Source organism: Streptomyces sp. NPDC004788, from assembly GCF_053601115.1.
The window spans coordinates 1-47016 of sequence record NZ_JBSGBF010000061.1 but is presented as its reverse complement, the minus strand read 5'-3'; the positions used below and the strand labels follow the sequence as shown (position 1 = coordinate 47016).

General features: G+C 72.5%; 41 protein-coding genes and 1 pseudogene. 34 read left to right on the top strand and 8 right to left on the bottom strand.

Annotated elements, in window-relative coordinates; translation table 11 throughout:
- Positions 1-309 precede the first annotated feature (309 nt).
- The 8 genes from leuS (at position 310) to ACWEJX_RS24605 (ending at position 11657) form a co-directional block, all read left to right on the top strand.
- On the top strand, positions 310-3177 hold the full coding sequence (gene leuS / locus ACWEJX_RS24640) for a leucine--tRNA ligase (protein ID WP_451609574.1): 2868 nt from the start codon (positions 310-312) through the stop codon (positions 3175-3177).
- Between the two features lie 149 nt (positions 3178-3326).
- The gene (locus tag ACWEJX_RS24635; protein WP_451609573.1) at positions 3327-4049 is read left to right on the top strand and encodes a hypothetical protein; all 723 of its coding nucleotides are present in this window, start codon (positions 3327-3329) and stop codon (positions 4047-4049) included.
- 102 nt (positions 4050-4151) lie between these two features.
- Entirely contained in the window at positions 4152-4997 is an 846-nt protein-coding gene (locus tag ACWEJX_RS24630) for a DegV family protein (RefSeq protein ID WP_451609572.1), read from the top strand.
- A gap of 610 nt (positions 4998-5607) precedes the next feature.
- The gene (locus ACWEJX_RS24625) at positions 5608-6267 is read left to right on the top strand and encodes a helix-hairpin-helix domain-containing protein (protein ID WP_451609571.1); all 660 of its coding nucleotides are present in this window, start codon (positions 5608-5610) and stop codon (positions 6265-6267) included.
- The gene (locus ACWEJX_RS24620) at positions 6264-8744 is read left to right on the top strand and encodes a ComEC/Rec2 family competence protein (RefSeq protein WP_451609570.1); all 2481 of its coding nucleotides are present in this window, start codon (positions 6264-6266) and stop codon (positions 8742-8744) included. Before ACWEJX_RS24625 ends, ACWEJX_RS24620 begins: the two co-directional genes overlap by 4 nt.
- Before the next feature lie 15 nt (positions 8745-8759).
- Positions 8760-9386 (top strand): winged helix-turn-helix domain-containing protein, encoded by a 627-nt coding sequence (locus ACWEJX_RS24615; RefSeq protein WP_451609569.1) that lies wholly within the window; start codon positions 8760-8762, stop codon positions 9384-9386.
- A gap of 3 nt (positions 9387-9389) precedes the next feature.
- Positions 9390-10649, top strand: coding sequence for an MFS transporter (locus ACWEJX_RS24610; RefSeq protein ID WP_451609568.1), 1260 nt, complete (start codon positions 9390-9392; stop codon positions 10647-10649).
- Positions 10650-10769: 120 nt separating this feature from the next.
- The gene (locus ACWEJX_RS24605; RefSeq protein ID WP_451609567.1) at positions 10770-11657 is read left to right on the top strand and encodes a YceI family protein; all 888 of its coding nucleotides are present in this window, start codon (positions 10770-10772) and stop codon (positions 11655-11657) included.
- A gap of 46 nt (positions 11658-11703) precedes the next feature.
- Here ACWEJX_RS24605 and ACWEJX_RS24600 read toward each other — a convergent pair whose 3' ends face one another.
- Entirely contained in the window at positions 11704-11949 is a 246-nt protein-coding gene (locus ACWEJX_RS24600; protein ID WP_451609566.1) for a hypothetical protein, read from the bottom strand.
- Positions 11950-12005: 56 nt separating this feature from the next.
- Between ACWEJX_RS24600 and holA the strand changes: the two genes are divergently transcribed.
- A complete protein-coding gene (holA, locus tag ACWEJX_RS24595; RefSeq protein ID WP_451609565.1) occupies positions 12006-12995 on the top strand; it encodes a DNA polymerase III subunit delta in 990 nt (329 codons plus the stop codon).
- Positions 12996-13181: 186 nt separating this feature from the next.
- Here the strand turns inward: holA and rpsT are convergent, their stop codons facing one another.
- Positions 13182-13448, bottom strand: coding sequence for a 30S ribosomal protein S20 (gene rpsT / locus ACWEJX_RS24590; protein WP_030211082.1), 267 nt, complete (start codon positions 13446-13448; stop codon positions 13182-13184).
- Positions 13449-13634: 186 nt separating this feature from the next.
- Between rpsT and lepA the strand changes: the two genes are divergently transcribed.
- From lepA to hemW, 3 genes are all read left to right on the top strand, one after another.
- Entirely contained in the window at positions 13635-15503 is a 1869-nt protein-coding gene (gene lepA / locus ACWEJX_RS24585) for a translation elongation factor 4 (RefSeq protein ID WP_451609564.1), read from the top strand.
- A gap of 245 nt (positions 15504-15748) precedes the next feature.
- Positions 15749-17623: an AMP-dependent synthetase/ligase gene (locus ACWEJX_RS24580; protein WP_451609563.1), complete on the top strand. Its 1875-nt coding sequence runs from the start codon at positions 15749-15751 to the stop codon at positions 17621-17623.
- 74 nt (positions 17624-17697) lie between these two features.
- Complete coding sequence (gene hemW, locus ACWEJX_RS24575; protein WP_451609562.1) at positions 17698-18930, top strand: radical SAM family heme chaperone HemW; 1233 nt, start codon at positions 17698-17700, stop codon at positions 18928-18930.
- A gap of 22 nt (positions 18931-18952) precedes the next feature.
- On the opposite strand, the gene ACWEJX_RS24570 is transcribed toward hemW, so the two are convergent.
- Together ACWEJX_RS24570 and ACWEJX_RS24565 are read right to left on the bottom strand one after the other, a co-directional pair.
- Positions 18953-19756, bottom strand: a complete 804-nt coding sequence (locus ACWEJX_RS24570; protein ID WP_451609561.1) for a DUF3097 domain-containing protein — start codon at positions 19754-19756, stop codon at positions 18953-18955.
- 10 nt (positions 19757-19766) lie between these two features.
- Complete coding sequence (locus ACWEJX_RS24565) at positions 19767-20489, bottom strand: MBL fold metallo-hydrolase (protein WP_451609560.1); 723 nt, start codon at positions 20487-20489, stop codon at positions 19767-19769.
- Positions 20490-20645: 156 nt separating this feature from the next.
- On the opposite strand from ACWEJX_RS24565, the gene hrcA reads away from it, so the two are divergent.
- The 12 genes from hrcA (at position 20646) to ACWEJX_RS24505 (ending at position 32213) form a co-directional block, all read left to right on the top strand.
- Complete coding sequence (gene hrcA / locus ACWEJX_RS24560) at positions 20646-21665, top strand: heat-inducible transcriptional repressor HrcA (protein WP_403793020.1); 1020 nt, start codon at positions 20646-20648, stop codon at positions 21663-21665.
- Positions 21666-22805, top strand: a complete 1140-nt coding sequence (gene dnaJ / locus ACWEJX_RS24555; protein ID WP_403793022.1) for a molecular chaperone DnaJ — start codon at positions 21666-21668, stop codon at positions 22803-22805.
- A 145-nt stretch (positions 22806-22950) separates the two neighbouring features.
- Positions 22951-24117 carry a nitronate monooxygenase gene (locus ACWEJX_RS24550; RefSeq protein ID WP_451609559.1) on the top strand — a complete coding sequence of 389 codons (1167 nt, stop codon included), beginning with the start codon at positions 22951-22953 and terminating at the stop codon, positions 24115-24117.
- Positions 24114-24857, top strand: a complete 744-nt coding sequence (locus ACWEJX_RS24545) for a 16S rRNA (uracil(1498)-N(3))-methyltransferase (protein WP_451609558.1) — start codon at positions 24114-24116, stop codon at positions 24855-24857. Before ACWEJX_RS24550 ends, ACWEJX_RS24545 begins: the two co-directional genes overlap by 4 nt.
- Before the next feature lie 127 nt (positions 24858-24984).
- A complete protein-coding gene (locus ACWEJX_RS24540) occupies positions 24985-25344 on the top strand; it encodes a histidine triad nucleotide-binding protein (protein ID WP_451609557.1) in 360 nt (119 codons plus the stop codon).
- Between the two features lie 15 nt (positions 25345-25359).
- Entirely contained in the window at positions 25360-26262 is a 903-nt protein-coding gene (locus tag ACWEJX_RS24535; protein WP_451609556.1) for a ribonuclease Z, read from the top strand.
- Positions 26263-26334: 72 nt separating this feature from the next.
- The gene (locus ACWEJX_RS24530) at positions 26335-27330 is read left to right on the top strand and encodes an adenosine deaminase (RefSeq protein WP_451609555.1); all 996 of its coding nucleotides are present in this window, start codon (positions 26335-26337) and stop codon (positions 27328-27330) included.
- Positions 27331-27684: 354 nt separating this feature from the next.
- On the top strand, positions 27685-28821 hold the full coding sequence (locus ACWEJX_RS24525; RefSeq protein ID WP_451609554.1) for a carbohydrate kinase family protein: 1137 nt from the start codon (positions 27685-27687) through the stop codon (positions 28819-28821).
- A gap of 107 nt (positions 28822-28928) precedes the next feature.
- Positions 28929-30014, top strand: a complete 1086-nt coding sequence (locus ACWEJX_RS24520) for a PhoH family protein (RefSeq protein WP_451609553.1) — start codon at positions 28929-28931, stop codon at positions 30012-30014.
- Between the two features lie 12 nt (positions 30015-30026).
- Positions 30027-30524, top strand: coding sequence for an rRNA maturation RNase YbeY (gene ybeY / locus ACWEJX_RS24515; RefSeq protein ID WP_403793034.1), 498 nt, complete (start codon positions 30027-30029; stop codon positions 30522-30524).
- A gap of 31 nt (positions 30525-30555) precedes the next feature.
- Complete coding sequence (locus ACWEJX_RS24510) at positions 30556-31863, top strand: hemolysin family protein (RefSeq protein WP_451609552.1); 1308 nt, start codon at positions 30556-30558, stop codon at positions 31861-31863.
- On the top strand, positions 31860-32213 hold the full coding sequence (locus ACWEJX_RS24505; RefSeq protein ID WP_403793037.1) for an MmcQ/YjbR family DNA-binding protein: 354 nt from the start codon (positions 31860-31862) through the stop codon (positions 32211-32213). The genes ACWEJX_RS24510 and ACWEJX_RS24505 overlap by 4 nt, the downstream gene beginning before the upstream one ends.
- Before the next feature lies 1 nt (position 32214).
- On the opposite strand, the gene ACWEJX_RS24500 is transcribed toward ACWEJX_RS24505, so the two are convergent.
- Entirely contained in the window at positions 32215-33645 is a 1431-nt protein-coding gene (locus ACWEJX_RS24500; protein ID WP_451609551.1) for an MFS transporter, read from the bottom strand.
- Positions 33646-33723: 78 nt separating this feature from the next.
- Between ACWEJX_RS24500 and ACWEJX_RS24495 the strand changes: the two genes are divergently transcribed.
- The 7 genes from ACWEJX_RS24495 to era all read left to right on the top strand — a co-directional run bounded on the left by ACWEJX_RS24495 (position 33724) and on the right by era (position 40186).
- The gene (locus ACWEJX_RS24495) at positions 33724-34638 is read left to right on the top strand and encodes a helix-turn-helix transcriptional regulator (protein ID WP_451609550.1); all 915 of its coding nucleotides are present in this window, start codon (positions 33724-33726) and stop codon (positions 34636-34638) included.
- 155 nt (positions 34639-34793) lie between these two features.
- Positions 34794-35531 carry a hypothetical protein gene (locus tag ACWEJX_RS24490; RefSeq protein ID WP_451609549.1) on the top strand — a complete coding sequence of 246 codons (738 nt, stop codon included), beginning with the start codon at positions 34794-34796 and terminating at the stop codon, positions 35529-35531.
- Between the two features lie 43 nt (positions 35532-35574).
- A complete protein-coding gene (locus tag ACWEJX_RS24485; protein WP_451609548.1) occupies positions 35575-35937 on the top strand; it encodes a cytidine deaminase in 363 nt (120 codons plus the stop codon).
- A gap of 200 nt (positions 35938-36137) precedes the next feature.
- On the top strand, positions 36138-36617 hold the full coding sequence (locus ACWEJX_RS24480) for a hypothetical protein (RefSeq protein WP_451609547.1): 480 nt from the start codon (positions 36138-36140) through the stop codon (positions 36615-36617).
- A 212-nt stretch (positions 36618-36829) separates the two neighbouring features.
- Positions 36830-38164: a beta-xylosidase gene (locus ACWEJX_RS24475; protein ID WP_451609546.1), complete on the top strand. Its 1335-nt coding sequence runs from the start codon at positions 36830-36832 to the stop codon at positions 38162-38164.
- Between the two features lie 37 nt (positions 38165-38201).
- Positions 38202-39197, top strand: coding sequence for a WxL protein peptidoglycan domain-containing protein (locus ACWEJX_RS24470; protein ID WP_451609545.1), 996 nt, complete (start codon positions 38202-38204; stop codon positions 39195-39197).
- A 29-nt stretch (positions 39198-39226) separates the two neighbouring features.
- Positions 39227-40186, top strand: a complete 960-nt coding sequence (gene era / locus ACWEJX_RS24465) for a GTPase Era (RefSeq protein WP_403793050.1) — start codon at positions 39227-39229, stop codon at positions 40184-40186.
- A gap of 12 nt (positions 40187-40198) precedes the next feature.
- On the opposite strand, the gene ACWEJX_RS24460 is transcribed toward era, so the two are convergent.
- Positions 40199-40465: a protealysin inhibitor emfourin gene (locus ACWEJX_RS24460; RefSeq protein ID WP_451609544.1), complete on the bottom strand. Its 267-nt coding sequence runs from the start codon at positions 40463-40465 to the stop codon at positions 40199-40201.
- Between the two features lie 20 nt (positions 40466-40485).
- Positions 40486-41526: a M4 family metallopeptidase gene (locus tag ACWEJX_RS24455; RefSeq protein WP_451609543.1), complete on the bottom strand. Its 1041-nt coding sequence runs from the start codon at positions 41524-41526 to the stop codon at positions 40486-40488.
- A gap of 296 nt (positions 41527-41822) precedes the next feature.
- Here ACWEJX_RS24455 and leuA point away from each other — a divergent pair, with 296 nt between their 5' ends.
- The 3 genes from leuA to ACWEJX_RS24440 all read left to right on the top strand — a co-directional run bounded on the left by leuA (position 41823) and on the right by ACWEJX_RS24440 (position 45975).
- Positions 41823-43592: a 2-isopropylmalate synthase gene (gene leuA, locus ACWEJX_RS24450; protein ID WP_451609542.1), complete on the top strand. Its 1770-nt coding sequence runs from the start codon at positions 41823-41825 to the stop codon at positions 43590-43592.
- Positions 43593-43811: 219 nt separating this feature from the next.
- The gene (locus ACWEJX_RS24445) at positions 43812-45125 is read left to right on the top strand and encodes a choice-of-anchor A family protein (protein WP_451609541.1); all 1314 of its coding nucleotides are present in this window, start codon (positions 43812-43814) and stop codon (positions 45123-45125) included.
- A gap of 157 nt (positions 45126-45282) precedes the next feature.
- Entirely contained in the window at positions 45283-45975 is a 693-nt protein-coding gene (locus ACWEJX_RS24440; protein WP_451609540.1) for a TerB family tellurite resistance protein, read from the top strand.
- Positions 45976-46257: 282 nt separating this feature from the next.
- On the opposite strand, the pseudogene ACWEJX_RS24435 reads toward ACWEJX_RS24440, so the two are convergent.
- Positions 46258-47016: pseudogene (locus ACWEJX_RS24435) on the bottom strand (LuxR family transcriptional regulator); the annotation flags it as partial.

Sequence of the window (47016 nt, the reverse complement as noted above, 5' to 3'; positions counted from 1 at the left end):
GTCTTTAATTAATCTTTCCCACCACAAACGGGACGCGGCCCACCCTATTGGGTGGCCCCGCTTCTTCGTGTGTTCTCCGCGTGTTCTTCGGTGCTCGGCCTCCGGAACGCCGATGCGGCCCGATCGGGCCCTGCGGTACCCTGACGCCATGCGTGCCGTACGCCTTCTGCTTAGCGGGCCGCGCTGATCAGTCCCGACGGATGAACATCCGGTCGGCATCGGCGCGGCGTCCCCTCCTGTGCGAGGGGATTTTTCATTTCGTGGCAGTGCTGGCAGTGGGCAGAGACGATCGATGGAGCTTCAAGGATCATGACCGAGATCAACACGGCTGCCGAGACGGCGGCCCCGCATCGCTACACGGCGACCATGGCCGCCGACATCGAGGCACGCTGGCAGGACGCCTGGGACGCCGAGGGCACCTACGAGGCCCCCAACCCCACCGGCGACCTCGCCGGGGACGCGGCCGTCGCGGCCCGCCCCAAGAAGTTCATCATGGACATGTTCCCGTACCCGTCGGGCGCGGGCCTGCACGTCGGCCACCCCCTGGGCTACATCGCCACCGACGTCTTCGCCCGCCACGCGCGCATGACCGGGCACAACGTCCTGCACACCCTGGGCTTCGACGCCTTCGGCCTGCCTGCCGAGCAGTACGCCGTGCAGACCGGCACCCACCCGCGGGTGTCCACCGAGGCCAACATGGAGAACATGAAGGCCCAGCTGCGCAGGCTGGGCCTGGGCCACGACAAGCGCCGGTCGTTCGCCACGATCGACCCGGAGTACTACAAGTGGACCCAGTGGATCTTCCTGCAGATCTTCAACTCCTGGTACGACGACGAGGCCAAGCAGGCCCGTCCGATCGCCGAGCTGGTCGAGCGGTTCGAGAACGGCACCCGTGAGGTCCCCGGAGGCCGTGACTGGAGCGCCCTGAGCGCCGTCGAGCGCGCCGAGGTCCTGGGCGAGTACCGCCTGGCGTACGCCTCCGACGCGCCGGTCAACTGGTGCCCCGGCCTGGGCACCGTGCTGGCCAACGAGGAGGTCACCGCCGACGGCCGCTCCGAGCGCGGCAACTTCCCCGTCTTCAAGGCCAAGCTGCGTCAGTGGAACATGCGCATCACCGCCTACGCGGACCGCCTGCTCGACGACCTGGACGCGCTGGACTGGCCCGAGGCCATCAAGCTGCAGCAGCGCAACTGGATCGGCCGCTCCGAGGGCGCCCGCGTCGACTTCCAGGTCGGCGACACCGGCGCCATCACCGTCTTCACCACCCGCCAGGACACCCTGTTCGGCGCCACCTACATGGTGCTCGCCCCCGAGCACGACCTGGTCGAGAAGATCGTCCCGGCCGCCTGGCCCGAGGGCACCCACGAGGTGTGGACCGGCGGACACGCCACCCCGGCCGAGGCCGTCGACGCCTACCGCAAGCAGGCCGCGTCCAAGTCCGACGTCGAGCGGCAGGCCGAGGCCAAGGAGAAGACCGGCGTCTTCACCGGCGCCTACGCGACCAACCCCGTCAGCGGCGAGCAGGTCCCGGTCTTCATCGCCGACTACGTCCTGATGGGCTACGGCACCGGCGCGATCATGGCCGTCCCGGCGCACGACGCCCGCGACTTCGCCTTCGCGCGCGCCTTCGAGCTGCCGATGCGCTGCGTCGTCGAGCCGAGCGACGACCGCGGCACCGACCCGTCGACGTGGGACGACGCCTTCGCCTCCTACGAGGCGAAGCTGATCAACTCCTCCAACGAGGACGTGACGCTCGACGGCCTGGGCGTCGTCGACGCCAAGGCGAAGATCACCGCCTGGCTGGCCGACCGCGGCATCGGCGAGGGCACCGTCAACTTCCGCCTGCGCGACTGGCTGTTCAGCCGCCAGCGCTACTGGGGCGAGCCCTTCCCGATCGTCTACGACGAGGACGGCGTCGCCCACTCGCTGCCCGAGTCGATGCTGCCGCTGGAGCTGCCGGAGGTCGAGGACTACTCGCCGCGCACCTTCGACCCGGACGACGCGGACACCCAGCCGGAGACCCCGCTGTCCCGCAACGAGGACTGGGTCAACGTCACCCTGGATCTGGGCGACGGCCCGAAGAAGTACCGCCGCGAGACCAACACCATGCCCAACTGGGCCGGTTCCTGCTGGTACGAGCTGCGCTACCTGGACCCGCACAACAGCGAGAAGCTGGTCGACCCGGCCATCGAGCAGTACTGGATGGGGCCGCGCGAGGGCATGCCCACCGGCGGTGTCGACCTGTACGTCGGCGGCGCCGAGCACGCCGTGCTGCACCTGCTGTACGCGCGCTTCTGGTCCAAGATCCTGTTCGACCTGGGCCACGTCTCCTCGGCCGAGCCGTTCCACAAGCTCTACAACCAGGGCATGATCCAGGCGTTCGTCTACCGCGACGCCCGCGGCATCGCCGTCCCGGCCGCCGAGGTCGAGGAGCGCGACGGCGCGTTCTACTACCAGGGCGAGAAGGTCAGCCGCGTCCTCGGCAAGATGGGCAAGTCCCTGAAGAACGCCGTCACCCCGGACGAGATCTGCTCCGAGTACGGTGCCGACACCCTGCGCCTGTACGAGATGGCCATGGGCCCGCTGGACGTCTCCCGCCCCTGGGACACGCGTGCGGTGGTCGGCCAGTACCGGCTGCTGCAGCGCCTGTGGCGCAATATCGTCGACGAGACGACCGGCGAGGTCACCGTCGTCGACGAGCCGGCCGACGAGGAGACCCTGCGCGCCCTGCACAAGGCCATCGACGGGGTCTCGCAGGACATGGTCGCGATGCGCTTCAACACCGCCATCGCCAAGATCACCGAGCTGAACAACCACCTGACCAAGTCCGGCGGCGCGCTGCCCCGGCCGGTCGCCGAGCAGCTGGTGCTGCTGATCGCCCCGCTGGCCCCGCACATCGCCGAGGAGCTGTGGCGCCGCCTGGGCCACACCGACTCGGTCGTCCACCAGGACTTCCCGGTCGCCGACCCGGCCTACGTCGTGGACGAGACCGTGACCTGCGTCGTCCAGATCAAGGGCAAGGTCAAGGCCCGCCTGGAGGTCTCCCCGTCGATCAGCGACGCCGACCTGGAGGCGCTGGCCCTGGCCGACCCGGCCGTGGTCGCCGCGCTGGGCGGCGCGGAGATCCGCAAGGTGATCGTCCGCGCGCCGAAGCTGGTCAACATCGTCGCCGGCTGATGCCGGGCCGCCCGTGAGGCAGGTCCCCTAGGGGACAGGTAGGGGCAGGTTGGGGGTTCCACTGGAACCGCCGGCCTGCCCCTTCCGTTTACGGTGGAAGAACCACAACCGAGGGAAGCACCACAGCCGAGGCCGGAGGGGCGAAGCACATGGAAGCCGCGATCACGATCATGGCGTTGCTCTTCGTCGCTCTCGTGGCGCTCGGGGTCTATGCCACGGTGAAGGTCGCCAAGGCGGCCAAGCGCGGCGTCGACCGCACCATCGACCACGCCCGGCGCACCGTCGAGGACACCACGCTGCGGGCCAAGAGCTTCGGCCAGGCCGGGGTCGCCGGCGAGCTGGCCCAGCTGCGGCTGGCGCTGCGCACCTCGATGCGCGCCACGCAGGACGCCCTGCACGCGGGCGTCGCCCAGGATGAATCCCTCAAGGAGTCCCTGGACCTCTTCCACCGGCTCACGGCCCATGGGCGCGAGCTGGACGAGGACCTCAAGCGACTGGAGCGCGAGCCGGACCGGGGGCACACGGCGACCCAGCTGCCGGACCTCCGCCGGCGCACCGAGCAGATCACCCACTCCGCCGACGCCCTGCGCTTCGCCGCCCGGGACCGGGCCCGCAAGTTCGCCGCCGACGACCTGGACTCGCTGAGCGCCCAGATCGACATGGAGGCGGGCGCGCTGCGGCACTGGACCGCCGCGGACACGACCGGCGAGGGCGCGCGCGACGGCCAGGGAACGGATGCAGGCACGGATGCGGATGCGGCTGCTCCGGCGGCGGGGACGGCCGGGCAGGCGCAGGCCATCAACGGGCCCGCCCCGCGCGCCGCGGCCTACCCGTGGGAGAAGTCGGCCCGGCCCGAGAAGACCACCGGCTGAGGGCCCCGAGGGCCTGCTTCGGTGCCGCCGGGTTCGTGACCGGGGGGCCCGAGGGCGGGGCCGGGCTGCCGGGGGGCGTCCCCGGCGGGTAACCTCCCGCTCATGTCCCGGCATGTCGCGATCGTCACCGATTCCACGGCCTACCTGCCACCCCAGGCAATGGAGCGGCACGCCATCACCGCCGTTCCGCTCACCGTCGTCATCGGCGACCGTGCGCTGGAGGAGGGCACAGAGATCTCGGCCCGCTCGCTCGCGGAGGCCCTGCAGAAGCGGCGCGCGGTGACCACCTCGCGGCCCGCCCCCGAGGTCTTCGCGGCGGCCTACCGCCGCGCCGCCGAGGCGGGCGCCGACGGCATCGTCTCGCTCCATCTGTCCGGCGAGTTCTCCGGCACGTACGACGCGGCCGTGCTCGCCGCCAAGGACGCCCCCGTGCCCGTACGGGTCGTCGACACCCGGATGGTCGGGATGGCCCTCGGCTTCTGCGCCCTGGCGGCGGCGGAGGTCGTGGAGGCGGGCGGCTCGCTCGACGAGGCCGTCGCGGCCGCCGAGAAGCGGGCCGAGAGCACCTCCGCCTACTTCTACGTCGACACCCTCGACTATCTGCGCCGTGGCGGGCGCATCGGCGCCGCCCAGGCGCTCCTCGGCTCCGCGCTGGCCGTGAAACCGCTCCTGGAACTCGAGGGCGGGCGGATCGAGCTGCGCGAGAAGGTGCGCACGGCTTCCAGGGCCATCGCCCGCCTGGAGGAGATCGCCGTCGACCGGGCCGGAAGCGGGCCCGTCGACGTGGCCGTGCACCACCTCGCCGCGCCCGAACGGGCCGCCACCCTGGCCGAGCGGCTGCACGAACGCCTGCCGGCCATCGAGGACCTCCAGGTCACCGAAGTCGGCGCGGTCATCGGAGCGCACACCGGGCCGGGGCTGCTCGCGGTCGTCGTCTCGCCGCGCTGACGGCCCGCCGAGGGCGTCCAAACCCCCCGGCAGGGTGACGGAGTTATCCACAACCGGGCGGTTGTCCACAGAAGTTGAGGCGCCCCGGCGCGGCCCCCTTCCGGTCCCTACCGTCGGGTCCATGACTCTTCGCACAGACATCGGATCACGACGCGGCGCGGCTACGAGCGGACCCGGGCGGGCGCCCGGTTCGGACGGCCGCGCCAGGCGGCGCACGAGGGCGGCACGACCCGGCAGGCACGCGGCGGGCGCGGTCTCGGAGGCGGTACGGCGCCGGGGCGAGGCGCTGTTCCCGGCGACGGCGGCCCCGCCGGAGCCCCACGTGGCCCCGCCCGCACCTTCACCCGTACCCGCGCCTGGACTCGCACCTGGGCGTGCTCCCGCACCCGGGCCTGGACCCGGGCCCGCACCCGCGCCTGGACCTGGGCCCGCACCCACACCCGCACCCGCCTCTGCACCTGCCCGGCCTCTGCCTTCGCCCCTGCTTTCGCCCCTGCCTCCACCTTTGCCGTCTGCGGACCCACCGGACGCGTCGGCACCACCGGACCCGCCGGGGATCCGGGCCCGGGAGCGGTTACGACTCGCGCTGCGCGAGCGGATGCCGCTGTGGGTGCAGTCCCGGTGCGGGCTGGAACGGCGCTCGCTGGCCGCCCTCGCGGTGGTCCTGGTGGTGGCCGCCGGAGGAGCGGGGATCTACTTCTGGACCGGGCGGCCGCAGCAGGTCAGGGCGCCGGAGGTGGTCGTGGCGGCGCGGCCGCTGCCCGAGGCGGCTCCCGCGCCGCCGGAGTCCGCGGCTCCGTCGCCGACCGCTGCCGCCGCCGCGAGCGCGGAGGTCGTGGTGGACGTCGGCGGCAAGGTGCGCAGGCCCGGGGTGTTCACCCTGCCGGCCGGGTCCCGCGTCACCGACGCGCTGCGCGCGGCGGGCGGCGTCCGGCCGGGCACGGACATGACGGGCCTCAACCGGGCCCGGGTCCTGACGGACGGCGAGCAGGTCGTGGTCGGGCTGCCGGCCGGGGCCGCTCCGGCGGGCGGAGGCGGCACCGGCCCCGGAGGAGTCCTGGCGCCTCCAGGGCCGACCGGTCCGCTGAGCCTCAGCACCGCGACCGTGGAGCAGCTCGACGCGCTGCCCGGGGTCGGGCCGGTCCTCGCCCGCCACATCGTCGAGCACCGAACGGAGCACGGGGGTTTCCGTTCGGTCGCCGAGCTGCGCGACGTCAACGGGATCGGCGAGCGCCGGTTCGCGGATCTCGCGCCGCTGGTCAGGCCATGAGCGGGGACGGCCGCCCGGCGGCGCCGTGGGACGACGGGCCGGCCGATCTGCGGCTCGTCCCGCCGGCCCTCGCCGCGTGGGGCGGGGCGGCGCTCGCGGTGGGCGTCGCCGGCTGGTGGACGGTCGGGGGTGTGCTGCTCTGCCTGGGCGGGGCCGCGCTGCTCCTGCTGCCGGCGGCACGGGGCGGACTGCGGGCGACGGCCTGCGCCGGAGTGCTGCTGTGCGCGGCCGCCGGCGCCGCGTCCGGCGCCCTGCACGCGGCGGACCTGCGGCGCGGCCCGGTGCCCGGACTCGCCCGCGAGGGCGGCCGGGTGGCGGTCGACCTGACGGTCACCGCCGACCCCCGGCTCACCCGGCCACGGGTGCGCGGCAGCCGGGCGACTCCGGTGCTGGTGGTCGTCGAGGGCGAGGTGACCCGGGTCGAGGACCGCGACCGCGCGGTGCACCGGACGCGGGCGCCGGTCATGCTGCTCGTCCCCGCGCGGGACGGGCCGGGGGAGGGGCGGCGGGACTGGCAGACGCTGCTGCCCTCGACCCGCATCGCGGTGACCGGGCGGCTCGCCCCGGCACGGGACGGGGACCCCTTCGCCGCCGTGCTGCGGGCCGACGGCGACGGGCCGCCACGGATCACCGGGCCGCCCAGCGCGCTCCAGCGCACGGCCGGGGAGCTGCGCGCCGGGCTGCGCCGGGCGACGGAGGGCCTCGCACCGGACGCGCGGGCGCTGCTTCCGGGCCTGGTGGTGGGCGACACCTCGCGGATCGAGCCCGAGCTGAAGGAGGCGTTCGAGGCGACGGACCTCACCCATCTCCTCGCCGTCTCGGGTTCGAACCTCACGATCGTGCTGCTGCTCCTCATCGGCCGGCCCGGCACCGCGCAGCGCGCCGAGCGGGGCGGGCTCGCTCCGAGGATCGGCATGTCGCTGCGGGTCACGGCGCTCGCCGGGGGCGGGGTGACGCTCGCGTTCGTCGTGGTGTGCCGCCCCGACCCGAGCGTGCTGCGCGCGGCGGCGTGCGGGCTCGTCACCCTGCTCGCGCTCGCGACCGGCCGGCGCCGCTCGCTGATCCCGGCGCTCGCCGCCGTGGCGCTCGGCCTGGTGCTCTACGACCCCTGGCTGGCGCGGAGTTACGGCTTCCTGCTCTCGGTCCTCGCCACCGGCGCCCTGCTCACGGTCGCCCCGCGCTGGAGCGAGGCGCTGCGGCGGCGCGGGGTGCCGGGAAGGATCGCCGAGGCGCTGGGGGCGGCGCTCGCGGCGCAGGCGGTGTGCGCGCCGGTCGTGGTGGTCTTCGCGGCCCGGATGAGTCTGGTCGCGGTCCCCGCCAATCTGCTCGCGGAGCCCGCGGTGGCCCCGGCCACGGTCCTCGGCTTCGCCGTCCTCGGTCTGGCGCCGCTGTGGCCGGGGGCCGCCGAGGCGGTGGCGCGGATCGCGGCCTGGCCCGCCGGATGGATCGCGACGGTGGCCCGCACGGGCGCGGGCCTGCCGGGCGCGGAGACGGCCTGGCCGGACGGCTGGTGGGGCGGCCTGCTGCTCGCGCTGCTCACCGGGCTCGTGGTGCTCGCCGTACGGGGGCTGCCGTACCGGCGGTGGCTGGGCGCGGGGTGTGCCGCGCTGCTGCTCCTGGCGGTCGTCCGGCCGCCGCCGCTGGTGCGGCTGGTCACCGGCTGGCCGCCGCCGGGCTGGGTGTTCGCGATGTGCCAGGTCGGACAGGGCGACGCGACCGTGCTCGCGGCCGGCGGGGACGCCGCCGTCGTGGTGGACGCCGGGCCGGATCCGGCGCTGGTCGACCGGTGTCTCAGGGAGCTCGGGGTGCGCCGGATCCCGCTCCTGGTGCTCACCCACTTCCACGCCGACCATGTGGCCGGCCTGCCGGGGGTGCTGCGCGGCCGGGCGGTGGGCGCGATCCAGACGACGGGGCTCGAAGACCCGCCCTCCCAGGCCGCGTTCGTCCGGCGCACGGCGCGGGTGGCAGGGGTGCCGGTGGTGCGGGCCGCGGCGGGGGAGCGGCGGAGGATCGGTCCGCTGGACTGGCGGGTGCTGTGGCCCCAGGCCGGTCCGGGGGCGCGGTGGGTGGACGAGGAGGGCGAGTCGGCGGCGAACGACGCGAGCGTGACGCTGTTCGTCAGGGCCGCCGGCGAGGTGACCCTGCTGCTCCTCGGTGATCTCGAACCCACCGCCCAACAGCGCCTGTTGCGGGCCTACCCGACGCTGCCGCCCGTGGACGTGCTCAAGGTCGCCCACCACGGTTCGGCCCATCAGGACCCCGGGCTGATACGGGCGGTGCGGCCGAGGCTGGCGCTCGTTTCGGCGGGCCGGGACAACCCGTACGGCCACCCGTCCCCGCGGACGGTGGAGGCGCTGCGGGCGGGCGGGGCGCGGGTGCTGAGCACGGACCGGGACGGGGCCATCGCGGTCACGGGCGCGGGTGAAGGGCTCGCGGCGACGCCGTCTAAAGAAACGCTTGTAAAGGAGTCTTTCTAAAGATACGTTTACATCATGCCGGAGCAGCCTCGCAGCATTCAGCTCACCGACCCCCGTGCTCTGCGCGCCTACGCCCATCCGACCCGGATGACCCTCGTGGGCCTGCTGCGGAGCAGTGGGCCGTTCACCGCCACCAGGGCGGCCGAGCTGACCGGCGAATCGGTGGCCAGCTGCTCGTACCACCTGCGGATACTCGCCAAGTACGGGCTGGTCGAGCAGGCGCCGGGCGGCAAGGGCCGGGAGAAGCCCTGGCAGGCGACGGCCCGGTACACCGAGTGGCCGGGCCACAGCGAGGACGCGGCGGTCGCCCAGGCGGCGGACGCGCTCAGCGGGGCCGTGATCGAGCACTACTTCCACCGGGTCGTGCAGGCCGTGGAGCAGCGCCACTCGCTGCCTGTGGAGTGGCGGGAGGCCGAGCAGTTCGGCGACACGCTGCTCCATCTCACGCCGGAGGAGCTGGCCGGACTCGGGCAGCGGATCGACGAACTGCTGCGCCCCTACGAGGAGCGCGAGACGGATCCGGCCCGGCGCCCCGAGGGCGCGCGGCCCGTGGCCGTCCTGCGGATCGCCTTCGTGGACCGCGAGCTCACCGAGAACGAGAACGACGCCGAAGGACACATCGCCGACGACGAGAAGGAGTGACCCATGGCGATCGCCGAACGCATACCCGCGCTGCTGCGCGAGCGGCCCTTCCGGCGGTACTGGACCGGGCAGACCGTCTCGCTCGCCGGCGATCAGATCTCGCTCATGGCGCTGCCGCTCGCCGCCGTCCTCGTCCTCGGGGCCGACGCCGCCGAGATGGGCTGGCTGAAGACGGCCGAGCTGCTGCCCGCGCTGCTGCTCAACCTGCCGCTCGGCGCCTGGGCGGACCGGCAGGCGCGACGGCGGCGCGCGATGATCCTCGCCGACCTCGGCCGCGCGGCGCTGCTGCTGAGCCTCCCGGTCGCGTACCTGCTCGACGCGCTGACGCTGAGCCAGCTGTACGTGGTGGCCTTCGCGGTCGGGGCGCTCACGGTGCTCTTCGAGGTGTGCAACAGCACGCTGTTCGTGGCGCTCGTCCCCGCCGAGCGGTACGTGCAGGCGAACTCGCTGGTCAACGGCAGCCGTTCAGTGGCGTGGCTGGCGGGACCGGCGATCGGCGGGGTGCTCGTGCAGGTGCTGACCGCGCCGCTGGCGCTGCTCGCGGACGCGGTGACGTACCTCGTCTCGGCGGGCTTCCTGGCCCGGATCAGACCGGTTGAGCCGCCTCCCGCGCCGGTGGAGAAGGGGCACTTCACCGAGGGGCTGCGCTGGGTCGTGCGGGACCGGTCGATGCGGGCGCTGTTCGCCGCGTCCGGCACGGTGCAGTTCTTCAATTTCATGTTCCACACCCTCTTCGTGCTCTACGTGACGACCGAACTCGGGCTGAGCGCGGGGGTGCTGGGCGCGGTGCTGGCGGCCGGGGCCGTGGGTGGGCTGATCGGGGCGGCGTGTGCCGGGGCGGTGGTCCGGCGGATCGGTGTCGGCCCGTCCCTGGTGGCCGGTTTCGTGGGCTTCGCGCTGCCGCTGCTCCTGGTGCCGGCGGCGAGCGGGCCGGTGCCGCTGGTGGCCGGGCTGCTGTTCGCGGCGGAGTTCCTCTCCTGCGTCGGGGTGATGCTGGCCGACATCGCGGTCGGGTCCTTCCAGATGGCCCTGATACCCGACGAGATACGCGCCCGCGCGATGGGCGCCTTCCGGACGCTCAACCACGGCTTCCGCCCGCTGGGAGCGCTGCTCGGCGGTCTGCTCGGCACGGCGTTCGGGCTGCGGCCCACGCTGTGGCTGGCGACGGTGGGCACGCTGCTCGCGGTCGTCTGGGTGCTGCCCTCGCCGCTGGCGCGGCTGCGGGAGCTGCCGGAGCGGGCGCCCGTCGGCGTACACGAGTGAGCGGAATCTTTAATTCGGACTCTCGGTAACACTTCCACCGTTTGCCTCGAACGTGGCAACAGTGATCGAATGCGTCTTCGTTGAAACGGAAACGTCAGCGGTTGTCCGGGGGTACGGGAAGTGTTCGGTCTTTTCGGTAAGCGTGGTTCGGGAGCCTCCCGGGGCGGCCCGCTCGCGGGACTCACGGTTCCGCCGTCGGCGGGTGTCCTCAGCTGCCGGGTCCTCGATCCGGTGAGCGAGCCGGTCCGTCAGGCCGAGTTCGTGGTCAGCGACGCGGCGGGTCGCAAGGTCCTGGCCGGTGAGACCGATCCGTACGGCAGCGTCCTCGCGACCGTGCCGGCCGGCGAGTACCGGCTCGCGATCACGTCCGAGGGCTACACCCCGTACCACGGCAACGCCGTCGTCGACGAGAGCGGCCACGCCGGTCTCGGCGACGTCCGGCTCCAGGTCGCGCCCCAGCAGTCGCTGCCCGCGCCCGGCGACTGGGAGATCGACCCGATGCACTCCCAGATCGGCTTCACCGCGCGGCACATCGGCCTCGCCCGCATCCACGGCCGCTTCAACAGCTTCGCCGGCGCGGTCCGGATCGCGGAGCGCATGGAGCACTCCGCGATGCACGTCGTGATCGACGCGGCCTCCATCGACACCGGCGTCCAGATGCGCGACGACCACCTGCGCTCCGGCGACTTCCTCGACGTTGGCGCGTACCCGACGATGGAGTTCTTCAGCGAGCGCTTCGTCCACAAGGGCGGCAGCCGCTGGGCCGTCACCGGGGCGCTCACCCTGCACGGCGTCAGCCGCACGGTCACCCTCGACACCCAGTACCTGGGTCTCGGCAACGGCCTCCAGGGCGAGACGCGCGGCGCCTGCCGCGCGACCACCGAGCTGCACCGCGAGGACTTCACCCTCACCTGGCAGACCCTCCTGGCCCGCGGCATCGCGGCGGTCGGCTCCAGCATCACCATCGACCTGGACATCCAGATCGTCCCGAAGACCGCCCAGGCCTGAACCGGCCTGTACCGGCCTGTACCGGCCTGAATCAGCCCGTACCGGCCTACGGCTCCTCGCGCCAGCCCTCGTACTCGGCGGCCAGCGCGTCCAGGGCCGCCGGGTCGAGGAGGCCCTCCGGGTCCTCGACGACGACGAGCCACTGGGCGTCCTCGGCGTCGTCCTCGCCGGCGAGCGCGTCGCGGACGAGGCGGGGGTTCTCGGCGAGGCCGAAACGGTCGGGGAGTGCCTCGGCGACCTCTTCGGCGGAGTCGCGGTCGGGCAGGACGAGTACGTGTCTCACATCGTTCACGTGCACATTCTCGGCGATGGGGGGAGTGTCGGTGGCGCGTGGGATCCTTGAGCACGATGGCCACCAAGAAGTCCTCCCCCGACGACCTCCTCGCCCCCGTCACGCTCGCCGTGGGCCAGGAGGACCTGCTGCTCGACCGCGCGGTCCGCGAGGTGGTGGCGGCCGCCCGGGCCTCCGACGCCGACACGGACGTGCGCGACCTCACCGCCGACCAGCTGCCGCCCGGCGCACTCGCGGAGCTCACCAGCCCCTCGCTGTTCGCCGAGCGCAAGGTCCTGATCGTGCGGAACGCGCAGGACCTCGCCGCGGACACCGTCAAGGAGATCAAGACGTATCTCGACGCGCCGGCCGAGGAGATCACCCTCGTGCTGCTGCACCCGGGCGGCGTCAAGGGCAAGGGACTCCTCGACGCGGCCCGCAAGGCGGGCGCGCGCGAGGTGGCCTGCCCCAAGACGACCAAGCCGGCCGAGCGGCTGACGTTCGTCCGGCAGGAGTTCCGGTCGCTCGGCCGGTCCGCCACGCCCGAGGCGTGCCAGTCCCTGGTCGACGCCATCGGCAGCGACCTGCGGGAGCTGGCCTCCGCCGTGGCGCAGCTGACCGCGGACGTCGACGGCACCATCGACGAGGCGGTCGTCGGGCGCTACTACACGGGCCGCGCCGAGGCGTCGTCCTTCACGGTCGCGGACCGCGCCGTCGAGGGTCGCGCCGCCGAGGCCCTGGAGGCCCTGCGCTGGTCCCTTTCGACCGGTGTCGCGCCCGTCCTGATCACCAGCGCCCTCGCCCAGGGCGTCCGCGCCATCGGCAAGCTCTCCTCCGCCCGCGGCGGCCGCCCGGCCGACCTCGCCCGCGAGCTCGGCATGCCCCCGTGGAAGATCGACCGCGTCCGCCAGCAGATGCGCGGCTGGACCCCCGACGGCGTCTCCCTCGCCCTGCGCGCGGTCGCCGAGGCCGACGCGGGGGTGAAGGGCGGCGGCGACGACCCGGAGTACGCCCTGGAGAAGGCCGTCGTCACGATCGCGCGCGCGGCCCGCATGCGCCGCGCCTGACAGCGGGCCCGCGAGCACGACGAAGGCCCCGTCGCCTCCTGGGGAAGGAGAGCGGCGGGGCCTTCGTCGTACAGCTGGGGTGGCTCGTACACGCGTGGCGAACGCGTCTCGCGTACGGAGCCGGGTGGCCGGGCGGGAGCGGTTAGAGGGCCCGCTTGAGTCCCGTACGGCCGGTCACATCAGAGCTCAGCCCTGGAGGGAGGCAACCTTGGTGGCCAGCGCCGACTTCTTGTTGGCGGCGGCGTTCTTGTGGATGACACCCTTCGAGACAGCCTTGTCGAGCTGACGCGAGGCGGCACGAGCGGCAACGGTGGCCTTCTCGAGGTCGCCGGCGGCGACAGCCTCGCGGGCCTTGCGGATCGCGGTCTTGAGCGACGACTTGACGGCCTTGTTGCGCAGGCGCGCCTTCTCGTTGGTCTTGTTCCGCTTGATCTGGGACTTGATGTTCGCCACGAAAAGAGCCTTTACAGGTTCGATGTTTCTTCAGGATGCGCCTTGCAAGCTGAGAGGGCATACAAGACACAGCTGTCCACGGTATCAGCCGCTCTCCACACCGCCCAAACCGAGCACCGGGCCGCAGTCATGGGACCATGGACCCTACGTACCCGTTCCGAACACCGCCCGAGACGAGAAGCCTGCGTGCCCGCGACTCCTACCAACGTGCCCGAGCCGAGCCGTACCGACCCGGCTCTGATCCGCAATTTCTGCATCATCGCGCACATCGACCACGGCAAGTCCACGCTCGCCGACCGGATGCTCCAGCTGACCGGTGTGGTCGACCAGCGGCAGATGCGCGCCCAGTACCTCGACCGGATGGACATCGAGCGTGAGCGCGGCATCACGATCAAGTCCCAGGCGGTCCGTCTGCCCTGGGCCCCCACCGAGGGGTCCGAGCAGGGCCGGACGCACATCCTGAACATGATCGACACGCCCGGGCACGTCGACTTCACCTACGAGGTCTCGCGCTCGCTCGCCGCCTGCGAGGGCACGATCCTGCTGGTGGACGCGGCCCAGGGCATCGAGGCGCAGACCCTGGCCAACCTCTACCTAGCGATGGAGAACGACCTCACCATCGTCCCGGTGCTCAACAAGATCGACCTGCCGGCCGCCCAGCCGGAGAAGTTCGCCGAGGAGCTGGCCAACCTCATCGGCTGCCAGCCGGAGGACGTCCTCAAGGTCTCCGCCAAGACCGGCATGGGCGTCGAGGCGCTGCTCGACCGCGTCGTCCGCGACATCCCGGCCCCCGTCGGCGTCGCCGACGCCCCGGCCCGGGCGATGATCTTCGACTCGGTCTACGACTCGTACCGCGGCGTCGTCACCTATGTCCGTGTCGTCGACGGCCAGCTCAACAAGCGCGAGCGCATCCGGATGATGTCGACCGGCGCCACCCACGAGCTCCTGGAGATCGGCACCAACTCGCCCGAGATGCTGCCGGCTGACGGCCTCGGCGTCGGCGAGGTGGGCTACCTGATCACCGGCGTGAAGGACGTCCGCCAGTCCAAGGTCGGTGACACGATCACCTCGCAGTCCAAGGGCGCCGAGGAGGCGCTCGGCGGCTACAAGGACCCGAAGCCGATGGTCTTCTCCGGTCTGTATCCGCTGGACGGCTCGGACTACCCGGAGCTGCGCGACGCGCTCGACAAGCTCCAGCTCAACGACGCCGCGCTCGTCTACGAGCCGGAGACCTCCGCCGCCCTCGGCTTCGGCTTCCGCGTCGGCTTCCTCGGCCTGCTCCACCTGGACGTGATCCGCGAGCGCCTGGAGCGCGAGTTCGGTCTCGACCTGATCGCCACCGCCCCCAACGTGGTCTACCGCGTGGTCATGGAGGACGGCAGCGAGCACACGGTCACCAACCCGAGCGAGTTCCCCGAGGGCAAGATCAGCGAGGTGTACGAGCCGGTCGTGCGCGCCACGATCCTGGCCCCCACCGAGTTCATCGGCTCGATCATGGAGCTCTGCCAGACCCGGCGCGGCACCCTCCTCGGCATGGACTACCTCTCCGAGGACCGCGTCGAGATCCGCTACACCCTGCCGCTGGCCGAGATCGTCTTCGACTTCTTCGACCAGCTGAAGTCCAAGACCCGCGGCTACGCCTCGCTCGACTACGAGCCCACCGGCGAGCAGGCGTCCAGCCTGGTCAAGGTCGACATCCTGCTGCACGGCGACAAGGTCGACGCCTTCTCGGCGATCACCCACAAGGACGCGGCCTACGCGTACGGTGTGCGGCTCGTCGCCAAGCTGCGCGAGCTCATCCCGCGGCAGGCGTTCGAGGTGCCCATCCAGGCCGCCATCGGCTCCCGGGTCATCGCCCGTGAGACCATCCGCGCCATCCGCAAGGACGTCCTCGCCAAGTGCTACGGCGGTGACATCTCCCGTAAGCGGAAGCTGCTCGAGAAGCAGAAGGAAGGCAAGAAGCGGATGAAGATGGTCGGCTCGGTGGAGGTTCCGCAGGAAGCCTTCATCGCCGTCCTGTCCAGCGACGAGTCGGCGGGCAAGGCCAAGAAGTAGCCGAGCCCCGCCCCGACGAGGCGCTCGTGAGGCCCCACGGGGCCCTCGCGGGGCCCTCGCGAGGTCACCACGAGGCCACCACGAACGGGTCTGCGCGCCGATGGCGTGCAGACCCGTTTGTTATATGCAAGCTCTTACGCGCCAGTCCAAGGCGCTCTACTCTGAAGCCGCCTGAAGGTTACTCGCCAGTTAGTTACGCCTAGTTGCGCCCCGCCTGACCGCACCGCCGCCGCCCGGAGGACGTCGTGAGCGACACCCAGACCCTGATCGAGAACCGGCCGCCGTCCGTCGCGGCGCTCTTCCTGGAGCGCGTCGAGCGGACCCCCGACGCGGAGGCGTACCGATACCCGGTCCCCGCCGCAGGCCAGGGCCCCGACGAGTGGAAGTCGCTCAGCTGGGCGCAGGCCGCAGAGCGCGTCCACGCCATCGCCGCCGGCCTCATCGACCTCGGCGTCCAGCCGGAGGAACGGGTCGCCCTCGCCTCCGCCACCCGCGTCGAGTGGATCCTCGCCGACCTCGGCGTCATGTGCGCCGGCGCCGCCGTCACCACGGTCTACCCGCAGACCAACGCCGAGGAGTCGGCGTTCATCCTCTCCGACTCCGACTCGCGCGTCCTGATCGCCGAGAACGCCGACCAGCTCGCCAAGGCCGTCGAGCGCCGCGCCGACCTGCCCCACCTCCACCACGTCGTCGTCATCGACGCCGAGGGCGCCGACACCTCCGAGGAGTGGGTGCTGACCCTCGCCGACCTGGAGGCGCGCGGCAAGGCGTACCTGGAGAAGCACCCGGAGGTCGTCAAGGAGCGCGTCGGGGCGATCAGCCGCGAGCAGCTCGCCACGCTCATCTACACCTCGGGCACCACCGGCCGCCCCAAGGGCGTCCGCCTGCGCCACGACAGCTGGTCGTACATGGCCAAGGCCATCGCCGCCACCGGTCTCGTCACCCAGGACGACGTCCAGTACCTGTGGCTGCCGCTCGCCCACGTCTTCGGCAAGGTGCTCACCTCGGGCCAGATCGAGGTCGGCCACGTCACCGCCGTCGACGGCCGCATCGACAAGATCATCGTGAACCTGCCGATCGTGCAGCCCACCTACATGGCCGCCGTCCCGCGCATCTTCGAGAAGGTCTACAACGGCGTCGCCGCCAAGGCCCGCGAGGGCGGCGGGGCCAAGTACAAGATCTTCCAGTGGGCGGCCGGCATCGCCCGCGAGTACGCCAAGGTCACCCAGGACAACTTCCGCCGCACCGGCACCGCCTCCGCGCCCTTCGGCCTCGCCGCCAAGCACAAGGTCGCCGACGCTCTCGTCTACAAGAAGCTCCGCGAGGCCTTCGGCGGCCGGCTGCGCGCCGCCGTCTCCGGCTCCGTGGCGCTCGCCCCCGAGATCGGCTACTTCTTCTCCGGCGCCGGCATCCACATCCTGGAGGGCTACGGCCTCACCGAGTCCTCCGCCGCCTCCTTCGTCAACCCCGGCGAGGCCTACCGCACCGGCACCGTCGGCAAGCCGCTGCCCGGCACCGAGGTCCGCATCGCCGACGACGGCGAGATCCTGCTGCGCAGCCCCGGCATCATGGAGGGCTACCACGGCCTGCCGGAGAAGACCGCCGAGGTCCTGGAGCCGGACGGCTGGTTCCACACCGGCGACATCGGCGAGCTGTCCGCCGACGGCTACCTGCGCATCACCGACCGCAAGAAGGACCTCTTCAAGACCTCCGGCGGCAAGTACATCGCCCCGACGGAGATCGAGGGCCAGTTCAAGGCCGTCTGCCCGTTCGTCTCCAACATCGTGGTGCTCGGCGCCGACCGCAACTACTGCACCGCGCTCATCGCCCTCGACGAGCCCGCCATCCAGGGCTGGGCCGCCGAGCACGAGCTCGGCGGCAAGTCGTACGCCGAGGTCGTCGCCGCCCCGCAGGTCGAGAAGCTCATCGAGGGCTACGTCACCCGCCTCAACGCGGGCCTCCAGCGCTGGCAGACGATCAAGAAGTTCCGCCTGCTGCCGCGCGACCTGGACGTCGAGCACGGCGAGCTCACGCCGAGCCTGAAGATGAAGCGGCCGGTGGTGGAGCGGACCTACCAGCACCTGATCGACGAGATGTACGAGGGCGCGCGGGAGGCGTAACCCCCCTGGCCTGCGGATTCAGGAGTTATCCACAGGCTCGGCGGAGATGTCGGGCGGTACGGGACAATGGCTTCATGCCTTCCGTACTGCCCGATGGTGAGCCCATGCCCGAGGACGGGGCGCTGCCCGCCCACGCCCTTGAGGGCGCCGGGGAGCGCCCCCTCGGGTTCTATCTGCACGTGCCGTACTGCGCCACCCGGTGCGGTTACTGCGACTTCAACACCTACACCGCGAGCGAGCTGCGCGGTGCCGGCGGCGTGCTCGCCTCCCGGGAGAACTACGCCGGGCAGGTCGCCGAGGAGATACGGCTCGCCCGCAAGGTCCTCGGCGACGACCCGCGCCCCGTGCGGACCGTCTTCGTCGGCGGCGGCACGCCCACGCTGCTCGACGCGGGCGACCTCGTGGCGATGCTCGGGGCGATCCGGGACGAGTTCGGGCTCGCCGACGACGCCGAGGTGACGACGGAGGCCAACCCGGAGTCCGTCGACCCCGCGTATCTGGCCACGCTGCGCGAGGGCGGCTTCAACCGGATCTCCTTCGGCATGCAGAGCGCCCGGCAGCACGTGCTGAAGATCCTCGACCGCAGCCACACGCCCGGGCGGCCGGAGGCGTGCGTCGCCGAGGCGCGGGCCGCCGGCTTCGAGCACGTCAACCTCGACCTGATCTACGGCACGCCCGGCGAGTCCGACGACGACTGGCGGGCGTCCCTCGACGCGGCGATCGGCGCCGGACCCGACCACATCAGCGCCTACGCGCTGATCGTCGAGGAGGGCACCCAGCTGGCCCGGCGCATCCGGCGCGGCGAGATACCCATGACGGACGACGACGCCCACGCCGACCGGTACCTGATAGCGGAGGACGTGCTCTCCGGAGCGGGCTTCCAGTGGTACGAGGTCTCCAACTGGGCCACCTCCGACGCCGGCCGCTGCCTCCACAACGAGCTCTACTGGCGCGGTGCCGACTGGTGGGGCGCCGGCCCGGGCGCCCACAGCCACGTCGGCGGCGTCCGCTGGTGGAACGTGAAGCACCCGGGTGCGTACGCGGCGGCGCTGGGCTCCGGCAAGTCGCCGGGGGCCGGGCGCGAGGTCCTGTCGGACGAGGACCGGCGCGTGGAGCGGGTGCTCCTTGAGCTCCGGCTGCGGGAGGGCGTCGAGTTGGGACTGCTGAAGCCGGCGGGTCTGGCGGCGGCGGAGCGGGCGCTGGCGGACGGCCTGCTGGACGCCGCGCCGTACGCGGCGGGACGGGCGGTGCTGACGCTGCGGGGCCGACTGCTGGCCGACGCGGTGGTGCGGGACCTGGTGGACTAGGGCGCCCACGCCCGTGCGGGCGTCACGGCGCCGTCACGAAGTCGATCAGTTCTTCGACCCGGCCCAGCAGCTCCGGCTCCAGGTCCTTGTACGAGCGCACCCGCGACAGGATGTGCTGCCACGCCGCGCCCGTGTTCTCCGGCCAGCCGAGGGCGCGGCAGACGCCGGTCTTCCAGTCCTGGCCGCGGGGGACGGTGGGCCAGGCGGGGATGCCGAGGGCGGCGGGCTTCACGGCCTGCCAGACGTCGATGTAGGGGTGGCCGACGACGAGGACGTCCGGGGAGGAGACCTGGGCGGCGATGCGGGACTCCTTGGAGCCCTCGACCAGGTGGTCGACCAGGACGCCGAGGCGGGCGTCCGGGGCCGGGGCGAAGTCGGCGACGATGGCCGGCAGGTCGTCGACGCCCTCCAGGTACTCGACGACGACGCCCTCGATCCGCAGGTCGTCGCCCCAGACACGCTCCACCAGCTCGGCGTCGTGGCGGCCCTCGACGTAGATCCGGCCCGCCCTGGCGACCCGGGCCCGGGCGCCCGGGACGGCGATCGAGCCGGAGGCGGTACGGGTGGGGCGCGCCGGGGCGCCCGAGGAGGGGCGGACCAGGGTGACGACCCGGCCCTCCAGGAGGAAGCCGCGCGGTTCCAGCGGGAAGACCCGGTGCTTGCCGAAGCGGTCCTCCAGCGTCACCGTGCCCGCCTCGCAGCGGATCACGGCACCGCAGAACCCGGTCGTGACCTCCTCGACGACGAGGTCACGGTCCGCCGGGACCTCCGGCACGGGGGCCGATTTCTTCCAAGGAGGTGTCAGATCCGGGTTGTAGCTGCGCATTTGGGGGACGCTACGACACCTCGAAGCGGCGTGCCAGTTCATCGCGCTGGCGTCGTACGAACGCCGCGTCCACCACCGCGCCGTGCCCCGGCACGTACACCGCCTCCTCGCCGCCCAGCGAGAGCAGCCGGTCGAGGGCGGCCGGCCAGCGGATGGGGATGGCGTCCGGGCCCGCCTGGGGTTCGCCGGACTCCTCGACGAGGTCGCCGCAGAAGACCACCTCAGTGGCGCCGGGTACGAAAAGGGCCAGGTCGTGGCCCGTGTGGCCGGGGCCGACGTTCGCGAGGAGGACCTGACGGCCGCCGAGGTCGAGGGTCCACTCGCCGGAGACGGTGTGCCGCGGGGCCACCAGCGCCTCGACGGCCTCCGCCGCGACCGCCTCGTCCACCCCGTGCCGTACCGCGTCCGCCCGCAGCTCGTCCGCCTCCCGCCGCAGCAGCGCGTCCACGCCCACCGCGCCGAACACCTCGGCACCGGCGAAGACCGCCGTGCCGAGCACATGGTCGAAGTGCGGATGGCTGAGTGCGATGTGCGTCACCCTGCGGCCGCCCGTGAGAGCCGCCACATCCGCGTGGAGTTCGGCGCCCTGCGCGAGCGTGGCGCCCGTGTCGTACAGCAGCACCGCGTCCCGCCCGGTCACCAGGCCCACCGTGGCGTCCCAGCCCGGCAGCCGGCGGCGGCCCACGCCCTCGCCGAGCCGCTCCCAGCCGTACGCTTCCCAGTCCGTGTCCATGGCGAGACGCTAACCGTTGCGGCGCCGCCGAGCCCGCCTCCTTGCCAGGAGCGATGTCCGCCGCCGTACACTGGCCGGGGGTTTCCTGGCACTCGGACAGGGTGAGTGCCAAAACCGGAGCAACCGGAACCGGATCGACAGCTGGAGGTGCGCACGATGCTCAGCGAACGCAGACTCGAGGTGCTGCGCGCCATCGTCCAGGACTACGTCGGGACGGAGGAGCCCGTCGGCTCCAAGGCGCTCACCGAGCGGCACAGGCTCGGCGTCTCGCCCGCCACCGTGCGCAACGACATGGCCGTCCTGGAGGAGGAGGGCTACATCGCCCAGCCCCACACCAGTGCCGGCCGCATCCCCACCGACAAGGGCTACCGCCTCTTCGTCGACCGGCTGGCCGGCGTCAAGCCGCTGTCCACCCCCGAGCGGCGCGCCATCCACAACTTCCTCGACGGAGCCGTCGACCTCGACGACGTCGTCGGCCGCACGGTCCGGCTGCTCGCGCAGCTGACCCGCCAGGTCGCCGTCGTGCAGTACCCGTCGCTGACCCGTTCGACGGTCCGGCACGTGGAACTGCTGTCACTCGCCCCCGCCCGGCTGATGCTCGTGCTCATCACGGACACCGGCCGGGTCGAGCAGCGCGTGATCGACTGCCCGGCGCCCTTCGGCGAGACCTCCCTCGCCGACCTGCGGGCCCGCCTCAACAGCCGCGTCGTCGGCCGCCGCTTCGCGGACGTGCCGCAGCTGGTGCAGGACCTGCCGGAGTCCTTCGAGGACAGCGAGGACCGCGGCACGGTGTCGACCGTGCTCGCGACCCTGCTCGAAACCCTGGTGGAGGAGCAGGAGGAGCGGCTCATGATCGGCGGCACCGCCAATCTGACCCGCTTCGGACACGACTTCCCCCTGACGATCAGGCCCGTCCTGGAGGCGCTTGAGGAGCAGGTCGTGCTCCTCAAGCTGCTCGGCGAGGCCAAGGAGTCGGGCATGACCGTACGCATCGGGCACGAGAACGCCCACGAGGGCCTGACGTCCACGTCGGTCGTCTCGGTCGGCTACGGTTCCGGCGGCGAGGCAGTCGCCAAACTCGGCGTGGTCGGACCGACCCGCATGGATTACCCCGGAACGATGGGAGCGGTACGCGCAGTGGCACGTTACGTCGGACAGATCCTGGCGGAGTCGTAAGTGGCCACCGACTACTACGCCGTACTCGGCGTTCGCCGCGACGCGTCGCAGGACGAGATCAAGAAGGCCTTCCGCCGGCTCGCCCGTGAGCTTCACCCGGACGTGAACCCGGACCCGAAGACTCAGGAGCGGTTCAAGGAGATCAACGCCGCTTACGAGGTGCTGTCGGACCCGCAGAAGAAGCAGGTCTACGACCTCGGCGGTGACCCGCTGTCCGCCTCCGGCGGCGGCGCCGGGGCCGGCGGCTTCGGCGCGGGCGGCTTCGGGAACTTCTCGGACATCATGGACGCCTTCTTCGGTACGGCGTCCCAGCGCGGCCCGCGCTCGCGCACCCGGCGCGGCCAGGACGCGATGATCCGCCTGGAGGTCACCCTCGACGAGGCGGCCTTCGGCACCACCAAGGACATCCAGGTCGACACGGCCGTCGTCTGCACCACCTGCTCCGGCGAGGGCGCCGCGCCCGGCACCTCCGCGCAGACGTGTGACATGTGCCGCGGCCGCGGTGAGGTCTCGCAGGTCACCCGGTCCTTCCTGGGCCAGGTCATGACCTCGCGCCCCTGCCCGCAGTGCCAGGGCTTCGGCACGGTCGTGCCGACCCCGTGCCCGGAGTGCGCCGGCGACGGCCGCGTGCGGTCCCGCCGTACGCTCACGGTCAAGATCCCGGCCGGTGTCGACAACGGCACCCGCATCCAGCTCGCGGGCGAGGGCGAGGTCGGCCCCGGCGGCGGCCCCGCCGGCGACCTGTACGTCGAGATCCACGAGATCCCGCACGAGACCTTCCAGCGCCGTGGCGACGACCTGCACTGCACGGTCACCATCCCGATGACGGCGGCCGCGCTCGGCACGAAGGTGCAGCTGCAGACGCTCGACGGCCTCGAGGACGTCGACATCCGCCCGGGCACCCAGTCCGGCCAGTCGATCCCGCTGCACGGCCGCGGCATCACGCACCTGCGCGGCAACGGGCGCGGCGATCTCATCGTCCACGTCGAGGTGCAGACCCCGACGAAGCTCGACGCGGAGCAGGAGCGGCTGCTGCGCGAGCTGTCCAAGCTGCGCGGCGAGGAGCGCCCGCAGGGGCAGTTCCAGCCCGGGCAGCAGGGGCTGTTCTCGCGCCTGAAGGACGCGTTCAACGGGCGCTAGGCGTTCTGCCGGGGGTCCCGTTCAACGGACGCTGAGCCCGGCTTCGTACAACCGAGGGGCGGCCCGCACCACGTGCGGGCCGCCCCTTCGCGTATCGCCGCCGTACCGATTCGGCGCCGTCGCACCGGCATGGCACGATGCCTGCATGTCCACCGCTCTGAACGATCTCTCTCGGCATCCGATCGTGCAGGCCCCCATGGCGGGTGGCGCCTCCTGTCCCGAGCTCGTCGGTGCCGTGTGCGAGGCCGGCGCACTGGGCTTCCTGGCCGGCGGGTACAAGACCGCGGGCGGGCTCTACCAGGAGATCAAGCAGGTGCGCGCGCTCACCGCGCGGCCGTTCGGGGTCAACCTGTTCATGCCGCCGGGCGGCCAGTCCGCCGATCCGGCGGCCGTCGAGGTGTACCGGCACCAGCTGGCCGGCGAGGCCACCTGGTACGAGACGGAGCTCGGTGACGCCGAGCAGGGCCGGGACGACGCGTACGAGGCCAAGCTGGCGATCCTGCTCGACGACCCGGTGCCGGTCGTCTCCTTCACCTTCGGCTGCCCGGACCGCGACGCGCTGCACGCGTTCGCCCGGGTCCGTACGTACACGATCGTCACCGTCACCTCGGTCGAGGAGGCCCGGACGGCCGAGCGGGCCGGGGCCGACGCGATCTGTGTGCAGGGCACGGAGGCCGGCGGGCACCAGGGCACCCACCGGGACGACCCGGCGGACCTGCCCGGCGCCGGCAGCGGCCGCGGACTGCTTCCGCTGCTGACCGAGGTCCGCGAGGCCGTGCGGCTGCCGATCATCGCGACCGGCGGGATCATGCGGGGCCGCCAGATCGCCGCCGTGCTCGCGGCGGGCGCCGACGCGGCCCAGCTCGGCACCGCCTTCCTGGTCTGCCCCGAGTCCGGGGCGCATCCGCTGCACAAGCGCGCCCTGACCGACCCGCTCTTCACGCACACCGAGCTGACCCGGGCGTTCTCGGGGCGGGCGGCCAGGGGCCTGGTGAACCGTTTCATGCGCGAGCACGGGCCGTACGCACCCGCCGCGTACCCCGAGGTGCACCACCTCACGGCGCCGTTGCGCAAGGCCGCCGCGACCGCCGGGGACCCGCAGGGCATGGCCCTGTGGGCGGGGCAGGGCCACCGGCTGGCCCGGGAGCTGCCGGCCGGGCGGCTCGTCGAGGTCCTCGCCGAGGAACTCGCGGAAGAGCTCGCGGCCGTCGGTACCGTCACCACACCAGGCAACAAGCCAGGCAGCGGGCCGGGCAACAAGCCAGGCAGCAACAGGCCGAGTAACAGGTCGAGCAACAGGAGCACCTCGTGACCGCACCCGTCTTCGTCGTCGACGCCGTCCCCGCCGTCGGCGGGTTCCTCCTCGACGGGCCGGAAGGCCGGCACGCCGTCTCCGTGAAGCGACTGCGCGCGGGGGAGGAGCTGGTGCTCACCGACGGGCGGGGCGCGTGGGCGCAGTGCGTGGTCGTCGCCGCCGAGGGCAAGGACCAGCTGTCGGTCGAGGTCACCGCCGTCCACGAGGACCCGGAGCCCGCGCCCCGCATCACCGTCGTCCAGGCCCTGCCCAAGGGCGACCGCGGCGAACTCGCCGTCGAGACCATGACGGAGACCGGCGTCGACGCGATCGTGCCGTGGGCCGCGTCCCGCTGCATCACGCAGTGGAAGGGCGACCGCGGTCTGAAGGCGCTCGGCAAGTGGCGGGCCACCGCCCGCGAGGCCGGCAAGCAGTCGCGCCGCACCCGTTTCCCCGACGTCGCCGAGCTGATGACGTCCAAGCAGGTCGCCGCGCTGCTCGGGGGCGCCGACTTCGCCGCCGTGCTGCACGAGGACCGCGACCACCCGAGCGGCGCGCTCGCGACGGCGGAGCTGCCCGGGAAGGGGTCGATCGTGCTCGTCGTCGGGCCCGAAGGGGGCGTGTCCCCGGAGGAGTTGGCGCTCTTCGAGGAGGCGGGCGCCCGGCCGTACCGGCTGGGACACAGCGTGCTGCGCACGTCGACTGCGGGGACGGCGGCGGCGGCGCTGGTGCTCGGCCGCACCGGACGCTGGTCCTGAAGGGCCGGTGTCCGGCCCGCGTTGTCAGTCGGCCCCGATAGCATCTGATCGACATCGAGAGTGGCGTCGAGCGTGACGTCGACAGTGGCGTCGAGAGCGACGTCGACCGAGGCGAGGAGGCCCGGGCATGGCCGGAGAGCCGCAGAGCGACTGCCTGTTCTGCAAGATCGCGGCGGGGGAGGTCCCGGCGACGATCGTGCGCGAGACGGAGACGACGGTCGCGTTCCGCGACATAAACCCGCAGGCGCCCACGCACGTCCTAGTGATCCCGCGACGGCACTACCCGGACGCCGCGTCGCTCGCCGCCGCGGAGCCGATGGTCGCCGCGGACGTACTGCGCGAGGCCGGCGAGGTCGCCGAGCAGGAGAAGATCGACGGCAGCGGCTTCCGGATCGTCTTCAACACCGGCGCGGGCGCCGGCCAGACCGTCTTCCACGCCCATGCGCACGTGCTCGGCGGGCGCGGCCTCAACTGGCCGCCCGGATAGGCCCGGACGGTCCCCTTGTCCGTACGTGAACTGGTCGTCCTCGGCACGGCCAGCCAGGTCCCGACCCGGCACCGCAACCACAACGGCTATCTGCTGCGCTGGGACGGGCAGGGCATCCTCTTCGACCCCGGCGAGGGCACCCAGCGGCAGATGCTGCGGGCCGGGGTCGCGGCGCACGACCTGAACCGGATCTGTGTCACGCACTTCCACGGGGACCACTCGCTGGGCCTGGCCGGGGTGATCCAGCGGATCAACCTCGACCAGGTCCCGCACCCGGTCACCGCGCACTACCCGGCGAGCGGGCAGCGCTTCTTCGAGCGGCTGCGGTACGCGACGGCCTACCGCGAGACGGTGCGGCTGGCCGAGGCGCCGGTCGACGCCGACGGGCCGCTCGCGGTCACCGACGGGTTCACGCTCGACGCACGCCGGCTCTCCCACCCCGTCGAGTCGTACGGCTACCGGCTCACCGAGCCGGACGGGCGGCGCATACTCCCGGCGCGGCTCGCCGCGCACGGCATCGCCGGGCCGGACGTCGGCCGGATCCAGCGTGAGGGCGTTCTCGGCGGTGTCACGCTGGAGGACGTGAGCGAGGTGCGGCGCGGGCAGCGGTTCGCGTTCATCATGGACACGCGGCTGTGTGACGGGGTGTACGAGCTCGCCGAGGGCGCCGACATGCTCGTCATCGAGTCGACCTTCCTCGACGAGGACGTCCAGCTCGCCGTCGACCACGGTCATCTGACCGCCGGTCAGGCCGCGGCGGTCGCGCGGGACGCGGGCGTACGGCACCTCGTGCTCACGCACTTCTCGCAGCGGTACGCCGATCCGGCGGAGTTCGAGCGGCAGGCGCGGGCGGCCGGGTTCGCGGGCGAGCTGACCGTCGCCCAGGATCTGATGAGGGTCCCCATGCCCAAGCGCTAGACGCCCAAGCGCCAGAGGCCCGAGCGTCAGACCAGTACCACCCGCACGCGAGATCCAGGAAGCAGCACCACCATGCCGGTACCCAAGGCCGAACTCCACCTCCACATCGAAGGCACCCTCGAACCCGAGCTGGCCTTCGCGCTCGCCGAGCGCAACGGCGTCACCCTGCCGTACGCGGACACGGCCGCGCTGCGGGAGGCGTACAGCTTCAGCGACCTCCAGTCCTTCCTGGACCTCTACTACTCCCTCATGGCCGTGCTCCGCACCGCCGACGACTTCACCGACCTCGCCGACGCCTACCTCGCGCGCGCCGCCGCGCAGGGCGTACGGCACGCCGAGATCTTCTTCGACCCGCAGGCGCACGCCGTCCGCGGCGTCCCCATGGGTGTCGTCGTGGAGGGCCTCACGGCCGCGCTCGACCGGGCCGAGGAGCGCCACGGCATCTCCACCCGCCTCATCATGTGCTTCCTCCGTGACGAGTCCGCCGAGTCCGCGCTGGCCACCCTCGACGCGGCGAAGCCGTACCTCGACCGGATCACCGGCGTCGGCCTCGACTCGGCGGAGGTCGGGCACCCGCCGGCCAAGTTCCGCGCGGTGTACGAGGAGGCCGCGCGGCTCGGGCTGCGGCGCGTCGCCCACGCGGGCGAGGAGGGGCCCGCGGAGTACATCCGCGAGGCACTCGACGTGCTGGGCGTGGAGCGGGTGGACCACGGGCTGCGGTGTCTGGAGGACCCGGACCTGGTGGACCGGCTGGTGCGCGAGCGGGTGCCGCTGACGCTCTGCCCGCTGTCGAACGTGCGGCTGCGCGCGGTCGACGTCCTGGAGCAGCATCCACTGCGGCGGATGCTCGACGCGGGGCTGGTCGCGACGGTGAACTCGGACGACCCGGCGTACTTCGGCGGTTACGTCGGGGACAACTTCACCGCGGTGCGGGAGGCGCTGGGCCTGGCGCCGGAGCAGCTGCGGACGCTGGCCCGGAACTCGTTCCTGGCGTCGTTCCTGGAAGACGACGAGGAGCGGCGCGAGCGGTACCTGGCGGAGGTCGAGGCGTACGACTTCGGGGCGTAGCAGTCCTTCGGACGGACGGACGGACGGACGGACGGGCGGACGGGCGAGCGCGCGGACGAGCGGACGGACGGGCGGGCGGCCGGGCGAACGGGCGGGCGTACGGGCGGGGCGGGGCGTCTGCGCCCGGGGCCCGCAGCACACACGGCGGCGCGACCGCTCGGGCGTTCCAGGAACCGAACCGGGAAATGAGACGGCGCCCGGTGATCCACCTGCGCGCGGCACCATGTGTAGCAAGCACCCGAGTGGGCGGAGACGGCGTTCATCCCCGGGCGCGGAGTCGTCGCGTCCACCTCGCCCCATCGTCCCCTTCGGGCACACTGTCCGGACCAGCACCACGTGCCGATCCGCCGCACCATGATCGGGGAGCCCGCCGTGACCGACCGCGACCGCGACCGCGACCGCCGCACCGACGTCGACCCGCTCGTGTGCCTGCGCGAGCCCACCGACCCGGACTGCGACGTCTTCCTCACCGGCACGGTCTTCCTCGACATCATCTTCACCGGCCTCGACAGCGCCCCCGTCCGCGGCACCGAGTCCTGGGCCCGCGGCATGGGCTCCAGCCCCGGCGGCGTCGCCAACATGGCCACCGCGCTCGCCCGGCTCGGCCTGCGCACCTCGCTCGCCGCCGCGTTCGGCGACGACCACTACGGCGAGTACTGCTGGGACGCTCTTGAGCAGGGCGAGGGCATCGACCTCTCGCTGTCGCGGACCGTGCCCGGCTGGCACTCGCCCGTCACCGTCTCCATGGCGTACGAGGGCGAGCGCACGATGGTCTCGCACGGCCACGCCGCCCCGCCGCTCGACGGCGCCCTGCCCGCCTACCCGCCGCACGCCCGCGCCGCCGTCGCCTCCCTCGTGCCCGGCCGCAGCGAGGAGTGGGTGGCCCGGGCCGCCCGCGGCGGGGCCAAGGTGTTCGCGGACGTCGGCTGGGACGACACGGGGCACTGGGACCTGGCCGGCCTGACCGACCTGGAGCACTGCGAGGCCTTCCTGCCGAACGCGGCCGAGGCCATGCGCTACACCCGCACCGACTGCCCGCGGGCCGCCGCCCGGGCGCTCGCGGACAAGGTCCGCTACGCCGTCGTCACCCTCGGATCGGAGGGCGCCTACGCCGTGGACGGCGCCACCGGCGAGACCGCCGAGGTGCCCGCGATCCAGGTCGCCGCCCTCGACCCGACCGGCGCCGGGGACGTCTTCGTCGCCGGTTTCGTCACCGGCACCCTGGCCGGCTGGCCGCTCGCAGACCGGCTCGCCTTCGCCGGGCTGACGGCCGCGCTGTCCGTGCAGGAGTTCGGCGGCTCGCTGTCCGCGCCGACCTGGGGCGAGATCGCCGCCTGGTGGCAGCAGGTCCAGGGCCACGAGGGCCAGGACCCGGCCGCCCTGCGCGACCGCTACGCCTTCCTGGAGCGCCTCCTGCCCGTCCCGGCCCGCCCCTGGCCGCTCCGCCGCGCCGTCCCCACCATCGGCTTCCGCCCGGCGCCGGCCCCGTAAAAAGCGTTCAGGGTTGTCCGACCCGAGTCGTAGGCTTGGTATCCGAGAGGTTGTCGAGCAGCGAGAACCCTGCGACGGGAGGTATGTGCAGGCCACAGTGCCGGCCCATGACTCAGACACCCACAGCCCACGCCCCTGCGCCGGGGCAGGCACGCGCTCAGTTCACCGTCCCCGCGAAGCACCCGATGGTGGTGGTCCTCGGATCCGGTGACGCCTTGCTGCGCGTGATCGAGGAGGCGTTCCCGTCCACGGACATCCACGTGCGGGGAAACCAGATCAGCGCCGTCGGCGACCCCGGTGAAGTCGCCCTGATACAGCGCCTGTTCGACGAGATGATGCTGGTGCTCCGCACCGGACAGCCGATGACGGAGGACGCCGTGGAACGGTCGATCGCCATGCTGCGGGAGGAGAACGGGGAGGCGGGGGCCGAGACGCCGTCCGAGGTGCTCACGCAGAACATCCTCTCCAGCCGCGGCCGCACCATCCGCCCCAAGACCCTCAACCAGAAGCGCTATGTCGACGCCATCGACAAGCACACCATCGTCTTCGGCATCGGCCCCGCCGGCACCGGCAAGACGTACCTGGCCATGGCCAAGGCGGTCCAGGCCCTGCAGTCCAAGCAGGTCACCCGGATCATCCTGACCCGGCCGGCCGTCGAGGCCGGCGAGCGGCTCGGCTTCCTGCCCGGCACGCTCTACGAGAAGATCGACCCGTACCTGCGCCCGCTGTACGACGCGCTGCACGACATGCTCGACCCGGACTCCATCCCCAAGCTGATGGCCAACGGGACGATCGAGGTCGCGCCGCTCGCGTACATGCGGGGCCGGACGCTCAACGACGCGTTCATCATCCTCGACGAGGCGCAGAACACGAACCCCGAGCAGATGAAGATGTTCCTCACCCGCCTCGGCTTCGACTCGAAGATCGTCATCACCGGTGACATCACCCAGGTCGACCTGCCCGGCGGCACGAAGAGCGGTCTGCGCCAGGTCCGCGACATCCTCGACGGGGTCCAGGACGTGCACTTCTCGACGCTCACGTCGCAGGATGTCGTCCGGCACAAGCTCGTCGGCCGTATCGTCGACGCGTACGAGCAGTACGACATCCGCAACGAGGGCAAGCGCGAGAGCCGGCACGATGGCCGCCGCGACGGCCGCCGTGAGGACCGTCGTGAGGACCGCAACGGGAAGTAGAAGCAACAGCACATGTCGATCGACGTCAACAACGAGTCCGGCACCGAGGTCGACGAGCAGGCGATCCTCGACATCGCCCGCTACGCGCTCGGGCGCATGCGCATCCACCCGCTCTCCGAGCTCTCGGTGATCGTCGTGGACGCCGAGGCGATGGAGCAGCTCCACATCCAGTGGATGGACCTGCCGGGCCCGACGGACGTCATGTCCTTCCCGATGGACGAGCTGCGCCCGCCGTCGAAGGACGACGAGGAGCCCCCGCAGGGCCTCCTCGGCGACATCGTGCTCTGCCCCGAGGTCGCCAAGAAGCAGGGCGACGAGGCCCCGACGCGGCACTCCATGGACGAGGAGCTCCAGCTGCTCACCGTCCACGGAGTGCTGCACCTGCTCGGCTACGACCACGAGGAGCCGGACGAGAAGGCCGAGATGTTCGGCCTCCAGGCCGCCATCGTGGACGGCTGGCGTGCGGAGAAGGGCCTGACCGGCCCGTCGCCGGCGCCGACCGTCTCCTGACCCCGGACGGGACAGGACAGGTCCGTCCGTCATGAACGCACAACTGATCCTGGGCGCCGTCGCGCTGGTCGTCGTCGCGTGGCTCGCCGCCTGCGCCGAGGCCGGCATGGCCCGCGTCTCCAGCTTCCGCGCCGCCGAGGCCGTCCGGACCGGGCGGCGCGGCGCCGAGAAGCTGGCGCAGGTCGCCTCCGACCCGACCCGCTATCTCAACGTGGCGCTGCTCGTCCGCGTCGCGTGCGAGACGGCGGCCGGCGTCCTCGTCACGTACGCCTGCCTCGAAGCCTTCCCGGAGACCTGGCAGGCGCTGCTCGTCGCCATCGCCGTCATGGTGCTCGTCTCGTACGTCGCCGTCGGCGTCTCGCCGCGTACCATCGGCCGCCAGCACCCGCTGAACACGGCGACGGCGGCCGCGTACGTGCTGCTGCCACTGGCCCGCATCATGGGCCCGATCCCGCAGCTGCTCATCCTCATCGGCAACGCGGTCACCCCCGGCAGGGGCTTCCGCAAGGGCCCGTTCGCCTCCGAGGCCGAGCTGCGGGCGATGGTCGACCTCGCCGAGCAGGAGTCGCTGATCGAGGACGAGGAGCGCCGCATGGTGCACTCGGTCTTCGAGCTCGGCGACACGCTCGTCCGCGAGGTGATGGTGCCGCGCACCGACCTCGTCGCCATCGAGCGCTACAAGACCGTCCGCCAGGCCCTCACCCTCGCGCTGCGCTCCGGCTTCTCCCGGATCCCGGTGACCGGTGAGAACGAGGACGACATCGTCGGCATCGTGTACCTGAAGGACCTGGTCCGCAAGACGCACATCAACCGCGACGCCGAGGCCGACCTGGTGTCCACCGCGATGCGCCCGGCGGCCTTCGTGCCCGACACCAAGAACGCCGGCGACCTGCTGCGCGAGATGCAGCAGGAGCGCAACCACGTCGCCGTCGTCATCGACGAGTACGGCGGCACGGCCGGGATCGTCACCATCGAGGACATCCTGGAGGAGATCGTCGGCGAGATCACCGACGAGTACGACCGGGAGCTGCCGCCCGTCGAGGAGCTCGGCGACGAGCGCTACCGGGTCACCGCCCGCCTCGACATCGGCGACCTCGGCGAGCTCTACGGCTTCGGCCCGGACGAGTACGACGACGAGGACGTCGAGACGGTCGGCGGACTGCTCGCCAAGGCCCTCGGGCGGGTGCCGATCGCCGGCGCCAACTCGGTCGTCGAACTCCCCGACGGGCGGACCCTGCGGCTCACCGCCGAGTCCCCGGCCGGCCGCCGGAACAAGATCGTGACCGTGCTCGTCGAACCGGTCGGCACCGCCGGCCCCGAGGAGGGAACCGAGTCGTGACGCCCGACCAGCTGCGCGCCTTCTGCCTGGACTTCAACGACGCGACGGAGGAGTTCCCCTTCGGGCCCGACGTCTCCGTCTTCAAGGTGGCCGGGAAGATGTTCGCGCTGTCCTGGCTGGACGGCGACCCGCTCACGGTCAACCTCAAGTGCGACCCGGACGACGCCGTACGGCTCCGCGAGGAGTACCCGGCGATCGCCCCCGGCTACCACATGAACAAGCGGCACTGGAACACGGTGAACGTGGGAGAGCTCCCGGACCGGATGGTCCGGGAGCTCGTCGAGGACTCGTACGACCTGGTGGTCGCCGGGCTTCCGAAGGCGGTACGGCTCCGGCTCGACCGGCCGTAGCTCACTTCGAGCGCCGCAGGCCGAGCGCCACCAGGACCGCCGTCACCAGGACGATCGCCGCGTCCAGGCCGAGGACCGTGCGCACGCCCCCGTACAGGCTGTCGCCGGTGGTGGCGAGGACGCCGAGCAGCGGGATGCCGACGGTGAGACCGACCTGCTGGGTCGTGGTCACCAGACCGGTGGCCAGGCCCTGCTCCTCGTCCGGGACGCCGGAGGTGACGGTCACGCCGTACGAGATGATCGCGCCCAGGTGGCACATCGAGGCCAGCGAGACGGCGACCGTGGCCACGACGGCGCCCGAGTCGGCGCCGACGGCCAGCAGCGCCGCGGTGAGCACGCCCTGGCCGGTCAGGCCGAGGACGAGGGTGCGGCGGGCGCCGATCCGGCCGATGACCTTGGCGGCGAAGGAGCCGGCGAGGACCGACAGGGCGCCCTGCACACCGAAGACCAGGCCGGTCTGGAAGCCGGACAGGCCCAGCGTCTCCTGCAGGTAGAGGGTCAGGACGAAGACGACCGTCGACATCATCGCGAAGGTGATCAGACCGCCCAGGTTGCCGAAGGCGACCGTGCGCCGCTTCAGCATCGGCAGCGAGACGAGCGGGGCGGCGTGCCGGGACTCGACGATCACGAAGGCGACCAGCAGGGCCACGCCCGCCACGAGGGTGACCAGGACGTCCGCGCCGCCGAAGCCGCGCTGGGCCGCCGTCGACAGCGAGTAGATCAGCGACAGCAGACCGGCGGTGACGGTCACCGCGCCCGGCACGTCCAGGCGGGGCCGCTCGGGGGTCCGGGACTCGGGCAGCAGGCCCGGGGCGAAGGGCAGCACGAGCGCGCTGAACAGGGCCAGCAGACCCATGGTGGAGCGCCAGCCGAAGGTGTCGGTCATGACGCCGCCGAGGACCATGCCGATGGTGAAGCCGAGCGACAGGATGGTGCCGGAGATGCCGAGCGCCCGGTCGCGCTGCGGGCCTTCGGGGAAGGTGGTGGTCAGCAGCGCCATGCCGGTCGGCACGATCATCGCCGCGCCCAGGCCCTGCAGCGCGCGGCCGGTGAGGAAGGCGGCCGGGTTCCAGGCGAAGGTGGCGAGCAGCGAGGCCGCCCCGAAGAGCGCGAGGCCGGTGAGGAACAGCTTCTTGCGCCCGTACAGGTCGCCGATCCGGCCGGAGAGCAGCAGGAAGCCGCCGGACGGCAGGGCGAAGGCGGTGACGGCCCACTGGAGGGCGGCGGGGCTGAGGCCGAGGTCGGCGCCGAGCACGGGCAGGGCCACGTTCAGGACGGAGAAGTCCAGCGACACCATGAACTGGGCGGCGCACAGCACGATCAGGATGAGCCGGGCGCGGCCGTCGAGTGCGGGGGCCGGGGCGGGGGACGCGGCCGAGGGCGGTGCGGTCTCGGTGGGCGAAGTCTTGGGGGAGGAGGTCGTGGTTGCCATGGTCACGACTCTCGTGGTCCGGGAATGCCCGTGGGGAGCGGGTACTTATGCTGGTGGTCGTACCACCAGGCAACACCCATGCGCGTCCCGGGGGAGGAAGCACACGTGGCCACCGCACTGGAGAGCACGGAGGGCAAGGCACACCGACTCGCCGAGCTGCGCGAGTTCCTGATGAGCCGACGGGCCCGGGTCAGCCCCGCCGAGGCGGGTCTGCCGGACGGCGGCGCGCGGCGCCGCACGCCCGGACTGCGCCGGGAGGAGGTCGCCGTGCTCGCCGGGGTCGGCGTCTCCTGGTACCAGTGGCTGGAACAGGGCCGCGACATCACCGTCTCGCCGCAGGTCCTCGACTCCGTCGCCCGCGTGCTGCGGCTCAGCCCGACCGAGCGGCGCCATCTGTACGTCCTCGCGGGGCTCAACCCGCCGGCGCCGGAGACCGCGCCCGAGGACCGGGACATGTGCCACGGGCTGCGCCGCCTCATCGACACGTGGATGCCGTTCCCAGCGCACATCATGGACGTGTACTGGAACACGGTCATGTACAACGACGCGGCGGCCATCGTGCTCGGCATGCGCCCGGAGATCGTGCAGAACTGCCTGATCGCCTTCTTCACCGACCCGCTGTACCGCACGCGGTCGAAGTCCTGGGAGGAGATCGCGCCGCAGGTCGTCGCCCAGTTCCGCGCCGCCTGCTCGGAGCACCCGGAGGACGACGGCTTCCGTGAGGTGGTCGAGGAGGCGAAGGCGGCGAGCCCGGAGTTCGCGGAGCTGTGGGACCAGCAGGACATCCGGCCCGGCGGCCTCAACCGCAAGGAGCTGGAACACCCACTGGTCGGCCCGCTCTTCGTCGAGGCCACCCAGCTGCGCGTGCCCGCCCGCCCGGACCTGGTGATCGTGCTGCACACCCCGCTCGCGGAGGCGGACACGGCGGCGAAGCTGGAGTGGCTGGTGTCGCCGGAGGGGCGGCGCGGGGCGATGTACCCGGTGGCGGGCTGAGGGGTCCGGGTCCCGGGGCGGCCTCCGGGGCGAGTTGGCGGTACGGGGACCTCGGCGAACCGGTGTCAGAGACTCCGGATATCCTCACGCCGCACGTCACCGCAGGACGCGGCCGTGCTCACCCCTGCCGCCTCACCCCCAAGGGCTATCGCACCATGCGTACGCGTTTCTCCCGCGGCCTGTCCGCCGCGCTCGCCGTCTCCGCCCTCTCGCTGACCGCCGCCTGTGGCGGTGGCTCGGACGACACGAAGAAGGACGGCGCCGACAAGCCGGCCGCCTCCGCCTCCGCCACCGCGGCCGCCACCTCCGCCGCGCCGCAGCCGGCCGGCCCGCTGACCGACGCGCAGATGAAGGCCGCCGCCCTTGAGGCCAAGGACCTGCCCGCGGGCTGGAAGGCCGGCAAGCAGGAGAAGGGCCCGGCCATGGGCAAGGCCGACAAGACCGCGTGCGAGCCGATCACGGACCTGCTCGCCGACGGCATCAAGGGCGCGACGACCGGCTCTCAGGCGCACTTCGAGCTGGCCAAGAACAGCACGCTGGACCAGACGGTCGCCACCTTCGAGGGCACCGGCGCCGCCGACTTCGCCAAGGCCCTCGGCACCGCCGTGGACACCTGCACCGGCTTCGCCACCGAGGCGCAGGGCATGAAGGTCAAGGGCACGGTGAAGAAGCTCACCGCCCCGGCCGGAGCCGAGCAGGCGTACGCGTTCCGCCTGACCCTGGCCATGCCCGACATGGGCTACCAGACCCAGGTCGACCTCCTCGTCGCCCGCCAGGGCAGCGGCGTGACCCGCCTCGCGTACGACCCGGCCAGCGACGCCTCCGGCCACGCAGCCTTCGACGGCATCGCCAAGACGGCCGCCGACAAGTTCGCCAAGGCGGCGCAGGGCTGAGACCCGCCCCCGTGGCCGCACCGCCCCGACCTATCCTCGGATCATGACACTCAACCGCGAGCACGACGACCTCGGCGCCGAGGACCTCAAGATCATCACGCTGGCGCGCAGCGCCCGCGCCCGCAACGGAGTGCCGGAGGGCGCGGCGGTACGGGACGAGACGGGGCGCACCTATGTCGCCGGCACCGTCGACCTGGAGTCGCTCAAGCTGAGCGCGCTGCAGACGGCGGTCGCCATGGCCGTCGCCAGCGGCGCCCAGTCCCTGGAGGCCGCGGCGGTCGTCTCCACCGCGGAGGCCGCCTCGGAGGCGGACCGCGCGGCGGTGCGGGACCTGGGCGGTCCGGAGACCCCGGTGCTGCTCGCGGGCCCCGACGGGCAACTGCGGGTCGCGGTGACGGCGGGCTGACCCCGGAGAACGGGCAACGGGAGCCCGGCGCGGGCAACACGCGCCGGGCTCCTCGCACATGGCCCTTGTGCTCTTGTGAAGAATGCGCGTCAATGGCACCGGCCCGCTTGATGGGCCGTCAGAAACGCGTCGTCAGGGACGCGTCCTTCACGCAGTGCCCGCACCCCTGCGTTCGTCATCGGAAGGGGTACGACCTCGCCATGAGAAGCAGAAGCAGCTTAGGGATCGTCGCGGTGCTGTCCGGGGCGCTCGCCGCCGCCGGGCTCGCCTTCGCGCCGGGTGCCGCCGCCGTCTCGCCGGGCTCGGCCACGGCGACGTACGACTGCGGGTCGTGGGGTGGCGGCGGCGCCACCCTCACCGCCACGCAGAGCGGCACGGCCGCGACCATCACCATCACCTCCGCGGTGAAGACGCCCATCTCCGTCGGCGCCGACCAGATCAGCGCCAGTCTGACGATGGCCAAGGCCGGCGGCGGCACCCGGGTCTTCACCGGCAAGAAGAACCCGCCGCTCGCCGCCAACCAGTCGGTGACGATCGGCCCGCTCAGCGGGACGGTCGCCTCCGGTGACAGTCTCAACTCCTACTTCGCGGGCACCGCGCTCTCCATGGTGATCTTCGGCGTCACGGTGAACTGTGACGCGCTCACCTCGCAGTCGCCCGGGCCCTTCGTGTTCAGCTGAGCCCGTTCCGCACGTCCGCGCGTCCGACCGGTACCGCCGAGTGCGGTACCGGTCCCTGCTGTGTTCGAACAGCTCTGACCTGGGGAAACGTGGCAAATATGCGGATCTTGACAGTATCTGATGGCCCATCAGTCGGTGCATTTCGATTCCATTGACTTCTCTCGGCCCGCGGCCGTCAATGGCGCCCTCTCATCTCCCTCAGGAGGGCCCCCATGCTCTTCACGCCACGAAGACGGCGCCACTGGACCGCCGTCCTCGGCGCCACCGCGCTCGCCGTCGCCACGGGCGGCGCGCTCGCCGCCCCGGCCGGCGCGGTCGCCACCGCCTCCCAGGCCGTGGACTTCGCCACCCACTGCGTGCCGCCGCCGATCGCGGGCATCCCGCCCATCGACGGCACCACCACCGCCGAGATCACCGTCGACAACGCCGCGCCCAAGGTCGGCGACACGGTCACCGTCACCTACACGGTCACCAAGCCCGCCGCCTCCAACCCGGTGGACCTCCAGCTCCCGGCCGACATCATGACGCCGAGCGGCAAGGTCACCCTCGGCGGCGCCCAGACCGGCGCCGTCACCGTCACCGGCGAGAAGAAGAACCCGCCCGTCCCCGGCAAGGGCGCCTTCCCGGCGTTCTCCATGAAGGGCACCTTCACCGTGACCGCGCCCGGCGCGATCACACTCTCGCCCGGCGACTACAACATCCACACCTCGTACCTGATGGAGCTGGACACCCCCTGCACCGTCAGCAACCCGCCCGCGCCCGTCTCCGAGACGGTCACCGCCGCCCCGCAGCCCGGCGCGAACGAGCGCGCGCTCCAGCTCGACAACGCCTCCGGCGCGCCCGGTGTCCGGGTCACCGTCTCCGGCACCAGGTTCACCCCGCTCACCGAGGTCACCGTCGTCGGCCAGGCCGGCGCCGCCGAGACCGCCGACCGGATGACGGTCACGACCGACAGCGAGGGCGGTTTCGCCGCGCGCCTGAAGGTCACCGACCCGGCGACCACCGGGATCGTGGCGTACGAGGGCGCGGCCTGGGACCCCGACAAGGGCGCCGGCCCGGTCGCGTACCAGGTCATCGACGACACCCCGGCGCCGCCGAACAGCCAGAAGATCACCGCCACCGTCAAGGCGGGCACGCTGTCGATGACCCAGGCCGGTGACGCCGTCCAGCTCTCGGCCGTCGACTTCGGCCAGGGCGGCGCGGCCACCGGCGCGCTGCAGACGGTCACGGTCAAGGACTTCCGCGGCGGCCCCGCGGGCTGGTCCCTGACCGGCAAGGTCACCGACTTCACCGGACCCGGCGGCGCGTCCGTCGGCGCCGGGAAGCTCAGCTGGACCCCGGCCTGCGCCACCAGGGCCGGCAGCCCCAGCACCTGCGTCCCCGGCAGCGCCGGCCCCGTCGGCAGCGGCGGCGCGACCCTCGCCTCCACGCCCAACGGCACGCTCACGGGCGGCGAGTTCACCGTCGACGCGGGGCTCTCCCTCGACGTCCCGGCGTTCACGGCGCCGGGCTCGTACGCGGGCGTGCTGACGCTGACGCTGTCCTGACCGACACGAGAGAACCGAGCCAAAGGGGTCCGCACCCGTGCGCAAGCCGTACGTCCTCCTCCCGAACGCCCTGAAGGTCCTGAAGGTTCTGAACGTCCTGGCCGTTCTGGGCGCCGCGCTTCTGCTCGGCGCCCGGAACGCGCCCACGGCCTCCGCCGCCGAGAACGGCGAATGGGCCGTCTACCCCGCCGCCTCCCGCCTCGGCAGCCGCCCGTACTTCTACCTCTCCGCCGACCCCGGGACCACCGTCACCGACCGGGTCACCGTCGCCAACAAGACCGCCGCCCCGCTCACCTTCCTCCTCTACGGCGCCGACGCCTACAACACCGAACGCGACGGCGGCTTCGCCGTGCGCACCCGGCAGGAGCGGCAGACCGGCGCCGGTGCCTGGACCAGGCCCGCCAGGGACCGGGTCACCGTGCCGCCGCGGTCCGCCGTCACCGTGCCCTTCACGCTCACCGTGCCCGCCGACGCCGAGCCCGGCGACCACCCCGGCGCCGTCGTCGCCCTCGACGAGCGGATCACCAAGGGCGGCGCGGGCGCCGTCGCGCTCGGCGTGCAGCGCGCGGTCGGCGCCCGGGTGTACCTGCGGGTCGGCGGCCCGACCGTGCCGGCGCTCGCCGTCGAGGACGTCACCCTCGACCAGGACCGGCCGCTCGTCCCCGGCACCCGGACGAGCACCGCCGTCCTCTCGTACACCCTCCACAACCGCGGCAACGTCACCCTGAACCCGAAGGTCGTCCTCAGGGCCCAGGGGCTCTTCGGCCGGACCCTGCTCTCCCGCGACCTGGACCGGCTGCCGGCCGAGCTGCTGCCCCGGCAGAAGATCCGGCTGACCGAGCGATGGAGCGGATCGCCGCAGCTCGACTGGGGCGAGGTGACGCTGACGGCGACCGCGAAGGACGTCCGCGAGTCGGCCGGGGTGTCCTTCCTGGCGCTGCCCTGGCTGCCGCTCACGGTGCTCGCCACCGGGGCCGCCGGAGGCGCCGTCGCCCTCCGGATCCGCCGTCGCGCGGCGCCCGGGGCGGACTGAGTACGTGAGGAGGGCGCGCATCGGGGACAATGGCCCCCATGAGCGTTCGCACCCCCGAGACCGATGAGAACACCGCCCCCCACCGGGCGGGCTTCGCCTGCTTCGTCGGGCGCCCCAACGCGGGCAAGTCCACCCTGACGAACGCTCTGGTCGGCCAGAAGGTGGCGATCACCTCCAACCGGCCGCAGACCACGCGGCACACCGTCCGCGGCATCGTGCACCGCCCGGACGCCCAGCTGGTCCTGGTCGACACCCCCGGCCTGCACAAGCCGCGCACGCTGCTCGGCGAGCGCCTGAACGACGTCGTGCGCACCACCTGGGCCGAGGTCGACGTGATCGGCTTCTGCCTGCCCGCCGACCAGAAGCTCGGCCCCGGCGACCGCTTCATCGCCAAGGAGCTCGCCGAGATCAAGAAGACGCCCAAGGTCGCGATCATCACCAAGACCGACCTGGTCGACTCCAAGACCCTCGCCGAGCAGCTGATCGCCATCGACCAGCTCGGCAAGGAGCTCGGCTTCGAGTGGGCGCAGATCGTGCCCGTCTCGGCCGTCGGCAACAAGCAGGTCCAGCTCGTCGCCGACCTGCTCATCCCGCTGCTGCCGGAGTCCCCGCCGCTCTACCCGGAGGGCGACCTCACCGACGAGCCCGAGATGGTCATGGTCGCGGAGCTGATCCGCGAGGCCGCGCTCGAAGGCGTACGGGACGAGCTGCCGCACTCCATCGCGGTGGTCGTCGAGGAGATGATCCCGCGCGAGAACCGCCCGGCGGACCGGCCGCTGCTCGACATCCACGCCAACGTGTACATCGAGCGGCCCAGCCAGAAGGGCATCATCATCGGCCCCAAGGGCAAGCGCCTGAAGGAGGTCGGGACGAAGTCCCGCAAGCACATCGAGGCGCTGCTCGGGACCCCGGTCTTCCTCGACCTGCACGTGAAGGTCGCGAAGGACTGGCAGCGCGACCCCAAGCAGCTGCGCAAGCTCGGCTTCTAGCCCCCTCGGGGGCTAGGCGCCTTCCTTCAGGACGAGCTGGATCAGCTCGCGCTGTTCGTCGGTGAGGTGCGGGTCCGCGCACTTCACCGTCTGGCCGTCGATCGTGATCTCGTAGGCGAAGCCGTCGGGAACCCCGCGGGTCTGCGGCGGCGGCGGTGCGGTGAGGGTCTGCTGGGCCAGGTCCCGCAGATGCCCGTCGTCGGGCCGGCCGTCGGTCTCCACCTCCGCGTCCTTCTCGATGCCCGCGAAGCCCCCTGTGCGTACGACGCGAATTCTCATGGGGCCTGTCTACCGCAGGCTCAGCTGGTCGGCACGCCGACCGTCGACCAGGCGTCCCGCACGGCCTTGACCTCTTCGCCCTCGTTGTAGCGGGCCTTCGCCGCCGCGACCGTCGCCGCCGCGAAGTCCGAGAACTTCGCCTCCTCGTCCAGCGTGCCGCCGGTCAGGACGTCGTACCAGATCTGTCCGGCCCGCTCCCACGCGTTCCCGCCGAGCGCGGTGGCGACCAGGTAGAAGGCGTGGTTCGGGATGCCCGAGTTGATGTGGACGCCGCCGTTGTCGGAGTGCGTACGGACGTAGTCGTCCATCGTCGCGGGCTGCGGGTCCTTGCCGAGTTCGTCGTCGTCGTACGCCGTGCCCGGGGCCTTCATGGAGCGCAGCGCCACGCCCCGGTCGATGGCGGGGCCCAGCAGTCCCTCGCCGATGAGCCAGTCGGCCTGGTCGGCCGTCTGGCCGAGCGCGTACTGCTTCACCAGCGAGCCGAAGACGTCGGACACGGACTCGTTGAGCGCGCCCGACTGCCCGTAGTAGGCGAGGTTCGCGGTGCTCTGGGTGACGCCGTGGGTGAGCTCGTGGCCGATGACGTCGACCGAGACGGTGAAGTCGACGAAGAGCTGGCCGTCGCCGTCGCCGAACACCATCTGCTCGCCGTTCCAGAAGGCGTTGTCGTACTTCTCGTCGTAGTGGATGCTCGCGATCAGCGGCATGCCGTTGCCGTCGATCGACGCGCGGCCGTAGACCTTCTCGTAGAGGTTGTAAGTGGCGCCGAGGCCCGCGTAGGCCCGGTTCCCGGTGGCGTCGGCGGTCGGCTGCCCGCCCTCGTCCTGGATCTTGACGCCCGGCAGGTCGGTGCCGTTGCGGGCGTCGTAGATCGTGCGGCGGACCCCGGTGGCCGCGGCCGGCGCGAGGGGCGGGGCCAGCCGGCGGGCGGTGCGGTGCCCGGCGTCGGCCACCAGGGTCCGCCGGGCGGCCTCGGCGAAGGCGGGATTGGCGGACCGTGCGAGCCGCTCCAGGATGTGCGGCGGGACGATCGAGCAGAAGACAGACGAGTGGGGAGTCATTGCAGCAATGTGGCACTGCGTGGTGCCGGTGTCACGACCTGCGACGGCGATTGGCGAAATGGAGTGATGGGTCACCTTTTCTGCTTGACGGGGACGCCGTCCCGCATACTGAAACGGGACGTCCGCCTCCGCCGCACCTGGGCTACAGTGACGCACATCATGCGTTTCGGGCTGCTTCTCCTTAGCTGCCGCGGCGAGGGCCTGTAGTCGTAGGCCGACCCCCTCCCCGCGGGTTTCGGTGTTGCGTTCGACAGTCGGCCGTCCCCTTCCAAGGACCCTCCGAGGAGCCCTACGCAATGTCCCAGTCGACCTTCCACAGCCGACCGACGCCCATCACCACCGCGACGCACACGCAGCAGCCGTCCGGGATGCCCGTCCACAAGTACGGGCAGTACGAGGCCGTCGACATCCCGGACCGCACCTGGCCCGACCGGCGCATCACCAAGGCCCCGCGCTGGCTGTCCACCGACCTGCGCGACGGCAACCAGGCCCTGATCGACCCGATGTCCCCGGCCCGCAAGCGCGAGATGTTCGACCTGCTGGTCCGCATGGGCTACAAGGAGATCGAGGTCGGCTTCCCGTCCTCCGGCGAGACCGACTTCGCGTTCGTGCGCTCGATCATCGAAGAGGGCGCGATCCCGGACGACGTCACCATCTCCGTACTGACCCAGGCCCGCGAGGACCTGATCGAGCGGACCGTGGAGTCCCTGAAGGGCGCCAAGCGGGCCACCGTGCACCTGTACAACGCGACCGCGCCGACCTTCCGCCGCGTCGTGTTCCGCGGCTCGAAGGACGACATCAAGCAGATCGCCGTCGACGGCACGCGCCTGGTGATGGAGTACGCGGAGAAGCTGCTGGGCCCGGAGACCACCTTCGGCTACCAGTACAGCCCGGAGATCTTCACCGACACCGAGCTGGACTTCGCCCTGGAGGTCTGCGAGGCGGTCTGCGACGTGTGGCAGCCCGGCCCCGGCCGCGAGATCATCCTGAACCTGCCCGCCACCGTGGAGCGCTCGACGCCGTCCACGCACGCGGACCGCTTCGAGTGGATGTCCCGCAACCTGACCCGCCGCGAGTACGTGTGCCTGTCCGTGCACCCGCACAACGACCGCGGTACGGCGGTGGCGGCGGCCGAGCTGGCGATCATGGCCGGCGCCGACCGCATCGAGGGCTGCCTGTTCGGCCAGGGCGAGCGGACCGGCAACGTCGACCTGGTGACCCTGGGCATGAACCTGTTCAGCCAGGGCGTCGACCCGCAGATCGACTTCTCGCAGATCGACGAGATCCGCCGGACCAGCGAGTACTGCAACCAGATGGAGGTCCACCCGCGCCACCCCTACGCGGGCGACCTGGTCTACACCGCCTTCTCCGGCTCCCACCAGGACGCCATCAAGAAGGGCTTCGACGCCATGGAGGCCGACGCGGCCGCCCAGGGCAAGACCGTCGACGAGATCGAGTGGGCCGTCCCGTACCTGCCGATCGACCCGAAGGACGTCGGCCGCTCCTACGAGGCCGTCATCCGCGTCAACTCGCAGTCCGGCAAGGGCGGCATCGCGTACGTCCTGAAGAACGACCACAAGCTGGACCTGCCGCGCCGCATGCAGATCGAGTTCTCGAAGATCATCCAGGCGAAGACCGACGCCGAGGGCGGCGAGGTCACGCCGAAGGAGATCTGGTCCGTCTTCCAGGACGAGTACCTGCCCGCCGTGGACCCGGACAACGCCTGGGGCCGCATCCAGCTGCGCTCCGGCCAGTCGACCTCCGACACGGACGGCACCGACACGCTGACCGTCGAGGCCGTCGTCGACGGCGTCGAGACCGTCCTGACCGGCTCCGGCAACGGCCCGATCTCCGCCTTCTTCGCCGCGCTGCAGGCGGTCGGCGTGGACGCCCGCCTGCTGGACTACCAGGAGCACACGATGAGCGAGGGTGCGTCCGCGCAGGCCGCCTCGTACATCGAGTGCGCCATCGACGGCAAGGTCCTGTGGGGCATCGGCATCGACGCGAACACGACGCGCGCCTCGCTGAAGGCCGTCGTGTCGGCGGTGAACCGCTCGGCGCGCTGACGCCCGCTCCGTGAGCCGCCCCGCACCCCTTCCGAGGGGTGCGGGGCGGCTTCGTGTGTGAGGTGGGTCACGGTTTCAGGTTCGCTTAAGGAAGATTGTCGAGGCATGCCGGAATCGGCGTCATATCAGGTGAGTTGACGGCACATCAGGGGCGGGAGGAAGGTCTGCTCGTCCGCCTCGGACGCCTCCCCTTCCCCGCTCCCCGACCTGGAGTTCCGCATGCGCACGTCCGCCGCCGTGGCCACCGTCCTCGCGGTGACCGGTGCCGCCCTCGCCTGGGCCCCGGCCGCCTCCGCCGCCACCGCGTGCGAGACGGACCCGCTCGGCACCGCCGGCCGCTACGCCGAGTTCGTCGAGCAGGACTCCACCCGCTACTCCGACTCCGAGGGCGCGGTCGCCGTCGGCGGCGACGCCCGGTTCGGCGACGCGGCCACCGGCCAGGGCTTCTCCATCGGCCACAAGCTGACCTCCGCCGACCTGGCGCGGCTCCCCGGCGGTCACAGCCTCGTCGTCGGCGGCACCCTCCACGCCCACCAGGTCGTCCTCGACCAGGGCTCCGGCATCGCCGGCAAGGTCGTCGGCCGCGTCGACGGGCGGATGGCCGAGGGCGCGTCGCCGACGACCCCGGTCGACTTCGGCAAGGAGTTCGCCGCACTGCGCGGCCTGTCCACCGGCTGGGCGGGCGTCGAGCCCAACGGCACGGTCGCCGGCTCCGGCGACGGCGCGGACCAGGGGCTCTTCCTGACCGGTACGAGCAAGCGGCTCAACGTCTTCGCCGTGAACGCCGCCGACCTGGAGAAGGCCCGCGCGATCACCCTGGACGTGCCCGTCGGCTCCTCGACCCTCGTGAACGTGCTCGGCGCCTCGTACGACATGAACGCCAACGCCACGTACGGCGTCTACTACAAGAACCTGGCCGGCGGTGCGCCCGTCGTCGACGACTACGACGTGCCCTCCGACGCGTACCGGCAGATCCGCGCCAAGCTGCTGTGGAACTTCCCGCAGGCCACCAGCGTGAAGAAGAACCACACCTCCTGGCCCGGCACCGTCCTCGCCCCGAACGCCACCGTCGCCATGGGCAGCCCGCACGTCGGCCCCGGCCACGTCAACGGTTCCGTCATCGCGAAGAGTCTGGTCACCGTCCCGGGCGCCGAAACCCACCAGATGAACTTCACCGGCTGCCTGCCCGGGAACACGACGCCCGGCGGCCCGGTCGTGCCGCCGCAGCAGCCGACGCCGACCGGGACCCCGGTCCCGGCCGAGCCCGGCAAGCCGGGCGGGACCACCGAGACCCCCGGCTCTCCCCAGCCGTCCACCACCCCTTCCGCCGCGACTCCTTCCGCTTCCGCCCCCACGCCGTCCGGATCCTCCTCGGCGGCCGTCCCGGCCCCCGCCCCCTCGTCCACCCCGGAGGGTGATCTCGCCACGACCGGTTCGTCCGTCGGACCTGGGCTGATCGGTGCCGGCGCGGCGGCCGTCCTGGCCGGCGGCGGCCTGCTGGCCTTCGCGAAGCGCCGCAAGCGGGCCTCCTGACGCCCGGGCGGAGGCCGGCCGGGGCCCCTTCCGGACCTCGGCGGGTCTCGGCCATCTCCTTGGCGTTCTGCTGACGAGGTGCTGACGCCACATCATCGATGTGGCTAACATCACGCCAACGCCGGCAGCGACGCCGGCGCGTCGAAGGAGGTGCGGCGTGCGATCTGCGCGGAAGTCTCGTGAGCGGAGCCTGGTTCTCTGCGGGATCCGGACCTCCTGGAACACGATCGGCGACGGCGAGTTCTTCTGCGAGGAGTGCGGCGGCGACCGCAACTACCGGCGCCGCACCGGCCGCCGCCGGTTCGCCCTCCTGGGTGTACCGCTGCTGCCGCGCGGCCACGCCGGCCCGGTCGTGGAGTGCGCCGCATGCCACACCCACTTCGGTACGGACGTGCTCGCGCACCCGACGACCAGCCGCTTCTCCGGCATGCTCCGCGACGCCGTGCACACCGTCGCCCTCGCCGTCCTGGCCGCCGGCGGCACCTCGTCCCGCACCGCCGTCGACACCGCCGCCTCCGGCGTGCGGGCCGCCGGCTACGCGGACTGTACGGCCCTCCAGCTCGTCGAACTGGTCGAGGCGCTCGCCGCCGACACGGGCCGCTTCCTGCCGGACGTCAGCAGCGGGGGAGCGGCCCTCGCCATCGAACTCCACGAGGCCCTCGAACCTCTCTCCCCGCATCTCGCCGCAGCCGGCCGCGAATCGATCCTGCTGCAGGGCGCCCGCATCGCCCTGGCGGACGGGCCCTACACACCCGCCGAGCGCGAGGTGCTGGGCACGGTGGGCAACGCGCTGGCGCTGTGCGCGGACGAGACGGCGAGGCTGCTGGCGACGGCGCGGAAGGTCGGCTGACGGCGGGAGGCGGGTCCGGGCGGGCCGACCTGGCGCGGGCCGGCCCGGTCTGACCTGATCGGGCCTGACCGGGCCCGGCCTGACCGGGCCCGGCCTGACCGGGCCTGGCCTGACCGGACCCGGCCTGACCGGGCCTCACCTGACTTGGCCTGGCCTGGCCCGGCCCGACCGGGCCTGGCGGTTCTCGGCCGGCCGGGTGGGCCGGTCGGTACGGCGAGGGGTGTGCCGGGGTTCGCCTGGTGTGCGGTCGGGCTTCCCGGCCGGCGTCCGGAGGGGGCGCGTTCAGGCCGGTACGGCGCCCAGGCGGGTGAAGGCCGCGCGGGCGGCGGCCCGTTCGCCGGCCGCGGCGGGGTCGACCGCCGCGAGGCGCATCCGTACCCGGGCCGCCTCGTACGGCACGCGCAGCTCCAGCCAGAGCGCGAGGGCCCGCCGGAGCTGCCCGGCCTCGCGCGTCACCGCTCCGCGCGCACCCGCCGCCATCGCCGCGAGCAGCGGCACCTCCCCGGCCGGGTCCAGTGCGTCGAGCCCGGCCACCGCCCTGGCCGCCGCGTTCGTGTCGCCCAGCGCGAGGTGCGTCTCGACGAGCGCGGCGAGCAGCCGGGCCCGGCCGAGCACGTCGTGCGCCGGGTCGCTCTGGCAGTCCAGGGCCAGCCGCAACCCCGCCGGCGCCGTGTCCGCCCGGCCCTGCGCCAGCCGGAGCAGCGCAAGCCCGGGCTGCGGCACCCGTCCCAGTTCATGCGCGTGCGCGTACGACCGCGCCGCCTCGTCGAGCCGTCCCTGCCGCCGCTGGATCTCCCCGACCGCGTACGCGGCGGCCGCCGCCGTGTCGAGCGAGTCCGACAACACCTCCTGGTACACGAGCCGCGCCTCCTCCTCGGCCCGCGCCCAGTCGCCGAGCAGGTCGAGCACCTCGACGTGGTGGAGACGGAAGAGGGCGCGGAAGGGGTTGCCGGCGAGGGGCGGCGGGCCGGCCACGGGAGCGGGCCCGCGACCGGGCCCGGGCCGCCGCGACCGCGGCGGGGCGGCAGGGCCGCCGGTCAC

Coding starts and splice junctions, on each gene's coding strand:
- ACWEJX_RS24475 (WP_451609546.1), top strand. CDS start 36,830: ATGCTCTTCACGCCACGAAGACGGCGCCACTGGACCGCCGTCCTCGGC.
- ACWEJX_RS24615 (WP_451609569.1), top strand. CDS start 8,760: ATGCCGGAGCAGCCTCGCAGCATTCAGCTCACCGACCCCCGTGCTCTG.
- ACWEJX_RS24565 (WP_451609560.1), bottom strand. CDS start 20,489: ATGGACACGGACTGGGAAGCGTACGGCTGGGAGCGGCTCGGCGAGGGC.
- ACWEJX_RS24485 (WP_451609548.1), top strand. CDS start 35,575: ATGACACTCAACCGCGAGCACGACGACCTCGGCGCCGAGGACCTCAAG.
- era (WP_403793050.1), top strand. CDS start 39,227: ATGGCCCCCATGAGCGTTCGCACCCCCGAGACCGATGAGAACACCGCC.
- ACWEJX_RS24510 (WP_451609552.1), top strand. CDS start 30,556: ATGAACGCACAACTGATCCTGGGCGCCGTCGCGCTGGTCGTCGTCGCG.
- hrcA (WP_403793020.1), top strand. CDS start 20,646: ATGCTCAGCGAACGCAGACTCGAGGTGCTGCGCGCCATCGTCCAGGAC.
- ACWEJX_RS24630 (WP_451609572.1), top strand. CDS start 4,152: ATGTCCCGGCATGTCGCGATCGTCACCGATTCCACGGCCTACCTGCCA.
- ACWEJX_RS24530 (WP_451609555.1), top strand. CDS start 26,335: ATGCCGGTACCCAAGGCCGAACTCCACCTCCACATCGAAGGCACCCTC.
- ACWEJX_RS24525 (WP_451609554.1), top strand. CDS start 27,685: ATGATCGGGGAGCCCGCCGTGACCGACCGCGACCGCGACCGCGACCGC.
- ACWEJX_RS24620 (WP_451609570.1), top strand. CDS start 6,264: ATGAGCGGGGACGGCCGCCCGGCGGCGCCGTGGGACGACGGGCCGGCC.
- ACWEJX_RS24540 (WP_451609557.1), top strand. CDS start 24,985: ATGGCCGGAGAGCCGCAGAGCGACTGCCTGTTCTGCAAGATCGCGGCG.
- ACWEJX_RS24455 (WP_451609543.1), bottom strand. CDS start 41,526: ATGACTCCCCACTCGTCTGTCTTCTGCTCGATCGTCCCGCCGCACATC.
- ACWEJX_RS24490 (WP_451609549.1), top strand. CDS start 34,794: ATGCGTACGCGTTTCTCCCGCGGCCTGTCCGCCGCGCTCGCCGTCTCC.
- leuA (WP_451609542.1), top strand. CDS start 41,823: ATGTCCCAGTCGACCTTCCACAGCCGACCGACGCCCATCACCACCGCG.
- ACWEJX_RS24570 (WP_451609561.1), bottom strand. CDS start 19,756: ATGCGCAGCTACAACCCGGATCTGACACCTCCTTGGAAGAAATCGGCC.
- ACWEJX_RS24635 (WP_451609573.1), top strand. CDS start 3,327: ATGGAAGCCGCGATCACGATCATGGCGTTGCTCTTCGTCGCTCTCGTG.
- ACWEJX_RS24460 (WP_451609544.1), bottom strand. CDS start 40,465: ATGAGAATTCGCGTCGTACGCACAGGGGGCTTCGCGGGCATCGAGAAG.
- ACWEJX_RS24480 (WP_451609547.1), top strand. CDS start 36,138: ATGAGAAGCAGAAGCAGCTTAGGGATCGTCGCGGTGCTGTCCGGGGCG.
- ACWEJX_RS24500 (WP_451609551.1), bottom strand. CDS start 33,645: ATGGCAACCACGACCTCCTCCCCCAAGACTTCGCCCACCGAGACCGCA.
- ybeY (WP_403793034.1), top strand. CDS start 30,027: ATGTCGATCGACGTCAACAACGAGTCCGGCACCGAGGTCGACGAGCAG.
- hemW (WP_451609562.1), top strand. CDS start 17,698: ATGCCTTCCGTACTGCCCGATGGTGAGCCCATGCCCGAGGACGGGGCG.
- ACWEJX_RS24610 (WP_451609568.1), top strand. CDS start 9,390: ATGGCGATCGCCGAACGCATACCCGCGCTGCTGCGCGAGCGGCCCTTC.
- ACWEJX_RS24550 (WP_451609559.1), top strand. CDS start 22,951: ATGTCCACCGCTCTGAACGATCTCTCTCGGCATCCGATCGTGCAGGCC.
- leuS (WP_451609574.1), top strand. CDS start 310: ATGACCGAGATCAACACGGCTGCCGAGACGGCGGCCCCGCATCGCTAC.
- ACWEJX_RS24520 (WP_451609553.1), top strand. CDS start 28,929: ATGACTCAGACACCCACAGCCCACGCCCCTGCGCCGGGGCAGGCACGC.
- ACWEJX_RS24445 (WP_451609541.1), top strand. CDS start 43,812: ATGCGCACGTCCGCCGCCGTGGCCACCGTCCTCGCGGTGACCGGTGCC.
- ACWEJX_RS24495 (WP_451609550.1), top strand. CDS start 33,724: ATGCGCGTCCCGGGGGAGGAAGCACACGTGGCCACCGCACTGGAGAGC.
- holA (WP_451609565.1), top strand. CDS start 12,006: ATGGCCACCAAGAAGTCCTCCCCCGACGACCTCCTCGCCCCCGTCACG.